Annotated in this window: 49 protein-coding genes and 10 tRNA genes (1 of these 59 running past the window's edge); 10 read left to right on the top strand and 49 right to left on the bottom strand. The window is 49.3% G+C overall.

What is annotated here, in order from left to right:
• The 10 genes from AC1VOR_RS21045 to AC1VOR_RS21000 all read right to left on the bottom strand — a co-directional run.
• Positions 1–63: the 5' portion of a carbohydrate ABC transporter permease gene (locus AC1VOR_RS21045; protein WP_482620776.1), read on the bottom strand. 744 nt of this gene lie to the left of the window's left edge; the window shows 63 of its 807 coding nt (coding positions 1–63); its start codon is at positions 61–63; its stop codon lies off the left edge, out of view.
• Between the two features lie 3 nt (positions 64–66).
• Positions 67–954, bottom strand: a complete 888-nt coding sequence (locus tag AC1VOR_RS21040) for a carbohydrate ABC transporter permease (RefSeq protein WP_482620774.1) — start codon at positions 952–954, stop codon at positions 67–69.
• A gap of 72 nt (positions 955–1,026) precedes the next feature.
• Positions 1,027–2,319: an ABC transporter substrate-binding protein gene (locus AC1VOR_RS21035; RefSeq protein ID WP_482620772.1), complete on the bottom strand. Its 1,293-nt coding sequence runs from the start codon at positions 2,317–2,319 to the stop codon at positions 1,027–1,029.
• 305 nt (positions 2,320–2,624) lie between these two features.
• Positions 2,625–3,308 (bottom strand): DUF554 domain-containing protein, encoded by a 684-nt coding sequence (locus AC1VOR_RS21030; RefSeq protein ID WP_482620770.1) that lies wholly within the window; start codon positions 3,306–3,308, stop codon positions 2,625–2,627.
• Between the two features lie 104 nt (positions 3,309–3,412).
• Positions 3,413–3,772, bottom strand: a complete 360-nt coding sequence (locus AC1VOR_RS21025) for a DUF805 domain-containing protein (RefSeq protein WP_482620768.1) — start codon at positions 3,770–3,772, stop codon at positions 3,413–3,415.
• Positions 3,773–3,982: 210 nt separating this feature from the next.
• The gene (locus AC1VOR_RS21020; RefSeq protein ID WP_482620766.1) at positions 3,983–6,052 is read right to left on the bottom strand and encodes a serine hydrolase domain-containing protein; all 2,070 of its coding nucleotides are present in this window, start codon (positions 6,050–6,052) and stop codon (positions 3,983–3,985) included.
• Positions 6,053–6,168: 116 nt separating this feature from the next.
• A complete protein-coding gene (locus tag AC1VOR_RS21015; RefSeq protein ID WP_482620764.1) occupies positions 6,169–7,476 on the bottom strand; it encodes a sensor histidine kinase in 1,308 nt (435 codons plus the stop codon).
• Positions 7,477–7,478: 2 nt separating this feature from the next.
• Positions 7,479–8,219 (bottom strand): LytR/AlgR family response regulator transcription factor, encoded by a 741-nt coding sequence (locus AC1VOR_RS21010; RefSeq protein ID WP_482620762.1) that lies wholly within the window; start codon positions 8,217–8,219, stop codon positions 7,479–7,481.
• A gap of 24 nt (positions 8,220–8,243) precedes the next feature.
• The gene (locus AC1VOR_RS21005; RefSeq protein ID WP_482620857.1) at positions 8,244–9,452 is read right to left on the bottom strand and encodes an MFS transporter; all 1,209 of its coding nucleotides are present in this window, start codon (positions 9,450–9,452) and stop codon (positions 8,244–8,246) included.
• Positions 9,453–9,506: 54 nt separating this feature from the next.
• Entirely contained in the window at positions 9,507–10,535 is a 1,029-nt protein-coding gene (locus tag AC1VOR_RS21000; protein ID WP_482620760.1) for an ROK family protein, read from the bottom strand.
• Positions 10,536–10,620: 85 nt separating this feature from the next.
• On the opposite strand from AC1VOR_RS21000, the gene AC1VOR_RS20995 reads away from it, so the two are divergent.
• The gene (locus AC1VOR_RS20995) at positions 10,621–11,460 is read left to right on the top strand and encodes an SDR family oxidoreductase (protein ID WP_482620758.1); all 840 of its coding nucleotides are present in this window, start codon (positions 10,621–10,623) and stop codon (positions 11,458–11,460) included.
• A gap of 330 nt (positions 11,461–11,790) precedes the next feature.
• On the opposite strand, the gene AC1VOR_RS20990 is transcribed toward AC1VOR_RS20995, so the two are convergent.
• The 7 genes from AC1VOR_RS20990 to AC1VOR_RS20960 all read right to left on the bottom strand — a co-directional run bounded on the left by AC1VOR_RS20990 (position 11,791) and on the right by AC1VOR_RS20960 (position 19,481).
• Positions 11,791–12,633 (bottom strand): P-loop NTPase family protein, encoded by an 843-nt coding sequence (locus tag AC1VOR_RS20990; RefSeq protein ID WP_482620756.1) that lies wholly within the window; start codon positions 12,631–12,633, stop codon positions 11,791–11,793.
• 292 nt (positions 12,634–12,925) lie between these two features.
• Positions 12,926–14,911, bottom strand: coding sequence for a hypothetical protein (locus tag AC1VOR_RS20985; RefSeq protein WP_482620754.1), 1,986 nt, complete (start codon positions 14,909–14,911; stop codon positions 12,926–12,928).
• Positions 14,912–14,943: 32 nt separating this feature from the next.
• Positions 14,944–15,687, bottom strand: coding sequence for a GntR family transcriptional regulator (locus tag AC1VOR_RS20980; RefSeq protein WP_482620752.1), 744 nt, complete (start codon positions 15,685–15,687; stop codon positions 14,944–14,946).
• A complete protein-coding gene (locus tag AC1VOR_RS20975) occupies positions 15,684–16,469 on the bottom strand; it encodes an inositol monophosphatase family protein (protein WP_482620855.1) in 786 nt (261 codons plus the stop codon). Before AC1VOR_RS20975 ends, AC1VOR_RS20980 begins: the two co-directional genes overlap by 4 nt.
• Before the next feature lie 39 nt (positions 16,470–16,508).
• Positions 16,509–17,375, bottom strand: a complete 867-nt coding sequence (locus AC1VOR_RS20970; RefSeq protein ID WP_482620750.1) for a carbohydrate ABC transporter permease — start codon at positions 17,373–17,375, stop codon at positions 16,509–16,511.
• Positions 17,376–17,422: 47 nt separating this feature from the next.
• Positions 17,423–18,637 (bottom strand): extracellular solute-binding protein, encoded by a 1,215-nt coding sequence (locus AC1VOR_RS20965; RefSeq protein WP_059048987.1) that lies wholly within the window; start codon positions 18,635–18,637, stop codon positions 17,423–17,425.
• Between the two features lie 13 nt (positions 18,638–18,650).
• Positions 18,651–19,481 (bottom strand): carbohydrate ABC transporter permease, encoded by an 831-nt coding sequence (locus AC1VOR_RS20960; protein WP_232436731.1) that lies wholly within the window; start codon positions 19,479–19,481, stop codon positions 18,651–18,653.
• A gap of 201 nt (positions 19,482–19,682) precedes the next feature.
• Between AC1VOR_RS20960 and AC1VOR_RS20955 the strand changes: the two genes are divergently transcribed.
• Positions 19,683–21,389 (top strand): DUF4127 family protein, encoded by a 1,707-nt coding sequence (locus AC1VOR_RS20955; RefSeq protein ID WP_482620748.1) that lies wholly within the window; start codon positions 19,683–19,685, stop codon positions 21,387–21,389.
• Between the two features lie 88 nt (positions 21,390–21,477).
• Here the strand turns inward: AC1VOR_RS20955 and AC1VOR_RS20950 are convergent, their stop codons facing one another.
• The 4 genes from AC1VOR_RS20950 to hxlA all read right to left on the bottom strand — a co-directional run bounded on the left by AC1VOR_RS20950 (position 21,478) and on the right by hxlA (position 24,200).
• On the bottom strand, positions 21,478–22,053 hold the full coding sequence (locus AC1VOR_RS20950) for a TetR/AcrR family transcriptional regulator (protein ID WP_482620747.1): 576 nt from the start codon (positions 22,051–22,053) through the stop codon (positions 21,478–21,480).
• Positions 22,031–22,798 carry an MBL fold metallo-hydrolase gene (locus AC1VOR_RS20945; RefSeq protein WP_482620745.1) on the bottom strand — a complete coding sequence of 256 codons (768 nt, stop codon included), beginning with the start codon at positions 22,796–22,798 and terminating at the stop codon, positions 22,031–22,033. The genes AC1VOR_RS20950 and AC1VOR_RS20945 overlap by 23 nt, the downstream gene beginning before the upstream one ends.
• 206 nt (positions 22,799–23,004) lie before the next feature.
• Positions 23,005–23,562 (bottom strand): 6-phospho-3-hexuloisomerase, encoded by a 558-nt coding sequence (gene hxlB, locus AC1VOR_RS20940; RefSeq protein ID WP_482620743.1) that lies wholly within the window; start codon positions 23,560–23,562, stop codon positions 23,005–23,007.
• Positions 23,563–23,567: 5 nt separating this feature from the next.
• Entirely contained in the window at positions 23,568–24,200 is a 633-nt protein-coding gene (gene hxlA / locus AC1VOR_RS20935) for a 3-hexulose-6-phosphate synthase (RefSeq protein WP_482620741.1), read from the bottom strand.
• A gap of 213 nt (positions 24,201–24,413) precedes the next feature.
• Between hxlA and AC1VOR_RS20930 the strand changes: the two genes are divergently transcribed.
• The gene (locus AC1VOR_RS20930) at positions 24,414–24,782 is read left to right on the top strand and encodes a winged helix-turn-helix transcriptional regulator (protein WP_482620739.1); all 369 of its coding nucleotides are present in this window, start codon (positions 24,414–24,416) and stop codon (positions 24,780–24,782) included.
• Here AC1VOR_RS20930 and AC1VOR_RS20925 read toward each other — a convergent pair.
• From AC1VOR_RS20925 to AC1VOR_RS20915, 3 genes are all read right to left on the bottom strand, one after another.
• Positions 24,763–25,854: a PRK06851 family protein gene (locus AC1VOR_RS20925; RefSeq protein WP_482620737.1), complete on the bottom strand. Its 1,092-nt coding sequence runs from the start codon at positions 25,852–25,854 to the stop codon at positions 24,763–24,765. The two genes, AC1VOR_RS20930 and AC1VOR_RS20925, sit on opposite strands and share 20 nt — an antisense overlap.
• Before the next feature lie 129 nt (positions 25,855–25,983).
• On the bottom strand, positions 25,984–26,613 hold the full coding sequence (locus AC1VOR_RS20920; protein WP_482620735.1) for an HAD family hydrolase: 630 nt from the start codon (positions 26,611–26,613) through the stop codon (positions 25,984–25,986).
• Positions 26,614–26,692: 79 nt separating this feature from the next.
• Positions 26,693–27,643 (bottom strand): LacI family DNA-binding transcriptional regulator, encoded by a 951-nt coding sequence (locus AC1VOR_RS20915; protein ID WP_482620733.1) that lies wholly within the window; start codon positions 27,641–27,643, stop codon positions 26,693–26,695.
• 277 nt (positions 27,644–27,920) lie between these two features.
• Here AC1VOR_RS20915 and AC1VOR_RS20910 point away from each other — a divergent pair, with 277 nt between their 5' ends.
• Entirely contained in the window at positions 27,921–30,497 is a 2,577-nt protein-coding gene (locus AC1VOR_RS20910; protein ID WP_482620731.1) for a glycosyl hydrolase, read from the top strand.
• Positions 30,498–30,643: 146 nt separating this feature from the next.
• Here the strand turns inward: AC1VOR_RS20910 and AC1VOR_RS20905 are convergent, their stop codons facing one another.
• Together AC1VOR_RS20905 and AC1VOR_RS20900 are read right to left on the bottom strand one after the other, a co-directional pair.
• Entirely contained in the window at positions 30,644–31,675 is a 1,032-nt protein-coding gene (locus tag AC1VOR_RS20905) for a FecCD family ABC transporter permease (RefSeq protein WP_482620730.1), read from the bottom strand.
• Positions 31,676–32,722 (bottom strand): FecCD family ABC transporter permease, encoded by a 1,047-nt coding sequence (locus AC1VOR_RS20900; RefSeq protein WP_482620728.1) that lies wholly within the window; start codon positions 32,720–32,722, stop codon positions 31,676–31,678. It abuts the gene before it with no gap.
• A 253-nt stretch (positions 32,723–32,975) separates the two neighbouring features.
• On the opposite strand from AC1VOR_RS20900, the gene AC1VOR_RS20895 reads away from it, so the two are divergent.
• Positions 32,976–33,977 carry an ABC transporter substrate-binding protein gene (locus AC1VOR_RS20895; RefSeq protein WP_482620726.1) on the top strand — a complete coding sequence of 334 codons (1,002 nt, stop codon included), beginning with the start codon at positions 32,976–32,978 and terminating at the stop codon, positions 33,975–33,977.
• Complete coding sequence (locus AC1VOR_RS20890) at positions 33,974–34,984, top strand: NAD(P)/FAD-dependent oxidoreductase (protein WP_482620724.1); 1,011 nt, start codon at positions 33,974–33,976, stop codon at positions 34,982–34,984. Before AC1VOR_RS20895 ends, AC1VOR_RS20890 begins: the two co-directional genes overlap by 4 nt.
• On the opposite strand, the gene AC1VOR_RS20885 is transcribed toward AC1VOR_RS20890, so the two are convergent.
• Positions 34,981–36,612, bottom strand: coding sequence for a helix-turn-helix domain-containing protein (locus tag AC1VOR_RS20885; protein ID WP_482620722.1), 1,632 nt, complete (start codon positions 36,610–36,612; stop codon positions 34,981–34,983). The two genes, AC1VOR_RS20890 and AC1VOR_RS20885, sit on opposite strands and share 4 nt — an antisense overlap.
• Positions 36,613–36,768: 156 nt before the next feature.
• Here AC1VOR_RS20885 and AC1VOR_RS20880 point away from each other — a divergent pair, with 156 nt between their 5' ends.
• The gene (locus AC1VOR_RS20880) at positions 36,769–38,754 is read left to right on the top strand and encodes a beta-galactosidase trimerization domain-containing protein (RefSeq protein ID WP_482620721.1); all 1,986 of its coding nucleotides are present in this window, start codon (positions 36,769–36,771) and stop codon (positions 38,752–38,754) included.
• A gap of 14 nt (positions 38,755–38,768) precedes the next feature.
• Here the strand turns inward: AC1VOR_RS20880 and dgoD are convergent, their stop codons facing one another.
• The 3 genes from dgoD to AC1VOR_RS20865 are packed head-to-tail and all read right to left on the bottom strand — an operon-like array spanning position 38,769 to position 41,553.
• Positions 38,769–39,920: a galactonate dehydratase gene (gene dgoD / locus AC1VOR_RS20875; RefSeq protein ID WP_482620719.1), complete on the bottom strand. Its 1,152-nt coding sequence runs from the start codon at positions 39,918–39,920 to the stop codon at positions 38,769–38,771.
• Between the two features lie 12 nt (positions 39,921–39,932).
• Positions 39,933–40,577: a bifunctional 4-hydroxy-2-oxoglutarate aldolase/2-dehydro-3-deoxy-phosphogluconate aldolase gene (locus AC1VOR_RS20870; RefSeq protein ID WP_482620717.1), complete on the bottom strand. Its 645-nt coding sequence runs from the start codon at positions 40,575–40,577 to the stop codon at positions 39,933–39,935.
• Positions 40,578–40,590: 13 nt separating this feature from the next.
• Complete coding sequence (locus AC1VOR_RS20865; protein ID WP_482620715.1) at positions 40,591–41,553, bottom strand: sugar kinase; 963 nt, start codon at positions 41,551–41,553, stop codon at positions 40,591–40,593.
• A 257-nt stretch (positions 41,554–41,810) separates the two neighbouring features.
• Here AC1VOR_RS20865 and AC1VOR_RS20860 point away from each other — a divergent pair, with 257 nt between their 5' ends.
• The 3 genes from AC1VOR_RS20860 (at position 41,811) to AC1VOR_RS20850 (ending at position 43,372) form a co-directional block, all read left to right on the top strand.
• Positions 41,811–42,476: a FadR/GntR family transcriptional regulator gene (locus AC1VOR_RS20860; protein WP_482620713.1), complete on the top strand. Its 666-nt coding sequence runs from the start codon at positions 41,811–41,813 to the stop codon at positions 42,474–42,476.
• 249 nt (positions 42,477–42,725) lie between these two features.
• Entirely contained in the window at positions 42,726–42,932 is a 207-nt protein-coding gene (locus tag AC1VOR_RS20855; RefSeq protein ID WP_482620711.1) for a helix-turn-helix transcriptional regulator, read from the top strand.
• Complete coding sequence (locus tag AC1VOR_RS20850; protein ID WP_482620709.1) at positions 42,932–43,372, top strand: hypothetical protein; 441 nt, start codon at positions 42,932–42,934, stop codon at positions 43,370–43,372. Before AC1VOR_RS20855 ends, AC1VOR_RS20850 begins: the two co-directional genes overlap by 1 nt.
• Positions 43,373–43,502: 130 nt before the next feature.
• On the opposite strand, the gene AC1VOR_RS20845 is transcribed toward AC1VOR_RS20850, so the two are convergent.
• The 19 genes from AC1VOR_RS20845 to AC1VOR_RS20755 form a co-directional block, all read right to left on the bottom strand.
• Positions 43,503–45,167 carry a DUF6138 family protein gene (locus tag AC1VOR_RS20845; protein ID WP_482620708.1) on the bottom strand — a complete coding sequence of 555 codons (1,665 nt, stop codon included), beginning with the start codon at positions 45,165–45,167 and terminating at the stop codon, positions 43,503–43,505.
• Between the two features lie 397 nt (positions 45,168–45,564).
• Positions 45,565–47,397: a glutamine--fructose-6-phosphate transaminase (isomerizing) gene (glmS, locus tag AC1VOR_RS20840; protein WP_482620706.1), complete on the bottom strand. Its 1,833-nt coding sequence runs from the start codon at positions 47,395–47,397 to the stop codon at positions 45,565–45,567.
• A gap of 169 nt (positions 47,398–47,566) precedes the next feature.
• Positions 47,567–47,758 carry a hypothetical protein gene (locus AC1VOR_RS20835; protein ID WP_482620704.1) on the bottom strand — a complete coding sequence of 64 codons (192 nt, stop codon included), beginning with the start codon at positions 47,756–47,758 and terminating at the stop codon, positions 47,567–47,569.
• Between the two features lie 380 nt (positions 47,759–48,138).
• Positions 48,139–49,479: a phosphoglucosamine mutase gene (gene glmM, locus AC1VOR_RS20830; protein ID WP_482620702.1), complete on the bottom strand. Its 1,341-nt coding sequence runs from the start codon at positions 49,477–49,479 to the stop codon at positions 48,139–48,141.
• Between the two features lie 121 nt (positions 49,480–49,600).
• Positions 49,601–50,983, bottom strand: coding sequence for a CdaR family protein (locus tag AC1VOR_RS20825; RefSeq protein ID WP_482620701.1), 1,383 nt, complete (start codon positions 50,981–50,983; stop codon positions 49,601–49,603).
• Positions 50,976–51,806, bottom strand: a complete 831-nt coding sequence (gene cdaA, locus AC1VOR_RS20820) for a diadenylate cyclase CdaA (protein ID WP_059049033.1) — start codon at positions 51,804–51,806, stop codon at positions 50,976–50,978. Before cdaA ends, AC1VOR_RS20825 begins: the two co-directional genes overlap by 8 nt.
• Before the next feature lie 226 nt (positions 51,807–52,032).
• Positions 52,033–52,653 (bottom strand): zf-HC2 domain-containing protein, encoded by a 621-nt coding sequence (locus tag AC1VOR_RS20815; RefSeq protein ID WP_482620699.1) that lies wholly within the window; start codon positions 52,651–52,653, stop codon positions 52,033–52,035.
• Positions 52,654–52,786: 133 nt separating this feature from the next.
• On the bottom strand, positions 52,787–53,362 hold the full coding sequence (sigW, locus tag AC1VOR_RS20810; RefSeq protein WP_187377718.1) for an RNA polymerase sigma factor SigW: 576 nt from the start codon (positions 53,360–53,362) through the stop codon (positions 52,787–52,789).
• Between the two features lie 195 nt (positions 53,363–53,557).
• Positions 53,558–56,353, bottom strand: a complete 2,796-nt coding sequence (ppc, locus tag AC1VOR_RS20805) for a phosphoenolpyruvate carboxylase (protein ID WP_482620697.1) — start codon at positions 56,351–56,353, stop codon at positions 53,558–53,560.
• Between the two features lie 396 nt (positions 56,354–56,749).
• Positions 56,750–56,823 (bottom strand) — tRNA-Gly (locus tag AC1VOR_RS20800).
• Positions 56,824–56,836: 13 nt separating this feature from the next.
• Positions 56,837–56,913 (bottom strand) — tRNA-Pro (locus AC1VOR_RS20795).
• Between the two features lie 30 nt (positions 56,914–56,943).
• A tRNA-Arg gene (locus AC1VOR_RS20790) sits at positions 56,944–57,020 on the bottom strand.
• Positions 57,021–57,026: 6 nt separating this feature from the next.
• Positions 57,027–57,101 (bottom strand) — tRNA-Gly (locus AC1VOR_RS20785).
• 6 nt (positions 57,102–57,107) lie between these two features.
• A tRNA-Leu gene (locus tag AC1VOR_RS20780) sits at positions 57,108–57,191 on the bottom strand.
• A 50-nt stretch (positions 57,192–57,241) separates the two neighbouring features.
• Positions 57,242–57,317: transfer RNA gene (locus AC1VOR_RS20775), tRNA-Lys, on the bottom strand.
• Positions 57,318–57,327: 10 nt separating this feature from the next.
• Positions 57,328–57,402 (bottom strand) — tRNA-Gln (locus AC1VOR_RS20770).
• 7 nt (positions 57,403–57,409) lie between these two features.
• A tRNA-Val gene (locus tag AC1VOR_RS20765) sits at positions 57,410–57,485 on the bottom strand.
• A 21-nt stretch (positions 57,486–57,506) separates the two neighbouring features.
• Positions 57,507–57,581: transfer RNA gene (locus AC1VOR_RS20760), tRNA-Glu, on the bottom strand.
• Positions 57,582–57,596: 15 nt separating this feature from the next.
• A tRNA-Thr gene (locus AC1VOR_RS20755) sits at positions 57,597–57,669 on the bottom strand.
• Positions 57,670–57,671 lie beyond the last annotated feature (2 nt).

The raw sequence follows: 57,671 nt of genomic DNA, 5'->3' as shown, positions 1-57,671 counted from the left end.
GATCAGTGGGAAAAGAAACAATAAGCCCATACACAGGGAAAAGATCCGATAGAACCACTTCATATTCTAGTTCGCCTCCTTGCGGTTATTCATCCAGTACTGCAAGGCGGACAGCACGAGCAAAATAGCGAATAGCATATAGGACATGGCGGCAGCATAACCCAGGTCGTTCTTACGGAAGCCCGTCTGCCAGATTAATTGAATGACCGGACGTGTCTGGTCAAGCGGTCCGCCGCCGGTCATGACATAAATCTGCACGAATACCTTAAACGAGGCAATAATCTGCAGCATGGTGATGGTTCGTGTGATGGGGCTCAACAAGGGAAGGGTGATCTTCCAGAATAGCTGGGAATCCGACGCACCGTCCAAGCGAGCTGCTTCATACACTTCATCAGGGGTGTCTTGCAATGCCGACAGATACAGAATGAAGTTGAAGCCCACCGTCCACCATAGCGTTAATAGCGAGATGGCAATCCAGGCCAAATGCGTTTCGGTCAACCAGAATATCTCTGCGCCTTCGGCAAGCAACCCTAGCCAATGCAGCATGGAATTCATCAGCCCGGTGTAGGGTTGAAACACGAACAACCCCAGGAAGGAGGCGACGGCAACGGACAGAATGCTGGGAATAAAAAATACACTACGGTAAAAGCGTTGCAATCGCGAGTTACGGTTAGCAATAAGCGCCAGGATCATGGCTAATACAAGCATGGTAGGCGTTGTGATCAGTACAAAGATAGTCGAATGCCAGATGGCTGCCCAAAACTCCTGGTCCTGAATCATTCGTACATAGTTGCCCGAGCCGAGATAGTCCATCTTCCGAATCAGCGTCCACTTATAGAAGCTCATCTCCACGCCCTTGATCATTGGAAAAATGGTAAACAGGACATATACAATCAGAAAAGGGAGCAGGAACAGGAATGCCTGCCCGTCCGCCCTCCATTTGCCCATCTTCATCTTACTCAACCTCCCAGGATGGCCGGCTTCGCCGTGTTCCCCGCAAAGCCGGCCCGATTCCGATCCTTGGCGCTATTCGCTCAACACCTTCTGCACTTCGTCCGTCAGCTTGGAGATACCGTCCTCTGGCGACATTTTGTTGGCCCAGATTTCGTTCAAATATTTGAACATCGCCAAATCGCGGATTTGCCAGTTCTTCGTCGATGGCTTGTTAAATTTAACGGTGGAGGCTACAGATACGTAATCGCTTCGGTGAGGGAGTGCCTGAAAATCAGGATGTTCAAAGACGGACGGCTTGGAGGGGATATGCCCGGCCTTCGCCCAGACCTGGCCATTGTCGGCCAGCCAATTGGCAAATGTAAGAGCCGCCTGCCGCCGGGCTGGATCTTCCTTCTTGGTGATGGGGAGGATGACCGTATGAGCATCACCCCAGGTGGCTGCTTGCCCGAAAAGGGTGGGGATAGGCATGGCTCCGAAATCCAGGCCCTCTGTGGCTTCCCACGTCCCTGTTGCCCAGACCCCGGTCATCATAATGGCAGCCGTTCCGCTCTGGAAATTTTTATAGAAATCCGGGTCATTCAGTTTGATCACTTTATGCTTGTGAAATAGATCCTGGATGTAGCGAGCCGCTTCCACGGCTTTGTCCGTATCTACCTGAGCCGTCGATAAATCGTCGGCAACGACATCATTGCCCCCTAGCTGGGAATATAGTGCCCACCAAAGGCGGAAGGGATCGTCATTGGTATTGGATAAGGCAAAGGGCGTGGCCTTCTGTGGCAATTGCTCCTTCAGCTTGGTCAGAAAGGTGACGAAGCCGTCCGGGGAAGATTTAAACGCTGGTTTACCATCATCGCCAAGGAGTCCGGCATCACTCAGCAGTTTCTTGTTGTAATACATGATGAACGGATGTGTATCGATGGGAACGGCATAGTGGGCATCATTAACAACAGAGGCTTCGAGGATATTGGGGTTAAAGGTAGACCAGTCTACACCGGCGGCATCAGCTACGTCGTCTAACTCGGACACAACTCCCTGGTCAATCAGATCTGGCAAGCGGGAAATATGAGAGATACCAATATCCGGACCGTTACCATTACCCACAGCGGTAATCAGCTTCGTATAATACTCGCCCCACTCCAGCTTGGTATTTTTCACTTGAATATCAGGGTGCTCCTTGTTAAACGCATCAATCATCGCCTGCATATTATCTCCGTCTCCACCGGAGAACAACGTCCAGAACGTCAACTCCACCTTACCACCTTCACCAGATGTATCGTTCCCTCCAGCACGATTCCCTCCACAAGCGCTTAATACGAAGGATGCAGAAAGCAACAGGACAAGCATAAAGACCAGTCTCTTATTCATAGCGACCTCCCCTTTGCGATAGTCCAAGGAACAAGTGGACAAACTGTAAAATATTCCATTTTTTTCGTTCCTTTGAACCTAAATATAAGGAGATAAAGCCCGTTTGTCAACGCTTTCAATTATTTTTATTGTAATATTATCGCCTTCTCGTCCATTTAATACAATATTATTGTAATAAAAGAAATGGACAGCTTGACCTCCTCATTGTAAAGGGACAAGATCTCCGAAGGACAGTGAAGCCAAAGCAAAAGAGGGCGTCTCCGCCCTCTTCAACATCATGATATGCTCATTATTGGCCTAAGCCACTATCCCATGAACAAACCCTTGACCAAAAACCAAATGACCGGAACCAATAAGGCCGGCAACAGGTTCAAGGTTTTGGGATTGATAATCTTCAAAATGGATAATCCCGAAGTGGCGATCAGTATTCCACCTACAATGGAAATCTCAGTCAGTAAAGGCGCCGTCAGAAAGGGCGCTAAAATGTCCGCGCTCCAATAGATCAGGCCTTGCCAAACGAGCAAGACTCCCGCAGTAAGCGCAATTCCTATACCATAAGTGGATGCCAGCACCATGGAGGTTACCAGATCCAGCGTAGCGTTCATATACAGATACGTATGGTCACCACGCAGTGCACTTTCGATAGGCCCCAAAATCGACAACGTGCCGATGCAGAATAGCAGAATGCCCGTAGATAGACCTTGTCCCAAGTTAGAGCTGGAGAACCGCCCAACCAGACGTTGAAATCTGCCGTCAAGATCAAGCGCCGTCCCTAACAGACTGCCTCCCGCCAAGCTTATGATAAATAGTACGGGAAATGTGCTGTCATTCATATGGGTTACTGCCGAGTTGATGCCAAGTACCGTAGCGGCTAGTCCAATTGCCGTAAATAACGCAGTTTGATACTTTTCCTTTAATCCCTTTTTAAAAATACTTCCGAGGACGCTGCCCACTAATATAGCGGCTGTATTCACTATCGTGCCGATCATTTGTCCGCTCCAATCCCGTCCAATTCTCTACTGCAAGACAGCTTTACATTATAACGGCGTCCCCGGATAAAGTCAAAGGCGATTCAAAGGCTCCAAGCTATGTATTATGCTGCTAATCCCTTAGGGTTTGAGCCATATTGATTGTCCGTAGATTGACCTTCCTGCGCCAAGAAAATAAGCAGAATAATCGATCCTACTGCTGGAACCAGGGAAATAAGCACAAACCAGCCGCTTTTGCCTGTGTCATGAAGACGACGCATAGCAACTGCCAGAGAAGGTAATGCTACTGCCAGCATATAGCCATACGCCAGGATAAGACCCAGTGTTTGATGGATAATTCCACCAACAATACTTAGAGCTAAGACAGCAAGCACATTAAACAGGAAGAACATCCAATACTCTTGGCGACTTGCCCGTCCTTGAAACCCGGTGTAATTCTTCAATACCTTTAAATACCACTCCATCTTGCACTCCACCTCTTCTTTCGATTTCTTGCGGATTTCCGCATTCACAATATTATCGGATTTTCATTCAAAAAGCTCGCATTCTGTTCATAATTATGCAAAAAAGAAGTATAAAGACCTACAAAATAAAAAAAGTCCTGCGAGAGTAGGATACTCTCTTGCAGGACTTTTCGCTTCTTGTAATTCCATAAATTTGAGTCTTGTTACCTATTATTTAGCCAACTTAATCTCGAACAGATTTCCCGCCTGGCCACCGAATACAACAATGCCATTCTCCGGCAGAAGCGCAGCCGAGTTGCCACTGGCTACCGAGAACTCTACAAGCGCTCCTTCTGCCGTATATACCGCGAATCCTCCGCCAGCCGGAAATTGTACACTCATCGTTTTCCCAGCGGCCTCACTACCGACCTTGAACCACCGCACATAACCGGATTCAGGGATGGTAACCTGTGAAGAGGGCCCACCATAAATTGTGCTTACTGCCGCTTCACTTACGTAAGTGCGGGCATCTTCCATCAGGTATTCTACTCCATCTCGCTGCTGAAATCTCAGATCAAAGGCATCACGGCCATTCATCACTGGAATTTCTGCGATGTTAACAGCATGATTGGCATCCTTAATCTGTGTTCCATTGGCATAGCCGCCTTCCTCATCCAGCACAATTGGCTTCCACAGGATGGATGAAGGAACGAGATAGAAGAGGGAATTGATTTTCTCGTCCACTGCGTAATAGGTTTTGCCTTCTCTTTGTTGCCATACCTTAGATACCTCAGAGCTGAGGACGTTCTCGCCCAGCTTCTGATACTCATAGTAAGCCATAAGCGTCTGTCCAAGCCCCGGGAGTTCCAGGTTGGTCCGGGTACGCATATACGTATGTCCGTTAGTCTGTTCATCAAAGCTGATCAAGGTGTGGCCATCTTCACTAGTGAATTCTCCAGCACCTGTGTATACGTAATTCTGCTCCGGAATCATATTGCTTAATAAGCTAGGCATGGCAATCACACCGTCTTCTATGGTTACCTCAAGGGTTGAACCTACCGTTCCATATAGACCAGAGAACTCAAGCAGCTCGCTTGGCACATCTACTTTCACAGGCGCTTCAAAGGTTGGCGAAGGCAATACTTCAGCAATTCGCCCCGTCTCCTGTAAGTAAGCCAGCATAATATTGGATGCCGAGAGCGTATTGAAGATCGAAGAACCACCTGAGGTCAGCAGCGCGATAGACATGCCTTCTTCCGGCAAGGCAACCAATGCCGCATGATAGAGAATCGTGTCTCCGCCCTTGGTCACTGCCTTAATGCCGTATTGGTCAAACGGACTGAGGTCTACGGAATCCCACCCGAGACCATAACCATACGTATTGGTCTCATCTTCTACCCAGATGCCCTTACGATACTCCTTGGCCTGCATGGCCAGTGCAGACTCGGTAGACATGAGCTCAGGACGTTTACCCATCAATACCTCCGAGAACAGGGTTACTTCTTCTGCGGTAGAGTAAATCCCACCCGTTCCCAGTATATTCGCATTCTCATCCGGCAAATCCCCGGCAATCCCCGGGAAGCGCACCGGACTCAACGAAGCCCGATTAAACGTATCTAATGGCGTCTTGGTATAAGTTAACCCTAGCGGCGTGCTCATATAGCGATCCAGGTATTCGTTATAGCTTAACCCACTTACTCGTTCTACCAGGAGCTGTAGCAACTGAAATCCATCATTGGCGTATACGGAGTATTCTCCCGGATCGGATTTCAGCCGCTCGTTCCGCAAATTTTCCAGCAATGTATCATAGTTCTGCGAGTCATTATCCGCCATCAGCATACTATTCTTATAATGGCTACCATATAATCCTGCCGAATGATTCATCAGCATCCGGGTTGTGATCTGCTTGTAGCGTTCATCGGCCATTTGAAAATCGGGAATATAGTCTGTCAGCGGACGATCAAGGTCCACCTTCCCAGCATCAACCAGCATCATCACAGCCGCGGTAGAGTACACCTTGCTCACGGAACCGATACCAAACATAGTATCCTTGGAGACTGCCTCTTGCTTCCCATCTTCCGTGACCCCAAGTCCTCCGGACAATACAACCTTTCCTTGATCGCGAATCGCATATTGCACGCTATTTACGCCATAATCCCGAACGAGCACTTCGGCAGCTTCCCGCGCTTTGCGCTCGGCGAGTCCGACATCCTTATGATCTGCTGCACCAACTCCAGCTACCGGCAAAGCGAACATCAGGGCTGCAATCGTAGCCACACCTAGCTTTTTCAATGTATTCATAGGGTAATCTCCTCTCTTCTCCATCCAAATTCTTTGATTGAGTCTCATTATACGGATGGATTCCTTCACGAGCATGGAAAGACCCCGAAACGAAAAAAAAGACCCCTGAACTGCATTTATGTCAGGGAGTCCTTCGTGCGAAATGGTAGCATTACCATATTGTCAAACGTATGATTGGCAGATTCAATGGTCATATGCCCGCCGTATTTCTCGCAAATTCGCTCAATATTGACCAAGCCAAAGCCATGGTAGCCGGAACTTCCCTTCTGGGTACTCAAATCGCTAACCTCGTGATCCACATAGTTGCGGACGCAAATCAAGAGCGCCGATTTGTTGGAACGGATCTGAATTCGGATATGTCGATCCTCCGCAACCCGTACCTTCTTGGAGGCCTCTACAGCGTTATCCAGCAGGTTCCCCAGCACAACGCAGAGATCATAACGTTCGATCCCCAGCTCCCGATCCTGCAAGCGAAGCTCTGTATCCATGCGAATACCGTTCTCCTGACCAATATTCAGCGCATTCGTCACTAACGCATCGACGACCAGGTTCCCGGTGTTCACGCGATGGTAGGCATGTTCCACCTTGTTCAAGATAACCCGGATATGCCGGCTTGCCTCATCCACCTGCCCCTGTTCAATGCATTCTGCAACATAGAGCAACTGTTTGTTATTATCGTGAATAATGCTTTTAATCTTCTTGAAGCTATGCACGGTCTTCTCATAGTTCGCATCCTGATAATCCATCTGCTGCTGGAGCCCGGCATTCTCATGCAATAGCTGAAATCTGGCAATAACCGTGTCCAGTATATAGACTACTAGCACATTCAGCACAATCGAGCCGATGATGGAGATGAAGTAATGAAAGTTCTTCTCGCTGTAAACAGACAGCACGTTCACTTGATAGATGCTGATAATCGGCACACTAAGAAACATCAGGTAATAGCGTGTATCCAGGGGAAAGCTGCGGCGTTTGGCGACAAACCGGATAATTTGGATGACGGCAAACATAATCATACAGCTCAGCAAAATACTCATCTTGGCTACCAACATCTCTTCCCGCTCCTGCACGATTTCCCAGTTGTCCAGAACCAGAGAGGTTGAAGGATTGAGCAAATACAAGCAAAGTAGATTAATGAGGGAGATCAGCACAGCGTACAGCACGGAGAAGATTACCCTCATACGCATCTCCACTTCATATCCCATCGCCAGACAGAAGATGACGAATAAGGCGATTAAGGAGGACACAAGTGGGGTAAAGTAGGCGCTCATATACCAAAAATTCAGCAGAAGAAAGAGAAGAATAAACCATTTCTTCTCCCGCTTGCTCTTCTCCTTGCCGAACACGGAGTTAAAATAGAAGTTCACCTGTACGGCCATAACCAGCACCACACTCAAATTAAGAAAAAGCAGTGTACCGTCCATCTTTAATCCGCCCTCAAAACCATAAATTTCGTACAGGCATCCTTGACTTCCTTCATCTTGGACCTGCCGATCGGTAACTGCATGCCGTTTGACATCACCACCTGCCCCCCGGAGAATTTATGCACATGCAATAAATTAATCAGAATGGAGCGGTGGATTTGTAGAAAACGTTCTGCTTTAAGTGCTGAGGCGTAGCCGGAAATTAATCCTTTACCTTCGTAAACAGCATGTGTGGTCGTGAACTTGAGTTTATTCTTGATTGTTAAGCTCTTCACGACCTCAATGGCAATAATGTCATCTTGTCTAAGTACAATCTCTTCATGCGCTGATTTGATAATCAGAATATCGGATTCACTTTCCTGGAAGAAACGGCATACCTTCAACATTTTCTCTTCGAATACCTCAGGCTCCACCGGCTTGATCAGATATTGAAACGTAATAACATCGAAGCTCTCCAGCATGTACTCCGGATAGCTGGTCAGGAAGATAATCTGCTCACTTTGCCGCTTCATCTCCCTCAATCTCCGGGCTGTCTCTATTCCATTCAGTTCATTCATTTCAATATCCAATATAAGAATATGGAACGGTTCACCACTGCTTTCATAGTGCTCAATCAAACGCTCTCCAGCCTCAAAGGCTGTAACTTCAAAATCAATTCCGCTCTTGACCGATAGAGCCAGCAGCAATTGCCGGACCTGTTCCCGCTGTTTCTCTTCATCATCGCAAATCGCAACCCGGTACAAGAAACCGCCTCCTATCCCGCTGGATTAAATCAGTTCCCCGCGTTTTTTTAGATAACGATATAAAACAAAGCCACAAAGCGTACACAGGAATGCACACAATCCGATAAATGCGTATCCCGCCTGTAGTCCACGCAATAGACCCATCTGTGTCGCTTCTCCGTATATTTTTTTGACCGTTTCAATTACAAAACCAATCAGATAATTCCCAATCACACTACCAAGTCCCATTAATGTAACGGTAAAGGTAATGGCCGTGTCACTCCCTCGCGGATAGCGCTTGGCAATAAAGGCCATCACCGTTGGATAAATCATCGCAATGCCCAGCCCCGAGGCGGCAAACAGGAAGGACCATCGTTCCCCTCCGATAATTGCGATAAATGTGCATACCGCCGAGAACCCAGAGAAGATCATCAGGGACAGGGTAAAGCCAATTTTGTCCGTCACTGGGCCTAATACTAGCCGTCCCACCGAGAATAACAAGAAGAAGGCAGATAATAGACCGGATGCCTTGACGGTGTCCCAATGGTACGCCTTCTCCAGGAAATTGACCAGCCAGCCCCCTACCGCAAGCTCGGAGACTACGCCAAAGGATAAGATGAGCACCATCCACCATAACGCCGGGTCCCGGGTCAGCTCCTTGAACGAGGTCCGGCTCTCCAGTGGCAGATCATCTCCCGGAAACTTACTATACAATGCGCTCAGAATGGGAAGCAAGGATAAGGAGAGCATCACCAGATACATACCCCGCCAATCGAGAGTATGGCCAAAGACTTGCAGCGACATGACTCCGGTAGCCAGCAAAGGGGCAACAGTAGAGCTTATCCCGTAGAAGAAGTGCGACAGGTTCATCATCGTACCTACATTTTTGACAAAAATACGGGCACCCAAAATAGCCAGCGCAATTTCCAACATCCCGTTGCCGATATACATGAGGAAATAAGAACCTGCAAATAGCGGATAGTTATGAGATAAGAAAATAAAAACCCCGGAGAGCAGCATGGAGGCGAAGGACAGGATACTTGTCGCTTTGATGCCCCACTTCCGTACAAGAATAGCCGTAAAGGAACAGGCTATGAGATAACCCAGTGCATTCAAAGACAACAAGCTGCCAAGCTGTTCTTCATTCAGATTAAAATCAAATTGAATTCTGGGAATGGCTGGTCCCTTAATATTTTCCGAGATACCAAAGATAATAAAGCCTAAAAAAATCGTTACCAGTTGCATGATGTACATCTTATTTTTGCTTATGTAGCCGGTTCTTAATTTCAAGTGAGTAATGCCTCCTAATTATCTTCGTTCCACTAATTGCAAACGGTAAGTCAAGCTTTCTAAGGCCAGGGTGATAATACCCGTTAAATATTCATGATGGATGTCATTCTTAATCGTGAGTAAGGGCATATGCTCCTTCGGAATGTACTTTATACAGCCCTCCGTTAACGGCTCCAGCATGGACGGATCGGTTAACTCCCCCGTAACCGCGATGGACACCGGGTTCATGATTGCAATGATGGAAGCAAGAACCTGAACCGCGTTGGTCATAAAATGCTCCTGGTCATGCCACTTCGCCAATTGTTCTTCCCTGGTCATGCCAAACGGTAGATAAGATACCTCACCCGCAAAATGGGTATGTCCAGTCACCATACGACCGTTGACAATAAAGCCCGCACCGGGAAAATGATTGTTGGGAAATGTCACAACAGCCACCGTCTTGTCTTCTTCGAGATCTTGCAGGTTATAAAAGCCGTAGACCGCAAGATTCATGTCATTTTCAATAATGACGTCAATATTGTACTTCTCCTCCAGCCAAGGACCCAAGGGAATTCCGGCCAGGGCAGCAACATCACAAATTCCGATAATGCCATGATGGGCTACGCCCGGAATTCCGATGCCAATTGCCTTGATGTTGTCGTATTTTTCGATCAGCTCTTCAATCATGAGATCAATCCGAGTCTGGTCAATGTCGGGTAAGCTTCTAACCTCCTCTTCCACCTTCTCACCCATGAGATTCACGACGGCATAACTGATGGAATGCGCGCCGCTCTCTGTTTTCACCAACAAGCATAGTACGTAAGCATAATCGGCATTGAATTTATACTGTCTGGCTGGGCGTCCTCCGCTCGACTCCTCAAACTCCGTCTCAAGCACCTCTCCGCTCTCAACCAATTCATTAAGGATTGTCCCGCAGGTCGCCACGCTTAAACCGGTACTTCCAGCAATCGATGCCTTTGTACCGGTACCTATAGCCTTCAATGTATTCTTGACCAATTCCACGTTGATTTTTTTAACTTGCCGTGTATTATGGGAGGTAGGTATCATGGGTACACTTCTTTCTTAACATACTTTTTTTAACTCTTTTAATAACAGGAATATAAATGGGCCAGAGATAAATGTCAAGGAGGAAATGATGAATCCTAAAATTTGTCTAGTGACAGGGGCGAACTCCGGTATTGGTTTCGCCACCGCCGCAGGATTAGCCAAGTCAGGCGCTCATGTGGTGCTTGTCAGCCGCAATGAGCAGCGTGGAGAAGACGCCCGGAAGGAAATTGCGAAGCAAACGGGCAATTCCGCCATCGATTTGCTGGTAGGGGACCTGTCTTCCTTTGCAGATATTCGCCAGCTTGCCGAGCAAGTTGGTGAGCGTTATGGACGACTTGATGTGCTGGTTAACAATGCCGGGGGCGTGTTTTCCCAGAAACAGCTTAGCCAGGACGGCTATGAAATGACCTTGGCCGTGAATTATTTAGCTCCCTTCTTGCTGACCCACCTGTTACTCGACTCCTTAAGGGCTTCCGGTGCAGGACGTATCATTAATGTAGCCTCGCGAATGCAGGCCGGACAACTCCAGCTTGAAATCCTACCGAAGCAGGATGCTGGGAGATATTCAGGGATGAACGTCTATAAGCAAGCCAAAACAGCCCTGCTGATGATGACCTATTACTTAGCCAATCGTCTGCCTAACGATGAAGTCACTATAAACGCCCTCCATCCAGGAATTATTTATACGCCCCAATCTACAAGATCGGTGCCCTCCTTCGTCCACCCTTTGATGAAGCTAGTGATGCAAAGTCCCGAGCAAGGGGCTGCCACCTCGCTATATTTGGCTACCTCATCAGAGGTGAATCAGGTTACGGGCAATTATTACGTCGGTCAGCGACCTGTCCGTACTGTGCCTGTGTCTTACGATGCCGCGCTTCAGGAGCAATTATATGAGCAAAGCTTGGCGTGGACGGGATTAAGCTAACTAATTGAAATTAATGGTTTGACGTGAGACTAGAGTAGGGCCATTTGAACCGTTTCTCAACAATTAGCAGGAGAAAAACCATATAATACTTTATTTCTGACAGAAATGAGCTATTTAACGGGAGCTTTTCCCGTTAACAGTAAGGTGGATACCCAAATTGAGCTTGGGAACCAGGCGTTCTCATGGCAGCCCAAGGTCGGGTAACTGTCGCTCACTAACCATTGGCTTAATAAGGTACCACCCCAAAAAAGAGAAAAGGTCATGCCAGGATGGCTTCCTGACAAGACCTTTTCTTCTTGTTTGCTTATTCGTTCTTAAGTGGAAATAAGTTCACTTGGCCAACACCTCCGCCAAGGCTTGCTTAAGCTGCTTGGTATCAAATAAAGAATTGTCGATGAGCATCTTGTTGATCTTCAGGCTACTCAGTATTTCTTGTTCCCATTCTCTTCTGGCCTTTAGCACTTCGATCGTGCCGTCCATGCCCTCGTAGGCTTGATTGTTTCCAAAGCCTTGACACGTATAATAGTGGATGAACCCCTCGGACCACGCTCTTGATCGTTCTGTCACAGCCTTACGAAAGGAATAATCCACGTCTAGCTGATCTACGTAAATAACCAGTGGATTCAGTTCCTTCACTATGTCTGCCAGTTCCAGTACAAAACCGATGTTTGCTTCTTTCGACGCACCATACTTAATCATACCTACGGTCAGCGGATTTTGCAGCAAGCAGCACTCCAATATAGTAGTGTCTGTTCGACTCAGCGCATCTTGCGCAAACCGCGCCCACCTTGCCTTGATAAGCCGACGATTTTCTACCAGTGGCAATTCATAGATATCATTCTCTGCAATGGTGTGTAACAGTTCATCCGGCAAGCCTGAGGCTGGGTTCTCTTGAAGCTTCCGATACTCTAGCAGCCAGCCACCGTCCTGCGACGAAGCTGCTTCCTTGATAACTCCAGCTAATGACGGCTGGCTGCTCAATAAATTATCAAATTCCTTCTGGCTAAAATATGCCACTCCCTCATAATCGGCCGGTTGCTCCAGATTTCCCTCCAGAAACAACCGAGAAGGTTGACCGATGCTCTCATAAAGCTGATGTATCATTCGGGCCGTCGTCGTCTTCCCCGAACCCGGTAAGCCCTCAACCAATATCAAACGCGATGCTCTACTCATGCAGATTCCTCCATTCCTGATGGGGAGGATAGCAGATCAGAAGGATGAAGCGAAGAGATGCGGATTTTCCCCATAAAAAAGCGGATACCCTCAGGTATCCGCAGTATGGTGATCGCCACCCTTAGCCTTCTGCATACCCTGTAAGAGATTTGGATTGCACGCCTAATAAAACGGTGCGAACGCCGCTTCATCACAGACATGCTCTCCTATCATTCATCCCTACAGGACAATCAACATTAGGCCAGGCTCCTTCGTATGCATCTCTACAGCTAGAATATCACTCGTGCTCAGGTTAGGGCAAATGAATTTTACCGCTGTTATACCACAGCGCGTCATTTGTTCCCGCCTTGTGAAGATCAATCAATGTGTTACTGGCTGCATGGTAATCCACGCTTGGCTTGGAGGAGCTTCCGGAATCCCAAATATAATTGTGGACCCAGTCGATCGCATTCCCCCGAATCTGACCGATGTTATACCAGATCAAACCGGTGTTCTCACTGGTGTGCAGTTCAATGACCTTATCGTCTCCCACAAAGGCAACCGTCGGATCATGGCCATTTTGCCCTTGCATATCTCCGGTCGTGCCCCAGGTTATTGGGCCGTTGCCATTCCAGGTACCTAGAGTGTAATTCAACCGTCCATTATTCTGATAGGCCACGACAAGCTGACCATTCTGGAAAGCCACATCCGGTCTTTCGGCACTCTGATCATGGATCGAGCCGGTATGATTCCACTCGATTTGGTAGTTGCCCGAGTTGATCACTCCCGCTTGATAGTGCAGCTTGCCTCCGTTCAAATAAACAAGCACGATGCGATCACCGTCGATGGCTACGTGAGGCCAGGAGCCTTCGGTGTGTTGACCGCCTATGGCAATTCGCTCATTGGTCATCCAGGCAATCGTCGAATCGGCTTCCAGCCGTCCGATATTAGCCCATAAGCCGGAGCCATTCCCATCGGTTTGATTCACTTGCACCACAATCGTCTGGCCGTTCATGTCAGTTACATCACTATGCGGCTGAATACCGTTCTTGTTACTGCCGCTTGGATCAATTCGCTTGTTCGTCACCCACTGGATATATCCATCGTCCTGAGTATGACCAACAGAGTACCACAGGTTATTGTTGAGCGGCCCCTCCGCCTTATGCACCTCGACCACGCGCTTGTCACTCGTTATAGAAACGGAAACGTCAGTGCCGTTCTGCGTGCCGCCTGCCTTTTCAACTCTATGGTTATAATCTCTCAGTGGCACAAGGAAGCGGTCGAACACCTGGGTCATCGCTTCATAAGAATCCGTCGACACGAAATGGCGAGTGCCCAGCTTATGATTCACATAGGCAAATTGCGTCCAGCGCTGCGCAGCCTCTCCATCCCCATTCGGGAACTTATAGTGCCAAGCCCCCTCGTTACCGTTCAGGCTGTAGAAACGAAGTGTGTACCCTTTGTCCGTCGCCAACCGGAGCATCTCCTCCAGTCGTTCCTCCTCACCCTGAGACCAATTTCCCGGGGTTAGTAAGTCGAAGCCGCTCTCGATATGCTTCCAATGAATGGCGTAGAAGCGATGATAAATATCTGCATCGTTCGGGAAATAATCCGCCGCATTGCCCCGCCGTCCGTCCGATACGCTATATACCTCATCCTTGAAGGCCAGCAGTGTTCCCGTCGTGCCGGAGATGTAATCAAAATAGGCATTCTTCAGCCCTTCAGATCCGGAAAGGCAAACCGTGATAGCACGCTCGGCATAGCTGCCCGCATCTCCAACATTCCCGGAGGTCATCAGCGGGCCGTAATGCTCAAGTATCGCTTGCAGCGAGCGGGCAATTTTCGCATAATCCGGGCTGTTCGCGGTCTTCATATCCAGATTGATAACGATACTCTGGCCATCGCCATGTACGCTTCCGCCATTACGTTCAATCTGGGCTACAACCTCTTCGAAATATTGATAAAGATTTCGGGTATTTGGCTGTGCAGCAGCATCGTGCTTGACATACAGCTTGACCTGGCCTTGCAAATAATCGGGATATTGTGGACCGGAGTAGGTGCTATGGCCGGAGTCGACCATGATGTCGAGTTCTACATTATAGAAGCTGGTATCCAGCGCCCGAAGGAACTTCCGGTCCGGGTCTTGCTCATCATAAGTATCATGAAATGCCTTATACGAGTTGGGGTTGATCGATGCCGGGGCTTCTGCCATTACGCTAATTGGGGTCGGAGACCATAGGACGGCTGCACTAAGCACTGCCGCACACGTGGCTCTCTTCCATAACCGTTGCTTACTCATCTTAACCCACTCCTTCGGATTGAAAGGTTGTTTTATTTCCGTTCCCTGCGAATCCAGAAATTGAAAATATCATTTCTCAAATAATCGAATGAATACAACACTTCTCTGTTCCGCTCGTCATAGTGCAATTGCTTCATTAGAATAACGGGGGTGTCTAGTTCCTCATCTACCTGCAATCGTCTGACATACTTGTCCTGTTTGAGAGGTACCAGCAACTCCGTGTCGGCCCTGGCGATGTGGATCTTGCAGGTCTCCTCCAGGAATCCGAACAAAGATCCGGAGAAATCTACACGCTCGAAGGCGTCTTCCACCAGTTCCTTCGGCATAATGTTAATGGAGTAAGCGACCGCTTCTCCATCGGCATAACGAACCCGCTCCAGCTTCACCACACTTGCGTCCTCCGCAATATTCAAAGCATCGGCCCACTCTTTTTTGCACACCACCTCCCCGATCATTTCTTTCGTATCCGCCTCGGTCAGCCCAGCCAGCTTAATCATCGTACCCGTGCTCTGGAGGACCTCCAGACGGCTCGGAATGACGGGCAGGGGCTTAATGACGAAGGTGCCAATGCCATGCTTCACCAACAGCTTGCCCTCCTGCTCCAGCAGCTTGATGGCGGCACGCAGCGTTTCTCGGCTTACGTTAAAATACTTCGCCAATTCGTATTCAGAGGGCAGCTTTTGCCCTACTTTCCATAACCGGTTGTCGATCATTCTCTCGATCTCTTGCTTGATGTGTTGGTAGCCAATCAATACGTTTGTCCTCGATTCCTTCAAATTTCCTCAGGCTCCAATAGCTCCTTATGCAGAACCTCCCAGAGGTTCGGATTACAACAAAGGGTCAGGGCATGCCCGTCTATATTTGTTCGCTGCACCTTCCCCCCGGCTTCCTCAGCGATTAATGCACCCGCACACATATCCCAGGGGTTGAGATCAAATTCCCAATAGCCGTCAAAATAAGAGGCCGCCACAAAACAAAGATCAAGAGCTGCACTACCCGTTCGGCGTATGCCGGAGACCTTGCCAAGCATTCGATTGAAATAAGGCAAATTGAGCGCCTGCTTGCCAAGCCCGTTAGGGAACCCGGTCGACAGCAGACTATGCTTCAATTCATTCGTGCTTGATACCTCCAGCCGCCGGCCATTCAGATAAGCCCCGCCGCCCCGGATCGCTTGGAATCTCATATCCATCCCCGGGGAATGCACCATGCCTGCCACGGAAATCCCCCGATGCTGCAAGGCAATGGAGATCGAAGACAGGGGAAATCCATGGATGAAGTTCGTCGTCCCATCAATCGGATCTATCAGCCACAAAAACTCATCATTCCCCGCGAGCCTCCCTCGCTCTTCCGTTAAAATGCTGTGGTCAGGGTAGCGGCTGCGAATGAGATCAATCAGCATCTCTTCCGACTGAAGGTCAATATCGGTGACATAGTCTGTCTCATCCCTCTTGACCTGCACGCCCATATGAGATAGCTCTGCCGCCTGGCGTTGAAAAGCAGCCACCTGATCAACCCATTTTCCAATCTCCTGTATAACAAGCTCCAGATTCATAACCATCACATATCCTTAATCCTTGAAGTATATTGACCTTCCTTGCTACTGGCTTCCCCGAATGGAACGGAGGATGTAGGCAATGGAGAAGGCCAGCACGAGCAGCACCATAATAATGGAAGCCGCAGCGCTATATCCAAACTGTAAATTGTACACACCATGCCGGTAAATATATTGCGTAACTGTCGTGGTCGAGTTGGCCGGCCCTCCGCCTGTCAAAATGTTGACTTTGTCGAATAGCCGGAAGGTATCAATCGTCCGCAGCAGCACGACAAGCAGCAAGCCCGGCCATAAGTGGGGCAGCGTAATATGAGCGAACACTTTCCACCCGCCTGCTCCATCCACCCTTGCCGCCTCATATTGCGATCTGGGGATGGCTTGCAATGCAGCGTACAGCAGCAAGAACGCAAATGGGGTCCATTGCCAAATATCGATGAGCAAAATCGCATTAAAAGCCAGCCCAATATCCATCAGAAAATTAAAGGGGCCCATGCCGAAGATTGATAGCATATGGTTGATGATCCCGTTATGATTGCTGAGCATCATTTGCCACACTAGCGCCACCGTAACCGGGGGCAGCAGGGAAGGCAATAGCAATGTCACTCTCAGCAACCGCAAGCCCCGCTTCATGCTCTCCACAAGTAGCGCAATACCGAGCCCCAGGACCGTTTCAATTGAAACGGCCAGGAGCATAAATTTCACTGTATTCCAGACAGCCCGCTGGAACAGGTCATCGTTCAGAACCTTGATATAATTGCTTAAGCCAACATACTGCTTGGACTCCGCGGCCAGGTAATAATAATCGGTAAAGCTGTTCGTCACCGTATAGATGAAGGGAAACACCGTCAAACCGATCAAGAGCACGATAACGGGAGCCAGCATCGCTGCTTGAAACCGCCGCTTACTAGCCAATGGTATACCGCTCCTTTATATGCATCAGAATCTTTCGTTCACGTTCCTTATTGCATAACCTGATCCATCGCTTGATTGGCTGCTGCTAACGCATCCTCTACCGACTTCGTTCCGGCGATGGCTGCCGACAATTCAGCTCCAAGTGCCTCTTCCGCCAAAGACCATTTCGGCGTTCTGGGCCGGGCTTGAGAGTTTTGGAGAGCTTCAAGCTGAACCGGGAAATGCTTATACTTGGCCGCAAGCTCGCTATCCAGATAAACGCTCTTACGAGTAGGAACCCCGCCATGCTCTACCATAGTCTTCTGACTTTCCGCGCTGGTAATAAAGGTAAGGAACTGGGCGGCAAGCTCTGGATTCTGGGAATTTGCTGCCACCCCCATCATCCAGTTCCCGATCATCCCGGTGGACATCGATTCTCCACTAGCGGTTGCTTTGGATGGAATGGGAGCATAGTCCGCTTGGGCTGTCTCTCCAGAGATGAACCACGAAGGCCAGCCTAGTGCCATCGCCCCGCGCCCTTCCGCTAAGGAACTGACGATGTCCGTCGTCTCATAATTCTCACCCACAGCCAGCAGACGGATATAAGTATTCAGCGCATCCTTCCCTGCCTCGGAATTCACTTGCGCTTTCCAGTTCTCGTCAAAGACTTGTCCGCCGTAAGCCCAGAAGATAGGCAGGAAATCGGAAACGATCGGGTTGCCCTGTTGGCCGCGAATGACGTAACCTGCTACACCATCTGCCGCGTGGGCCTCCTCAGCCATATTCAGCACTTCCTCCCAGCTTCCTGGCACGTTATAGCCGTGCTTATCGAACAGTTCCTTGTTGTAGAAGAACAATTGGACATTGCCCGCGAACGGCAGAGCATACAGATCCCCGGTGTCATAAGGATGCTTGCCCAGAGCCAATGAAGATTCCTCAAAATCGGCATCCGCCTCTACATCCAGCTCGGACAGATTGGCGAACAGGCCAGCTTCACTGAATTCAGGCATCCACGGATCATCAGCCATAATCAGGTCGTAAGCACCCTTCTTGTTCTTGGCGTCCAAAGATACCTTCTGCTTCAGGTCCGCTGCTTCCAGCCCAACAATTTCAACGGTGACGTTATGTTCCTGTTCAAATGCTCCCTTCACCGCTTCCATCGCTGTAACATGCGAACCTCCCCTTGCTGCGATTACCAGCTTGTCCGGTCCGCCGGACTGACATCCTGCGAGCAGACCAACCGCCATAACTGCACTAAGCACGATTCCCAAACTTTTCTTCATTTCTCTCATCCTCCTATTCTTTAATTGCACCGGCCGTAAGGCCGCTCATTAAATGCTTCTGCATAAACACCGCTGTCAAAATCACCGGCACCATGGATACAATCCCGCCGCTGGCTACTTTTCCCCACTCCGTCAGCTCCTGTTCACTGTTCAGGGTCGCTAATTTGAGCGGAATGGTAAAATCACTTGGGCTTTGAATGAAAATAACGCTGTACAAATACTCATTCCAGGAATCCATGAACGATAGAATGGTCACCGCCGCAATTCCCGGCAATACCAGGGGCAATACCACTTTGTAGAACACCAGAAAATCGGAAGCTCCATCGATTCTGGCACTTTCTTCAATCTCCTCCGGCACAGTATAAAAGAAGGTCACCATAAACCAGATCACAAACGGCAGATTCACCAGCACATGCGCCAGGATGATTGGAATTTTCGTATTCAGTAGCCCTGCATCATTCATAAGTATGTAAAGCGGGAGCGCAAAGGCGATTGGCGGAAGCACCCGGACCAGCAAAATCCAAATGAGCAGCGTTCGCTTGAACGGGACCCGGAAGGCTTTTCTCCCCAGCACATAGGCGCTCGATAGCCCAAAGGCCAGCACGATGAGCAAGGACACCGCCGTCACTGTAAAGCTATTGATAAATGGAGTGAAGTAATGATCCTCTGCAAAAATGTTGATGAAGTGCTCCAAGGTGATGGATTTGGGCCAAAGCGTAACGCCGGTGAATACATCGGCCGACCGCTGCGTCGCCATCACAAGCATCCAATAGATCGGGAACAACGTCCCCGTCAATACCAGAGCCAGCAATCCATATTTGGGCAATGCCCTTAGCCTGTTCAAGTGTTGAAATATTCTCCTTCCCTTAATGGTCTAGACGTCTATACCTTCACTATATGGGTCGTTTGTTATCGGGATATTAGTGCTGTTTTAAGCGAGGATGAAATAAATTTGGGGAGTCAGGTTGTTTTTAATTGGGTAAAAACACCTTTATAAGTGAAGGCCTTCATCAAGGCCTACCTACTTGAAAAGGAGAAACCGCACATGAAAAAAGTATTGTATGTCCCTCTGGATGATCGTCCCGTCAATTTGGATGATGTTGTCAGACAAGGCTACTCGGCTGGCCTCCATTTGATTACCCCGAGTAGTGAAGATCTTCGAAATGGGCTGGACACTGTAGCTATTACCTCAGGCTCGGAAATCCTAGGCACCCGCGAACCGATCTATGGGAACACGGCAAATCTTAGGAAGTTCATTTTAGACTGTGCGGCATCGGTGGATGGATTTATTATCTCTGCGGATATGCTGGCTTACGGGGGATTGATTGGGAGTAGACGCCTGCGTGAGTGTGATAGTGGCGCTTATCCAGACTATGATCAATCAGTTACCCGGCTGCTTGATGTTATTCGCCAGATTAAACAGCGATATCCCAGCAAGCCTGTGTATCTTCTGGATACCATCATGAGACTCGCTACAACCACTTATGTGGAGGGTTTGACTTATGACGCTTATGTAGAATCCCGTGAGTTGATGGGACGGCCACGCCGCTCATGCACCCGCTTTGACGATATTCTGTCAGACTACAATATTTCGGACACGGGTGAACCCTATGACGGCACGACCCATTTTGATAAAGAGGCGTATTACAACACCCGGCGGCATAAGTTTAAAACCAATCATTACATTCTCGATCAGCTAACCCGTCCAGGGTTTATCGATTTTCTCGCGATTGGTGTGGACGATGCCAATACGCAGGGGGTGCAAATTAACGAGATTCGCTTCGTAGAACAATTTATTGATCATGAGCTGGATGGGCGTGGTGGGCAAAATCCGAACCGGGCGGTCATTTTGCCGGATGCGGATGGATTAGGGCACTCTCTCGTCGCCCGAATGGCGAATCAGTTGTATCAGAACGGAAGAAAAAGTCGTTTCTCCATCCAATATTACGGCCCGGACGGCTCCACTATCATCAATCCCTATGAATACATGAGTGTGCATGATAACCTGCTTCGTCACATCGACATCATCGGGGGTATGCACGTAACGGAGGAGCCTGACATCGAGATTATTGCTATTACGGGCGCTGATGAAGTAAGCAATGCCATACAGCGAGTACAAGCTGGCGGCGATAACTTGCAGGCCATGCTCGCTATTGATTTTGTGGGACAAGGGGCAGCGAATGCCGCCGTGACGGAGGCTTTGCTGGAGCAGCCTATGACCGGACGGCTGCTAGGCTATAGCGGCTGGAACACCGCGGGCAACAAGATCGGTATCGCCTTGGGAATGGCCCAAGCGAGATATGCCTTCCTTGTTACGGAGACGCAGGAGTCTGCCTTGGAGAAGGCACTTCAGGCCCACGGCTCCTTATTGTTCAAGCGCTTCTTGAAGGATTACTACTATAAGGCGATGGCCATCGCCGAGATCAGGGCGTATTCCCGAAGTCATGCCCAATATAGCAATATGCCTCAGAATTTCACGGATCAGCATATGCTGCTCTTCAATTCACCGGAGGATTACAGCCATTTGCTTACGATGCTGCAAGAGCAGATGCAAGCCCATACTCCAGCTCTGGCGAGCAGGAAGGCCTTCCTCGGAATCGACAGTACCTCGGCAGCAGCTAACGTCAAGCAAATACAGGGCTCAACCTGGACCCTGGCCACCTATACCGGTGCATCCTTGGAACTGAATAATCCGGATTTCAAATGGGGTCGAGCTTTTGAGATTACGCTACAGCCGAGCGTAATGTTCTAAATATCTTCATTTGAATACACACGTCATAAAAGTAGCCCGTTCTCTTGAACGGGCTACTTTTAATGAAATTAGTTCCAGGGCCAATGATTTAATCATTGAGAAATCGGGCATGCAGTCCTGCGAGAAAAGTATCCAGCATCTCCTTGAAGCTCTCCTCACGATCTACGGGAAGGCCAAATCCACCTCGCTGCTCTAGAGAAGCAAAACCGTGCAAAAGGCTGCGCAAGGCGCGCGCCATATGGATGGTATCCGACTCCCCTAAGCGATACGAATGAAGTACCTGAGTGACCAGATCAAGTATTTCCTGCGCCGCCTGGTTGACCTCAACATCCTCCTGATCCGGCACAAAGAACGTCATCTCGTATAGGCCCGGATGAGATCTTGCAAAGAGAAAATAAGCCTTGGAAATTTCGTGAAGCGCCTCATCCCCGGATCGACCTATAGCCGCCCGCATCATCACAGAACAGAGCTGCTTCAGACCATAAATTGAAAGCTGGCGCTTGATATCCGGTAAGCCATCCACATGATTATAGAGTGAAGGAGAACGAATCTCTAGCTTCTGTGCCAGAGCAGCCAATGTTAGTTCATCCATTCCCTGAGCATCTATAATCTCTATCGCAGCCTCTAATATACGCTGTAAATTAATATTGTTCCTGCTTGCCATGATTGATTCGCTCCTTCTGATCGGGCTCACGGGTGAAGGCCCCTGCCTTCTCCGCCTCCTTGATGGCCTGACTGATGGCATCGCCAGGATTCTCCAACATAGGACCATGACCTACGGCAAGCAGCGTTGGCTGAAGCTCGCTTATTTTCTTAGCACTTGTGACAGCCTCTCGCTTGGACCAGGTCGCCATGGCCGGGAAGGGGAACCACGGCTTGATCTTGCCTGCTACTGCAATTCCTCCACGTGTCTGAAAGGCATCCCCCGCAATGAGTATCCGATTGCGAGTGTCTAGAAAAGCCATGGAGCCCGGGGTATGACCAGGAACTGCAACCGCTAACAGCGAGCCTATGTGGTCCCCCTCCTGCACAAGTACATCTGCTCTGGTCTTGACCTTGGTAGGCATACTGCCCCGAATAGGCAAATCAGGCTCCCCCGGTAACAACGACATGTCCCCTCCTAGCAATTTAGCGTCTCGCTCCGAAATATAGACCGGAACATCAGGCATAGCTTCTTTAAGCAAATCTAGCCCGCCGACATGATCCAGATGTGCATGTGTCAACACTATTCGAGTAATGGACTTATCAAGCTGCTTGGCAGTTTGCAAAATGCTCTTAGCGCCAAAGGCCATCCCTGTATCTATTAACGTTAGTCCATCCTGCTCCTCTACAAAATAACAGTTCATGGGAAAGATGTTGGGTAGCAACGCTAACTGGGTCACCGTTTTTATATTTACAAGTCTACTCATGAGCCACCTCATTTTTAATTGTCATTCATCACTACAAACTAATTATATTAGTTAAAAATTTAATTGTAAAGAAAAATAACTAATTAAATTAGTTAATTAGTTTGATTGAAGCTGCCATAAGCAAAACAAAAACATGAACCCCCCTACTCGCACCTCTGTACAAGTAAAGAGTTTCATGTTTTGCAGTTATACCAGCCACTCTGCCGTTACTCCAGATTCGCGTGTCTTCCATACATCGTAGCCGTATTGTCTTGTCTTAGCTCCATCAGCCGTAACACCACGGCATCGCCGAAGAGGAGCAGCGTCTGCTCGAACAAGGCACCCATTGGCTGAATGGTTGGGTAAGGCTGACCTGCCCGGTCCTTGACCGAGCCCGGTAGCTTGACCGTCAGCGCAGATAGACGGCCAATCGTTGACTCTGACGTGAGAGTGATGAGAGCAACCGTCCCGCCCAAAGCTGCAGCCGTCTCCGCCACAGGGACAAGGCTGCGCGTCTCGCCAGAACCGGAACCGATAATCAGCACGTCCTCCGGCCCCATGCCCGGCGTGACCGTCTCTCCAACCACGTAGGCTTGGAGTCCAAGCTGGGCCAGCCGCATGGCCAATGCGCGCATCATCAGACCGGACCTTCCCGCCCCGGCAACAAAGATTTGTCCCGCTTGCAGTATGCGTTCCACAAGCAGGGCCGTCTCCTGCTCGGGGATGCCCTTTATCGCTTGCGTAAGCTCCTCTGATATAGTGGCTCCGTACTGACTAGTCAGCATGGCCGTTACCCTTGGCGGATCAGGCGCTGCATTTCTGCTGCCGTCGCCCGCTTGTCTTCTGTACCGGTAATACCGCCGCCTACAATAACAAGGTCCGGCTGCGCCTGAATAACCTCTGGCAAGGTAGCAAGCTTGATGCCGCCTGCGACGGCAACCTTGGCTTGCTTGACTACACGCTTGATCGTGTTCAGGTCCTCGAAGGAATTTTTACCGACAGCCTGCAGGTCGTAGCCCGTGTGCACGCATATATAATCTACTCCAAAGGAGTCCAACTCCTGCGCACGTGCCGCAATATCCTTGACACCAATCATATCCACAAGGATTTGTCTGTTCTGCTTGCGAGCTTCCTCTACTGCACCCTTGATTGTCTCATCCTCGGCCACAGCCAAAATCGTAACAATGTCCGCTCCCGCCTCCGCAGCCTTCATCACTTCATATCCGGCGGCATCCATGACCTTAAGATCGGCCAGCACCTTCAGATGCGGGAAAGTAGCCTTGATTTCCTTGACCGCTCTCAGTCCCTCATTGATTACGACGGGCGTGCCAATCTCCACAATATCAATATGTGCTTCTACCTCTTTCACCAGTTCCTTGGCCTCTGGAATATTCACCAAATCCAATGCTAGCTGCAGTTCCATTTATCTCCCACTCCTCATTCGCTTGATTTTGCAGGCCGTGCTTTTGCCGCATCTTATGCTCGTCTGGTATGCTGGTATAATCATGCAGGAATGACTGAATGCGGAGCCTGCCTGTAATTCAATACTAAGCGAGATATAGCAAGGAATGAAGAATGCACTTTTTTGTACGGTAGTAACTTAAAAGTAACTTTTGTGCAGTAGGAGGGATTTGCGTTGTCCGATTTACGAAAAGAAATTATGGATAAGCTGAAGAGCGGTGATTATAACTGTGAAAAGGAATTAACACTGTCAGTCATCGGAGGAAAGTGGAAATTGATTATTCTGTGGCATCTGGATAAGGAGGGGCCACAGCGATTCAGCGAACTCCAACGATTATTGCCGAAGATTACGCATAAAATGCTGACCAGCCAGCTCAAGGAACTGATGGATGATGGTATTATTCATCGCGAGGTGTATCCAGAGGTTCCGCCCAAGGTCGAATATTCGTTAACCGATCTTGGACAGACCTTAATGCCGATTCTGGAACTGATGTATGACTGGGGGAAGATGCGGATTGCCGATATCACCTCACCAGGGCCATGAGTTCCGCACGAATGCCATCCCTTAATTCATCCACTATGGTAAAATCCATTGCCGCAACATAAAGCTGCTCCAACTGGTCGCGATGACGCTTGGCTTCGGCCAAAGAGGAAATACCTTGTTGCATCTTGGCCTTATATTCTGCTCCCACCTGCGCGATCTCTGCGGCAAAGCGCTCGTCAGTACCCGGCGTAACAAATACGCTGTAGGTATCAAGGATTTCATCCCCTGCTCGCTCTGGATGGTATTCATGCGGTGCCGTACTGTCAAAGATAGCAAAATCCAGGGCGCGAACAATAACCATATCCAGGCTATAAGGGTCAAAGCCACAATGATAGACTTCGGTATCGTAGCCCCGCTGAGCTGCTGCTTCAGCCACTTTCTTGAGAATTGTGGATTTTCCGGTACCAGCCCGCCCTTTGAGGAAATAGCGTTTGGCCAAGCCTTCCGTCAAGTTTGGCACAAAATCAACCGCCCCTGTCGGTGTCGCTGCACCCAGGAAGCGATGCTTGACTTCTCCCCCACCGGACTGCCCCTTCTCTTGGAAGAGGCGATGCAATAGTTCCTCCGTCCATGCATTTGCCTTCTCAAAATTCATTTGCCCAAAATAAATTTCTTCCCACTTATCATGAATTTGGAGCGCATCAGCAAAATGGCTATAGGCCGCCTGATAAGCACCTGTAACCTGTTGATTCAATCGTTCAATGGGCTCCCGCTGAGCAGCCAGTTGCCGAGAGTGCCAGGCACTCCCGAGATTCACGTATTCCTCTACCGCCCCCGGTGCTTTGGGCTCGAACACATGCGGCGCCGTACCATCGACAATCCCGGCCTTCAGCGCGGGGATGATTACCGCATCGATGGAATCGGAGTCTGACGAGCAATGAATATATTCGATATCGAAGCCTTGTTCCGACCATTCCGAGCCGATGGCCTTCATCAGGGAGGATTTCCCCGTTCCGGGGCCACCTTTTAAAATAAATAATCTTTGGAGTCCCTGAAAGTTTGACTCAAACAAGTTATGGAAGCCTCGTGCCGTATTCCCGCCGCCGAAGTATCTTAATGTTTTCCCTGCCATGCTTACCCTTCCTTTCCCTAACCTTCTCCTAGGTAGCTATCACCTTACAATATGCGTCAGGTTATGGGGAGGTGCCCACACATCGCTTAGTCTTACCGCTTATAACGGTATCCTCAGCCGGGATCGCTGCTATGGCTGATTTAATAAGGACAGAATATCCCGCGGGTGTTCAAACTTATATCTGGCCGGAATCGTTGCGGGCTGTCGGCACCCCCACAAGGCTAATCCGAAATCCACACCCGCCTCTCTGGCACATTCGGAGTCATAGATCGTATCGCCAATATATATGGACGATTCAGCCTTCGCCCCGGACACTTCAAGGAATTTGAGCAAGGGCTCAGGATGGGGCTTATGCAGCTCGGTATCGTCTGCACATATAGCATAGGTCAGATCATAAACAAGGCCAAACGGGATAAAGTCATCCAGAAACTCCTGATAGGTCTTGGACGTGACTACCCCGGTCACCACCGATTGCTCTTTCAGATCAACAAGCAGGGATTGAATCCCTTCATACACATGAACGGTATGGCGAAATTCCCGCTGCATGAGGGCATTCCATTTCTTATTGGCTATCTCAATGTAATCCACGCCAAGCTGCCGCAGAGACACAGAACCGGGAATGCCAAGTACAAAAGCCAGGTCTTGCTGGCTCATTTCCACACCATAGTTCTGCTTCAAGAGCTTCTGCAAGGAGCCGAGCACAGCTTGCTCCGTATTGATTAGAGTACCGTCAACGTCAAAGATAAAGGTAGTGTACATGCAGCCTTCCTCCTTTAGCATGATGAGTGATGCGCGTCTATTTACATGCTAAAGTATGAAATGCATTTCAGGTCAAGAGCTACACCGAGGAGCGCACGATTATTTGATAAGGAATTTCAAGTTTGGCCTTGGACTTCTCCACCACAAGGTCGAAGGCCTGCTCTCCCACTCGCACCAGTTGATGATCCACAGTTGATAGATTCAGAGCAACCCCGACAGGCTGATTCTCCTGACCGATAATAGCCAGTTCCTCCGGAACACGCAGCCCAGCAGTTCTTGCATATTGATATATGCCGGCAGCAACCTCGTCGCCATTCGCATAAATAGCCGTAGGCTTGATCTGTGCCTGGAGCCATTGTTTAGCTGCATTTGTTCCATCAGCCATACTGTAGCAATCCTTGATATGCAAGGATGGCGCGAGCTCTCCAAATACTTGTTGATACGCCCTTATCGTCAGCCGCGTACTATTGCTCTCTTGCCCCCTGGCAGTGGTAAAAGCAACCCGGGAATGCCCCTTGCTCTTCAACAGTTGAAAAGCATCAACATAAGAGGCGTATCGGTCCATGTAAGCACAAGCAATATCCGGATGATCTGTGAACTCGCAAGCGACCAGTGTGCCATATTTGGCATAGGGAACGATGGTATCCCAAGGGTTTGAACGAGAGGTAATGATGATCCCGTCCAGTTGCTTGTTCTTCAACATATCCAAGTAGCTGAGTTCGTTCTCCGGCTGATAATTAGTAGGCAGCACCATGACGGAATAATGGCGTTCAACCGATCGGTTAAGAACCCCATGCAGCATCTGGTCAAAGGCCTGATTGTTGTTATGCGGCATGATGACGCCAATGGTTCTCGTGCTCTGGCGAATCAAATCCACCGCGGAACGATTGGGCGTATAATCCAGCTCATCTATAGCCTGCTTCACGGCCAGTCGCTTCTCCTCGGATACGTAAGGGTTGCCATTTAGCACCCTTGAAACGGTGGACACCGATACCCCCGCATGCTTTGCAACGTCATGTATATTAGCCATAGCCAGCTTCTCCTGTATCTCACTTTTAGAGGTAGTTCAAAAATTCAGCTTCCCAGGACGAAGTTGTTCAAGGAGTAAACCCGACTTTTTGAACTCACTTTTAGCAATAGAATACCATAATTCGAGAATACGAGGATTGAGGCAGCAAGAGGAATTTTTCAGCATGAATAGATTTACAATAATTGGTACTCATGCTATATTGGCTATGAAAGCGCATCCATGAGTTGATAGATTAAACAAGGATTTATCATTTCTTACATGGAAAGGAAAGGTGAAGATGAAAAATTGGCTGAAAAAGGCAAGTGCACTGACGCTCGCATGGACCCTGTTGCTTGGACTATTGGCAGCGCCCGTTTACGCAGACACCCTACCGCTTTTCACAATTGAAGGCGAAGATGCCCAGCTTACTTCCGATCTCCAAGTGGCCACCGAAATTTATGGGCAACCCAAGCCCGGCTATTCCGGCAGCGGGTTTGTCTGGATGCAGAACTCAGGCACAATTAAGTTCAACGTAACGGTCCCGGAGACCGGCATGTATGCCATCTCAACCCGGTATATGCAGGAGCTTAGCGCTGATGGCAGGTTACAATATTTAGCGGTAAACGGCGTGACGAAGGGCTCGTATATGCTGCCCTATACAACAGAGTGGTCGAATTATGAATTTGGCTTCCACAAGTTGACCCAAGGAAGCAACACCATCGAGCTGAAGGCTGGCTGGGGCTTTGCTTATTTTGATACGTTCACGGTGGATTTTGCTGATCTGGACCCATTGGAAGTACAGCCGATCTTGACTGATGCTCAAGCTACGCCGGAAACGCAAATTTTGATGAATTATTTGACTGAGGTGTATGGCCATCATATTATTTCCGGTCAGCAGGAGATTTACGGAAGCGGAAATGACGGCAATTATGAGTTGGAATTTGATTGGATTTATGACCTAACCGGGAAGTATCCGGCTATCCGCGGCTTTGACTTTATGAACTACAACCCGTTATACGGCTGGGAGGACGGCACCACCGATCGCATGATCGATTGGGTGAACAACCGGGGCGGGATCGCTACGGCCTCTTGGCATATCAATGTACCACGGAACTTCACCACTTATCAGCTCGGAGATTTCGTGGATTGGAAGGAAGCCACCTACAAGCCTACGGAGACTAACTTCAACACAGCCAATGCGGTGGTTCCAGGTACGAAAGAATATCAATACGTGATGATGACGATCGAGGATTTGGCGCAGCAGCTCCAAATCTTGCAGGATAACGATGTGCCGGTCCTTTTCCGTCCTTACCATGAGGCCGAGGGCAATGGGGGCCTGAATGGGGAAGGGGCCTGGTTCTGGTGGGCATCGGCTGGTGCAGAGGTGTACAAGCAATTATGGGATCTGCTCTATACCGAGCTGACAGAGACCTATGACCTGCACAATTTGATCTGGACCTACAACAGCTACGTCTACAGCACCTCTCCGGCTTGGTATCCGGGCGACGATCAGGTGGATCTGGTCGGCTATGATAAATACAATACGATCTACAACCGCTACGACGGGCTGTCCGGCGTGCCTAATGAGGACGCCATTACCTCCATTTTCTATCAGCTTGTTGATTTGACCGACGGCAAGAAGATGGTAGCCATGACTGAAAATGATACTGTCCCAAGCCTGCAAAATTTAACGGAGGAAAAGTCTGGCTGGCTGTACTTCTGTCCTTGGTACGGTGAGCATCTGATGAGCTCGGCCTTTAACTATCCGGCCACACTTACCACGTTGTACCAAAGTGATTATGTCATCACGCTGGATGAGCTGCCTGACCTCAAGAATAACAACCCCATTCCAAGCGCCTCCATTACACCCAGCAGCATAGAGTTTGACCAAAATGCCGTCACCCCCAGTGACCAAGCAATCACGATTCAGTTCAACGGTCACTCGTTAACCGCACTTCGGTTAGATGGCCAGGCGCTGGAAGTAGGTCAGGATTACACACTGAGTGGGAATACACTTGTGCTGAAGAAGGCATTTTTGTCTCAGTTACCGGTGGGTACCCATTCCATTCTCTTTGACTTCAACCAAGGAAAGGACGCCGTCTTAAAAGTCAGCATCGTGGACTCCACGCCCAGTGCTGTCATTTCACCAGTAAATGCAACCTTTGATCAGGCGGCAAACTTACAGCAGGATATTGCAGTATCTCTTAGCTTAAACGGTCACCAACTCACTAGCATCAAAAATGGAGGACAGACGCTAACCGCGGGTCAGGACTATACGGCATCCAGTTCTTCTGTTGTCTTAAGCAAAACCTATCTGTCCACGCTGCCACTCGGCCAGCATGTGCTAACCTTTGCTTTTAGTGGAGGTAATAACGCCGTGCTTACCGTAAGTGTAGTGGATACCAGCGTACCTGTTCCTGCCGGAGACTTAACGGTCCAAGCCTTCAACGGCAATACCAGCGCCTCCACCAACGGGATATCCCCGAAGTTCAAAGTGGTTAACACGGGGGATTCAGCGATTCAACTCAGTGATGTCACCCTGCGATATTACTATACGGTTGATGGAGACAACCCGCAAAGCTTCTGGTGTGACTGGGCCAACATCGGTAGCGCCAACGTCAACGGACAATTCGTGAAGCTGGATAACCCGGTCGCGGGAGCTGATTATGCGCTGGAGATTGGATTTACAGCTTCGGCCGGAGCCTTGAGCCCTGGTGAAAGTGCGGAGATTCAAACGCGCTTCTCCAAGAACAACTGGTCCAATTATGACCAGACCAATGATTATTCCTTCAAGGCTTCCGCCAGCCAGTTCGAGAATCATGAGCAGGTGACCGGATACGTGAATGGTCAGCTCATTTGGGGCATTGAGCCGTAAGCGAGGCCGTGGAACAACAACCTGCGGAGTAAATTAGTTCATTAAGCAAGGGGCCACCCCATGGTACATTTTGACTAATGTTCCGGGAGGCCCACTTGCTTTTTTATTTTGCATATAAGTAGACAGATTTACGTGAAAGGTCGCTGCTATCTCCGACTGCTCACCATCAGGTACAGGAAATACGGTGCACCAATTACCGCAGTTAGAATACCCGCCGGCACCTCTATCGGTTGTAGCACCGTCCTCCCCATTGTATCTGCGACAAGAACCAGCAAAGCGCCAAGCAGGGTGCACACCGGAATCACTCCTTGATGCTTGGGTCCAACTAGCCGCCTCGCGATATGTGGCGCAATCAGTCCGACAAAGCTAATACCGCCGCTAACTGCAACACAAGAGGCCGCGAGGGCTACGCCGGTTATAAGCAGTTTGGCTTGCTCACGCGACACATAAACCCCCAAGCCTCGTGACGTTTCCTCCTTCAAGGTTAAGAGATTCATCGTCTGTGCCTTGAAATATACATACGGAAGCAAGACAACAATCCACGGAAGTAATGCAAGGACAAGCGGCCAGTTCGTTCCCCAGATCGCCCCGGCAAGCCAATTGGCAACCTTCTGATACTGCTCAGGGTTAAGCCGCAGCGTCAGCACAATCATAGCTGCACTGATTCCGGCAGCGATTCCTATTCCAGACAAGATTAATCGGGTGGGATTCAAACCATCCTGCCTTTGGTACGCGACGGCAAAAATCAAAACTGCCGCCAATATAGCCCCGACAAAGCCCAGCACCGGAAGCAGCAAGGCTGAGGCAATCGATGCTGCAGGATAATACAACGCATACAACGCAACCGCGATACCTGCTCCAGCATTTATACCAAGTAGACCAGGATCGGCCATTTCGTTGCGAGAAATTCCTTGCATAATGCAACCGGATAAGGCAAGACCCGCCCCCACCAACATCGCTATTACTATTCGCGGCAAGCGGAATTGAAACAAAACAAGCTCTTGTCTTTGCGTTCCCTGGCCTATTATGGTATACCACAATTCCAAAGGTGATAAGGCCACATAACCCGCGTTAACACTTAGAATGAACACTGTCAGCAGCAATAAACATAATGCGGCGATAACCATCCATATCCGCTGTTTGTGGTCGCGCTCCATTTGCTCCACGCTATTAGCCATTTATAACCCCCTCCTTTCCTTTCTGGCCAGATACAGAAAGAACGGTACACCAAGAAGAGAAATGATGGTACCAATCGGAGTTTCGCTAGGCGGATTGACCATACGGGCAACCATATCGGCAAGAATGATCAACAAAGCTCCCAAGATGGCCGAAGTGGGGATGATCCAGCGGTAATCAACACCCACAAGCTTCCGAGCAAGATGAGGTATAATCAGGCCTACAAAAGCCACAGCACCAACGATAGAGACGGCTGAGCCTGCCAATATAATAACGACAACGAAGCATCCCAGCTTGACCAGCTTCGTCCGTTGCCCCAAACCGAGGGCTACATCCTCGCCCAGACTTAGCATCGTCACAGATCGCGATAACATAATGGCTATGGCAATAGCTCCAAGAACCCACGGAAGCATAACCTGTATCTGTTCCCATCGAATAGCTGACACCCCGCCGGCATACCAAAAGGCCATATTTTGCCCGATTCGATAATGAAGGGATATACCTTCGGCCACACCAGAGAGAAGGGCATTCAAGGCTGAGCCAGCTAATACAAGTCGCACCGGCGAAAGTCCGCCACGCGCCAGAGAGCCAATGCCGAAGACCAGCCCTGCACCGATGAAGGCGCCCACAAACGAAAACAAAATCAGGTTAGAGAAAGTCAGCCCTGGCAGAAAGGCAAAACAAAGAGTAAGGATTAGACCCGCTCCGGCATTAATCCCCAATAAGCCTGAATCTGCTAACGGATTGCGAGTTATGCCTTGCATGATTGCACCAGCCACAGCAAAGCTAGCTCCCACCATAGCACCACCGATGACGCGTGGAATCCGCAAATCTCGGATAATGAGATGCTCCTTCACATCGGGGTTAAATTGGACCAGGGCTGTCCATACGGTCTGAATGGATAGATTAGCCGCTCCTAAATTGACCGAAATCAGCAAGCCCAGAAGCAAGGCCGCCATGCCGCCAACCAGCAAAGCCGAAGCTGCAAACGGGCGAGACTGCAAGGATAATCTGGTTTGTTCCTGTTTACTCCTCGGTGTTGTTAGCATATGTTCTCCTGCATCTATACGGTATTGGTGATAGTGATAGTGATTCTCAATATCATTTATCTTGAACGAAGTATAATGGATAATATCCTGAGATGCAATCCCATTTCAAACCCATGATGTCTGCAGGCGGCAGGCTGAAAAATAACACAAGAAAAAGGTCTGAATTGTGCATGGCATCTCAAAAATAGTTTGGCTAAGCTTAGTAGATGAAAACAATTATCATTATCATTTGGGACAAGGAGAGAAGCATTTTATGAAAATCACACCCTGGCAGAATATGCTGACTGTTCTGTCTCTGTTTGTCGTTATGATTGTAGGCTGTAGCAATCCAGCATTGAATCAGGAAGGCAATAGCTCGGGGACAACACAATCTTCCAATACGGAAAATTCCTCCGCAGCGGAAACCTCTTCCTTCCGTACCGTAACTACTCTGGCTGGTACCGTCGATATTCCGGTGAATCCGCAAAATATAGTGCTAACTTATGATGATGATGTTGATCACTTCATGGCGCTTGGACTAAAACTATCAACGGTGCCAATGTACAACAGAACTGACAATGTGAACGGCTACTTCCCCTACCTGGCAGACCAGTTGGAGGGTGTTGCAGTTTATGATCTTCAGGCCGGACTCGAACCTATTCTCGCGGCTAATCCGGATTTAATTGTGGCTGGGTACTTTCACAAGGATTATCTAGCAGATCTGCAAAAAATGGCACCGACCATTTTTGTAGATTGGCAGGTAGATTGGCGTGAAACTCATCTTGAAATGGGCCGATTACTCGGTCTGGAGGAAAAAGCGCAGGCCAACGTCGATCTGTTCAATAATGAGACAGAAAAAACCAAAGCTTATCTCGACAATATCATTGGCGACCAGCCCGTTGCGTTTATCCGCGTGCGGCAAAATCAACTGGAATTGTATGGCGGAGCAGGAACCGGCTCCTCAGCTTCCTTTATTCTGTATGACTTGCTTGGACTAACTCCGGTTAAGGATGCTCCTACGGATGACTGGGGAGGCCCCTTCTCTCTTGAGCGGTTCGCAAGTCTTGAAGCCGAACATATCTTCCTGAACGTTCAGGAGAACGAGGAGAATAATGCTTTGGTACAGGAATTGCTGACTAACCCGCTGTATAAGGACATTCCTGCCATCAAAAAGGGCCAGGTCTACGAGGTATATAGTTATCCGTGGGAACGCGGCGGCCCGATTGCCTTTACTAAAGGGATGGAGCAAATTCGGGAACTGGTGAAGCAGCCATGAACAGCGAACTTTTTGATATTACCATTATTGGCGGCGGCCCTGCCGGTATGTATGCTGCCTTCTATGCCGGCATGAGAGACATGAAGGTAAAGCTCATTGAAGGCAAGGGTTATCTCGGCGGATTTCTGCATCACTATGCAGAGAAAACCATTTGGGATGTTGGTGGCATCCCCCCCATCCGTTGCGAACAGCTTATTGAACATTTGAGCGAGCAAGCCCGAACGTTCGATCCAACCATCATTTATAATGAGCGCGTTGACGATCTGGAGCCATTAGCAGATGGAACATTCCGTCTAAGAACCCATACCGGGGCTATTCACCATACCAAAACCATTATTGTGGGGGTAGGACGAGGGATTACCGACATGGTGAGGCTTGACCTTGAAGGAGCAGATCGTTATGAGGTCACTAACCTGAACTATACCGTGCAAAATTTCAACAGCTTCCGCAACAAAGTTGTCCTTATATCCGGAGGAGGGAACTCTGCCGTAGATTGGGCCAATGAACTGGCGGAGGTGGCAAGTAAAGTTATCGTGGTGCATCGTCGTGACGAATTTCATGCTATGGAGCAAAGTGTATCCCGCATGCGGCAAACGACCGATGTGCGTACCCCGTATATCATCCAGCAACTGCATGGTCAAGGTGATGAGATCTATGCCGTGACCCTAACCCATGCGGATAGCGGTGAGAAGGAACGGCTGAACGTCGATGCCGTTGTGGTCAGTCATGGCTATTCCAAAGACTATGGTGCGCTGTTAAATTGGGGCCTGGATATCAGTAACCATGGCGTACACGTGAATGAAAATACGCAAACCCATATTCCAGGTATCTATGCAGCAGGCGACTGCGCTGATTATCCCAACAAGGTGAATTTAATTGCCGGGGCCTTTACAGATGCCGTACTGGCTGTGAACAGCGCAGCACGCCATATAGACGCGAATGCACATGACATGGCCTATGTCTCGTCACACAATGAGAAGTTTCGTGGATTAATGCGGCTGTCTTAACGAGTCATTTGTTTGAATTGATTGACAATCAGACGTACGCCTGCGGCATAGGCCAATGGCCCGCCTTTACTCCAGGGATAGCGTGGAACATCAACTAACCTGGGAAGAATACGCTGGGTATGAGGATGATTGATGAATCGTTCATAGACCGCAGCCGACCCGCTACGCTTGCTGATGAACCAGTAATCCACAGGTAATAAAGCTGCTTCTTCGGGCTCCATATAATGTCCCCAATCATTAACCGTTACCACAGAAGACGGGGTGAATCCTAACTGCTGGTACAATAGCCAGCCACCATTACTGGTGTAGGGACTCACCCGAATGCCATGACGGGTCATCTCCAGAAATACGAACGACTTGCCCAGACAGCTTCTGAACATCAGTTCTCGCGCCTGCTGCACCAGTCGTTCGTAGCGCTCGATATTTTGCTCGGCTGCCGATTCTCGTGACAGCTTCGTGGCCAGCTCGCGGTGAACATTGCGCCAATCCACCTCCCAAATGTAATAATAGGTTGGCGCAATTTCATCCAGCCATAAGTTGCCCCAATCCTTCATAAATCTCCCTGCAATAATCAACTCCGGATTCAGCTTCCCTAACATCAAACGATTTAAAGTCTGCTCGGAGCCAATATGCGGCAAGTGGCCAATATAATTTTTCAAATAGGGGATGGTCGTCTCCTGTTCGCTCAACATCCGGTCATAAGGAACGGCAGCAGGCAACAAACCTAATGAGATGAGATGATCCACTTCATCCACATAGGTAACAGCCACATTGACAGGCTCCAGTTCGGGAAGCCGCTCATTGGTTGTATGAGCCTGTACATGGATCAAGCGCGCATAGGCCGTGGGTGATAAACCCACAACCTTTTTGAACATCCGGCTGAAATAATACTCATCACAAAAGCCCGTGCGAACAGCAACCTCCCGCATGCGCTTTGTGCCGGATAGTAAAGTCTTGGCTTCCTTGATTCTGACATGAAGAAGATAATCGCTAGGATTCATCCCTATCTCCTTCTTGAACCACCGCGAAAATGTACTGGAATTCATATGATAAAGCTCCGCCAGCTTGTCCATTCGGACAGGCTCGGCAAAATGCTCGGACAAATAGGCCACACAATGGCGTATTTCCATTTTTCTGGTGAAGCCTTCCTCCGCCTTAGCGTTGTTGGTAACGAGGGCATGAAGCAATTGGGACAACGTCAGTTGTCTTTGCCATTGCTGCATAAATTCTTCGTCGCCCTCCGGCCTATGTAGCTGCTCAAGTATACTGTCGAGCTGCGCTTCATGATTTATTTTGATATTACCGGTCGGGAAGGAGGAAGTGTCGTATTCCGCAACCTCCGTGTTATGATTCCGATAGGTTACGCGCTGTATATAAAAAGGAATAATGTAAACTTCCGACTCATAGCGGGATGAAAGTCTTTCCTCCACCACCATGCCAGGCTTTAGTAAATACCAGCTTCGCGGTGCAACCAGATAGGCATTGCCGTCAACCCGAATCTCCCCTTGTCCTTGTTTGATATAGAGAAGGGTATGCATCCGAATGCTTCTTCGTTTCGGCCAAGAGGTCCAGCGGCCTTTAAAGTAAACTAATCTGCGTATGGCGGCATACGGAATGTTCCCCTTCATAATAACTCCCCACCTCTGATAATGATTCTCAATACATCATCAGTGTACATTAATCTCCTAACCGATACAATTGATTGTTATTTACAGCTTGCCAGGCTTAAAATCTATATTATCACTATCGGCTTTTACTATTTAACTTGAAGGGGTTGTTTATCTATGCGTTTTCGTCAGGTTCATCTCGACTTCCACACCTCCGAGGCCATTCCCGGAATCGGAGCGCAATTCTCCAGATCCCAATTCCAAGCTATGCTTCAGGCCGGACATGTCGATTCCATTACGGTCTTCTCTAAATGCCATCACGGCTGGGCGTATCACCCCAGTGAAGCCAACGAAACTCATCCGCATCTTGCCTTTGACCTGTTGGGAGAAATGATTGCCGCGGCCCATGAGATCGGCGTCCGGACACCGGTCTATTTATCCGCTGGTCTTGACGAGAAGCTGGCGCGCCGCCATCCCGAATGGCTTATTCGCGATGAAGAGGAACGGACCCGCTGGGCCAAAGATTTTATGACGCCAGGCTATCACGAGTTCTGCTTCAATACCCCTTATCTGGATATCCTGCTTGCTCAAATCCATGAAGTCGTTACCCGTTATGATGCAGACGGCATTTTCCTTGATATTGTCGGAGTGCGCAAATGTCGCTGCCAATATTGTGTGGCAACGCTGCGGGCTGCGGGTCAGGACCCCCGCGATGATGCGGCCGTGCAGGCGCTTGGCGAGCAAACCTTCCTGAACTATACTCAACGCGTACGCGAGGTAATTAACGCCGTTAAGCCTGGTTTGCCGCTCTACCATAACAACGGTCACCAAACGAGAGGGCGCCGCGATCTTGCCCACATCAACACCCATCTTGAACTGGAATCGCTCCCGACCGGAGGTTGGGGTTATGACCACTTTCCACTGTCGGCGCGCTATGCCCAAACGCTGGGCATAGAGTATCTCGGCATGACCGGGAAGTTCCATACCTCCTGGGGCGAATTTGGTGGCTATAAGCATCCAAACGCGCTGCGCTTTGAAGCCGCCCTCAGCCTGGCTCACGGAGCCAAATGCTCGATCGGCGATCAGTTACATCCCTCTGGCCTGATGGATACAGCCACCTATGCCCTGATCGGCGAAGCTTATGCCGAGGTAGAAGCCAAGGAACCGTGGTGCGACGGGGTAGAATCGGTTGCCGACATCGCAATTCTGTCTCTGGAGGCGGCGCGCGAAGCTTGTCCGGATAATCAGGCGCTGAAGGACCGCGCCAACCTGGCCGACGCCGGAGCGGTACGGATCTTGACCGAAGGCCATTATCTGTTTGACGTGATAGATACGTTGAGTGATTTCTCGGCCTATAAGGTGCTGATTCTGCCAGATGAAATACCTGTATGGCCGGAACTGGCTGCCCGAATCGAAGCCTTTACGACAGGAGGCGGCAAGCTGCTGGTCACTGGCCGTTCCGGGCTGAATCTGGCTGGCGATGCTTTTGCCCTAGATATGGGTATCCGCTGGCTAGGAACCAATACATACCGGCCAGCTTATTTTCATCCTCATTTCCAGCCTGGCGCCCTGTTGCCAACGGCCTATGCGATGTACAGCGAAGGGCAGCTTGTAGACATTCAGGAGGGACAAGTGCTGGGTCATGTGGAGAATCCCTACTTCAACCGTGATCTCTTCACTTTCAGTTCACACCGCCATACTCCAAGCGCCAGGAATGATGACGGACCCGGCATGGTTGAGTCCCGGAGCGGAATCTACATGGCTTGGAACTTATTCAGTGAATATGCCGACGCAGGCCATCTCATTCTGAAGGAAATCATACTGCACGCCTTATCGCGCCTGCTTCCGCAGCCAAGCTTAAGCACCAATCTCCCGGCAAGGGGCATCACGACTTTGCAATACCAGCGGAAGGAGAACCGATATGTCAATCATTTGCTGTATGCATCTCCTGTACTGAAAGGGCGGGTTGAGGTCATTGAAGATATCGTGCCCTTACAGGATATTTCGGTCCGCCTCCGTCTTCCAGGTCACACCAATCATGTCCGCCGCATCTATCTGGCCCCATCGATGATAGAGCTACCTTTCACGGCAGAAGAAGGGGAACTTGCTTACAGCGTTCCTCGCCTGGAGAATCATCAGATGGTAGTCATCGAACTGGAATAGGGCGCGATGGGATTTTACCACTCTGCTACAGAGCCATCCTGATGACGCCACACCGGATTTCTCCAGCGATGGGGTGCTTCGTTAGCCATTTGGATAACATACTCTTCATTTACCGTAATCCCAAGTCCAGGTCCTTGAGGGATTTGGACATAACCTTCATTGTAGGCAAATACATTCGGATCGGTAATATAATCTAGCAGATCATTCCCCTGGTTGTAGTGAATGCCGAGACTTTGCTCCTGAATAATGGCGTTGTGTGCCGTAGCATCCACTTGGAGACAAGCTGCCAAAGCAATGGGTCCAAGTGGACAGTGCGGTGCCACCCCCACATCATAAGCTTCTGCCATGGCAAAGATTTTTTTGCATTCGGTAATTCCCCCGGCATGGGACAGGTCAGGCTGAATGATATCGACATAACCGTCCTGTAGCAGAGACTTAAAATCCCAGCGCGAGAACATTCTTTCCCCCGTAGCAATCGGTGTGCTGGTATGGTTGGCAATTTCGCGAAGGGCTTCATTATTTTCCGGAAGCACAGGCTCCTCAATGAACATCAAGCGGAACGGATCAAGCTCCTTGGCCAGCACCTTGGCCATTGGCTTATGAATCCGTCCATGAAAGTCCACACCAATGCCAAAATCCGGCCCTACCGCGCTGCGGATGGCTGCAACTCGCTCAACCACCTTATCCACCTTGTCATGCGTATCAATATACTGCATTTCTTCGCAAGCATTCATTTTAATGGCGGTGAAGCCAGCACTTTTCTTCTCCAGGGCAGCTAATCCCACCTCGCTGGGACGATCGCCACCGATCCAGGAATACACGCGAATCGTGTCCCTGCAAGCCCCGCCGAGCAGTTGATATACAGGCGCATTGAAGTATTTTCCTTTGATATCCCATAAAGCCTGATCAATCCCTGCAATTGCGCTCATCAGAATCGGGCCCCCGCGATAAAAGCCTCCACGGTACATCACCTGCCAATGATCTTCGATGCGCAGCGGGTCTTTGCCAATAAGGAAGTCCATTAATTCGTCAACCGCCGCTTGGACCGTATGGGCCTTGCCTTCAATCACAGGCTCCCCCCAGCCGACGATTCCTTCATCCGTTTCTATTTTGAGGAACAACCAGCGTGGGGGCACGATAAAGGTTTTGAAATTGGTAATTTTCATGGGAATCTCTCCTTATCCTCTTGCACTTGTAATCGCTGCTTTAAATTTTTGCGCCAGCTCCGTAATATCTTCGTATCTCTCTTCGGCAATAGCCGTCTTGTCCAGCAGAGAGCTACCCAGGCCTACAGCAACCGCCCCGGCTCGAATGAACTCGCCAACATTATGTAACGTCACGCCACCTGTGGGCATCATGGGAATTCCTTGTAGGGGTGCTGATATTTCCTTAATATAGTTAGCGCCCAACGTGGCTCCCGGGAAAATTTTCAGCACATCGGCCCCCCACTCATAGCCCTTGGCAATTTCGGTTGGGGTCATCACGCCCGGAATGGAGATCCGTCCATAACGATTCGTCATTTTAATGGTAGCTTCATCAAGAATGGGAGAGAAAATAAAGTCCGCGCCAGCTTGCAGGGCCTGCTCCGCCACCGTTGCATTCATTACCGTCCCTGCACCAACCAGCACCCGCTTGCCATATTTCTCTTTCAGCCGAGGAATAAGCTCGAACGCGCCCTCTGAATCTACCGTGATCTCCAAGGCTTGCACTCCGCCCGCTACCAGCGCATCCGTAATAAGCTGTACCTTACTTCTTGGCGGCCTTCGCACAACAGCCACGATACCGGAACTCATCAACTGTTCCAGTTGCTCTTGCTTGGTCATAAGTCGCTCACTCCTATCGTTTTACATTCTGGTAGTCTTGATTATCATGATGGTTAATCATGTGCAGCAGTTCCTGCTCATTGGGAAGCCCCTCCACATCCCCATTCACACTTACAGCAATGGCTCCCATTGCACTGGCCTTACGGACAGCCTGCTCCAGCTCATCCCCCTGCAAAAGTCCACTGATGAAGCCCGCGGCAAAGGCGTCCCCCGCCCCCACAGGATCAATCTCCTCCGCCGGAAAAGGAGCCATATAACCGCCTTGTTGCTCCGATTGATAATACGCCCCTTTACTGCCCAGCTTCACAACCACGCCCTTTACTCCCGGCTTTAGCAAAGCAGAAGCTATCTCTTCAGGCTGCTTACAGCCAGTCAACAATTCACCTTCATCCAGCCCCGGTAAAATATAGTCCACATACCCGGCCAGCTCCAGCAACACTTCCTTAGCTGCTTCCTCACTGTCCCAAAGCTTCCATCGTACATTGGGATCGAAAACAATCCTCAAGCCTTGCTTCCTGGCTGAAGCCATAGCCTTGCGAGTGAATGCCAGGCAATCCGGGCTAAGCGCAGCCGTAATTCCCGTCACATGCAAAAACTTAAAGCCCGCCAAATAGGCCTCATCCAGTTCATCCGGATGCATCCTGCTTGCGGCGGAATGATGCCGATAGTAATAGACCTGAGTCTTTCCCCGAGTGCGCTGTTCCTTGAAGTAGATGCCTGTCGGAGCATCACCGGTATGTCGGCATCTTGAGGTATCAATGCCATACCCTCTGATCTGATGAAGCACAAAATGCCCGAACGGATCATCCCCCAACTTACTGAACCATCCGACACGATGCCCTAACTTGGCTAACCCGATAGCTACATTGGACTCAGCCCCGGCCATTTGCTTGTTGAATTGGTGAACATACTGTAGTGGCAGGTTCTGGTCCGAGCTGAACAGCACCATGGATTCACCAAAGGTTACTACGTCCATCGTCTTCCCCTCACGAAGCCTCATAGATCATATGTTTATGATGGTTGTGTAGTATATTCTCACATACATATGATCTATAATCAGATATAAGCACTATTTTAGAGTTATTACGTCTTTAAATTTGAAATAGATATGATCTTTATGAAGTTATGATATTATCTTTCAATTTGCATGTCAATCCTTACTTTGATAGGGAGAAACAAAATTCGTTATGCTAAAATGAACATAATAGAGTAGACCAAACAGGGGATATGAATATGAAAAAAACGGTGTATTCAGCAACGATAGATCATCTTAAGGAGAAAATTATTAACGGTGAATGGCCCGCAGGGTCCCGAATTCCCACCTTACAGCAAATCTCGAAGGAGCTAGAGGTTGGCGTATCCACGGTTAGAGAGGCTTTGCGCACCCTTGAAAGCCAGGGAAACATCAGTATTGAGCACGGCCGGGGGATGTATGTGAGGAATGATCCTTTATTGTTAGAGGACCCTACGGCGAACTTGAAGGAGCTTGGGGATATCTCACTCGTCAAGCTACTGGAAGCGAGGATTCTGATTGAGCCTACGCTAGCGGCTTTAAGCGCAGAGCATGCCACACTTAACCAGGTGAAGGAATTGCGGAAGCTTGCCGATCGGATGATTCTGCAAATGGAGGAAGGCGGCCCCTTCCTGGATACCGACCTGGCCTTCCACCGACTGATCGCCGAATCAGCCCAGCAGCCTGTGCTGTCCCGTATGATGGAATCCATCTACCCACTCCTGTCCGAAGGACGCAAGCATACGAACACGCTGCCTCACATGCGTACCAAGGCTTCCAACTACCATGTCCTGATCGCCATCGCCATTGAAGAACGCCATAGCGACCAAGCCCGTCAGCTTATGCATCAGCATATCAACGATATGCTGGAGGCACTGAAGAAGTGAAGGGGGATTAAATTCCCCCCTTTGTCCTCAATAAATCCCCGCAAGCAAGTTAAGAGGTTCTTTCCCATCCCGCCGAGTGTAATCGCTCGTCCTCCATCAGGCTAAAAGCCTGAGCGACAAAACCATTCAGCTCATCCATCACCACAATTTGCAAAGCAAACTACACTTTATTTGCAAAGTAAACTTGACACCATATGCAAAGCAAACTATACTAAACATGCAAAGCAAACATTGCAAGGAGTTGATCCTTTGAAAACCAAAATCGCGGAGCTGCGCAAGCAGCACAAATTGTCTCAGGAGGAACTAGGGCTGGCGGTCGGTGTCACCAGGCAGACGATCACTTCACTTGAAATCGGAAAGTACACCGCCTCCCTGATTCTTGCGTACAAGATTGCCAAGTATTTCGGATTAACGATTGAAGAAGTGTTTGATTTTAGCGAATTGGAGGAATTGTAATGGAAAATTATAAAAACAAGCTTAAAGCACGCGCGAACAGTCTGTCTCTGGTGGCCGGGGGCACGCTGCTGCTATACCTGGGGTTTATGTTTTACCGTGACCGGCTGCCTGAGCTGCCAAGCTTTATCCAGGGCTTTCAGGTCGGTGCTTTTCTCGGCCTCGAATTGTTCGTAGTTATGTTTCTGGGGAAATATATGAAGGCCGTCAGGAATGAGGCGCTGTTGAAGCAAATGTACATTAAGGAGAACGACGAGCGCAGCAGTCAAATTCTGCAAAATGCCGCCTCGCTGAGCATCAGCATCGTCTTCATCGGGCTGGGCATAGCTACGGTGGTCGCCGGTTTTTTCAACCCGTACATCTTTTTCACCCTGATGGGCGCCCTGTTCTTCATCATGATCGTGTTCTTCACACTGATGGGATACTACTCCAGAAAAATATAAAAAGGACCCGAAGGTCCCTGGAAGGGCATTTCCGCCTTAGGCTCGCGGAGGTGTCTTTTTATTTAATGATATTCAGATGAAAAAATTCCGAACCATGACACAAACAGAACTTTTATTCGATATGCTGAGCTTACATGTAAAGCGGCAGGAGCGCCTCCAAGGCTTGTTTTAATGGCTCTTCGGTAGCTTTTATCGTCTTCTTTAACTTGCCTGAGCTGCCGAATATCAGATACAGTATCTTTTCTCTCTCGTACGGCTCAAGCTGTGTCAGTTCGTTTTGTAGAGCGGCCGCTAATTGCGGCGTGTTCACCCAATTCAGCTTTGACGGCTTGGCCGAATCTGTTACGCTAGCAAGAATAGACACCATGACAGGCATCCATTCCGGCACCGCCCCATGCGCCTCCAGAAAGGCCTCCAAATAATAATGATGAGCCATCTGATGCTCTTCATCTACCTGCTCCATATAGCGCTGTAACAGCGGAAAATAGTCTTTGCTGCATAACCCCAGACCAAGCACTGCATAAGTGCCCGGCATAGCGGATTTCTCTCCAGCCTCCACATCGCCATACCATGCGTAGGGCTTCATGGCCAACTCCGCATACTGAGCCAAGCTCGGGTGCAAAGCTGGATATTGAAGACATGCTGCAAAAAAACGATGGAGCTGAGACTTGGCCAACCCTTTAATCGGCAGAAAATTTTTGATTTTATTTTTTAATTTCAGATTGTACTCACAAGGAAACCCCTGCCGCAACAAGTCCGATATGTATTCAAGCGACTGACGGTAGGCTTCCTCCTCCTCGGATAAAATACGAAGCTCAATCTCCATTAAGATATCGTTGGCCTGAGCATGCAACACTTCACTTCTCCGTTCATGCTCAACAAGCTCACTGCCCTTCTTCAAATACTGCTCCGCTCGCTCCGAACCCAATTGGACGGCCAGCTTGAAATAGGCTGCGGGAATATTGCGCTTCTCCGCACCGATCTTCATTGCAGTGTAGATGAAAAAATCCATTGCTTCAGGTTCTACTCTATCGCGTTCCGCCTCCGGCTTAAGTTCCCACTCCATCCCATAATTGCCCGTGGAGATGAAATACATAGGCAAAAACCGCTCCTCCGCCCATCGTTTTAAGGCTGTTGTATAGGTTCGTCTCCACTCTTCTATGTGCTCTTGATCTTGATACTTGGCCGTCACCCTGTCGATGATAGCCCCCGTATCCGTCACGCTCTGTTCAATTAAATCCGGATTCAACAGTGCGTCTGCTAAAAAGTAATGATCAGCAGGCTTAGGCCGTGCCGGAGCATCGGAAAACACCTTTTGCTCAATAAAAGCCCGAAGCCGCTCACGTACGTATTCCCGCTTCGCCTCATTCCGCAGCAGCACAGATTGCTCATATTTCCCTTGCTTCCATTCTACCTCCAGAACCAGCTTCAGCTCATAGCTAAAATAACATTCCTTCAGAGGCGCTTGCTGCAGTAAAGCATCCACTCGTGTCTGAAGTTCGGGAAAAACCTCATCCGCCAGTATCTCCTCCGTCAAGTGGCTCATATAATCGAACTCTGGCTTCAGCTTATGTGAGCTGTCGCTCCAAGATAAAGGCTCGTACAAATCAAAGGCAATCGCACCGTCAGCCCATTGGAACTTGCCCTTCCTCCATGAAAATTTCAGATAATTGTGTGAGCCCGTATACAGCATGCTGGGGGACGGAGTGGAAAAAATACGCTTCTTATCCTTTTCCAATAAATCTATATAAAAAGGCCATACCTCATCTAAAAAAGCGACTGCCGCTTCATGCATTGTTGTGATCCTCCTTATTTACATCCGGTATTCATTGCAAATCAATGATCCAATACTATTAATTGTATATTAATGTTTCCGCAGATGAATTACTACTTCCCAGCTTAACCTCGCTCAGGTTAATTTGAGAAATTCCTCTGCTTTTTGTGAATTCAACTTGGTTTAAATTGTTTTCTTTAAGTATACATTTTAATTTATGGCCAATGCCATTCAACATTTTCATCACCATGAAGTATGTACAATGTTTTTCAGCATTTAAAAAGGGAGCCACGAATTAATCTCTCGGGCTCCCTACTAGATACTGAAAATCATTCATCTTGCATTTCGGTTCATGACATCTTTTACTGGTTCGCGACTTTTTTATACTGGGACAACGAGTTTCGTCCTTAACCCCGCCCTACTCCACCGTCACACTCTTCGCCAGGTTCCGTGGCTTATCAACATCGTTGCCACGGGCCAGAGAAGCGTAGTAGGCGAGCAATTGCAGAGGGACGACGGAAATGGCCGGAGTCAGCATTGGCAGGGTCTTCGGAATGGCGAAGGCCTGATCCACCGACTTCAACAGGCTGGGAACATGTTCTTCATGGGTGAAGGCCATAACATCCCCGCCGCGAGCCTTCACTTCCTTGATGTTGCTGACGGTCTTCTCCAGCACGCTGTCCTGCGTTGCCAAGGCGATGACTGGCACGCCGTCCTCGATCAAAGCCAAGGTGCCGTGCTTCAATTCTCCGGCAGCATAGGCTTCTGAATGAATATAGGAGATCTCCTTCAGCTTGAGCGAGCCTTCTTGCACGACTGCATAGTCGATCCCGCGACCGATAAAGAATAAATGCTCATGCTTGGCGATCTGCTCCGCATAGGCCTTAATGGTATCGGACTGAGCCAATATGCTCTCCACCTGCTCTGGCAGAGCATGCATGGCCGCAAGCACATGCGCCACTTCGTCCTCGGACTTCGTGCCACGCACCTGGCTCATGTAGAGCCCCAGCAGATAGAAGGCAATCAACTGTGACGTATATGCCTTCGTGGAAGCCACGGCAATTTCCGGGCCAGCCAGCGTGGCAATGACATCGTCCGCATCACGTGCAATCGAGCTCCCCACCATATTGGTAATGGCTAACACATGCGCTCCATTAGCTTGCGCTTCACGCAAGGCTGCCAATGTGTCCGCCGTCTCCCCCGACTGGCTAACCACAATAACCAGCGTATCCGGAGTAATGAGTGGTGAACGGTAACGGTACTCCGAAGCCACATCGTACATGACCGGGATGCGGACCATCTGTTCAATAGCTGTTCCGCCAACCAAGCCAGCATTATAAGCTGTACCGCAGGCAATGACATGAATGCTCGTTATGCTGCGGATCTTCTCGTCGGACAATTTAAATCCAGGCAGCACTACCTTACGTCCACTCTCATCGATGCGGCCAAGCATAGTGTCCCGGTAAGCACGCGGCTGCTCATGGATTTCCTTGAGCATGAAATGATCATATCCGCCTTTTTCTGCCGTCACGGCATCCCAATCGACACGAATCATTTCCCGAGAAATAAAATTCCCCTCAAGGGTCATCAATTCGACAGTATCCTTTGTCAGTACGGCCATTTCGCCGTCGTTCAAAATGTACACATCACGGGTGTAATTAAGCAAAGCCGGTATATCAGAGCCGATAAAGTTCTCCCCCTCGCCAAGACCGATAATCAACGGGCTTGCTTGACGGACGGCCACAAGCTTCTCAGGCTCGTATTCGGTCAATACCCCAAGCGCAAAAGCGCCACGCATATGGCGAATCGCTTGCTGCACAGCCTTTACGATATCCCCCTGGTACTCGCGAGCCACCAAATGGGAAATAACCTCTGTATCTGTTTCCGACACAAAAATATACCCCTGCTCAATCAGTTCTTCTTTCAGATCCAGATAGTTTTCGACAATCCCGTTATGAACCACCGAGAACTTCTGCGTATGATCGGTATGCGGATGAGAATTAACGTCAGACGGCTTGCCATGAGTTGCCCAACGGGTATGACCGATTCCAGCCGATCCGGCAAGTGGTGCATTCTCCAGCTTGGTCTCCAAATTAGCCAACCGGCCTTTTGCTTTGGCAATTTTCAGTCCACCCGGCGTGAACACCGCAATGCCCGCCGAATCGTACCCACGGTACTCCAGCTTCTTAAGTCCTTCGATCAATACCGACTGCGTATCCCGATTCCCAATATATCCAACAATACCACACATAATTATATTTTCCTCCGTTTCGTTCTTACAAGATGGTTGTTAACCGTAAGAAGCGAACACGAAAGAAACCTCGCGCGATATACCGAAACAAGAACATATTTAATTGTCAAAAAGCAACTGCTTTTTATGAGTTCAGCCAAGTCTCTCACGACAAATCCTGATGCTTCGTCTACCGCGGAAGTCTCTCCCGCGCCCGTCTGCTTACGCGACATTCATCAAGTTCATGAATATCGTATTCCATCTGTCCGTATGGTTTGTGGGAACGGTCGCCCATTCCTTTTGCCCATACAGTTACGGTGTGATGTGACACCGGGAGGCCCCCGCCGAACATTTCGAACACCTCCACCTCGTCAGCTTCCAAGCTGCCGCAGCCTTCCTCTGAAGCGTCTCATAAGGTCTGATGATCCCATCGTTCGCAAGCTAGCCTGCCGCCCATGCCATGACGATGAGTATAATCCCTTACTCACAAAATAAATCTTCAGATTCATATGCGCGCACGCTGAAGCTCTGGCGCTTAACTTTCCAAGTGACCTCACGACCCTCGCTTTCTTTTCTCGAATATGCTTAATTATATGCACCTTCACTCGTTTTGGCAATGATCAACTTGTCCCGATTGCTTGGGCCCGTCCTGAACATCGCACGGGAACACCTGCCAGCACAAAGAAAAACCGCCATCCCGAAGCCATGCTCCAAGAACAGCGGTTATTGTATATTTACAGTAATAATAGCGTGAAGCCAAGTTTAAACGAGTTCCTTCTCCACAACGTCAACGATCTGACCCACCAGCTTCTCCAGTTCGTTCTTCTCCGGCCCTTCGGCCATGACACGAATCAGAGACTCCGTACCGGATGGACGAACCAGCACCCGGCCATTATCACCTAATGTACGCTCCACCTCGGCCACAGCAGCGCCAATAGCGGTATTGCCTTCGTATTTACTCTTATCTTGTACACGTACGTTAACCAGTACCTGCGGATATTGCTTCATGATCTGTTTAAGCTCGCTCAGTGATTTGCCGGAAGTCAGCAGGGTATCCACCAGTTGAATCGCTGTCAGGATGCCGTCTCCCGTCGTATTGTAGTCGAGGAAAATAACATGACCCGACTGCTCGCCACCCAGGTTATACCCGCCGCGCAGCATTTCGGCCATCACGTAGCGGTCACCGACCGCAGTCTGCTGTGTATTTAAATCCAGCTTCTTGGTCGCCTTGTAGAAGCCAAAGTTACTCATCACCGTGGACACCACCGTGTTATCCTTGAGCTTTCCTGCCTTCTTCATGGCGTCGCCGCAGATGCACAGAATATAATCTCCATCCACTTCTTGACCCAGCTCGTCAATGGCGATCAAGCGGTCAGCGTCACCGTCAAAAGCAAGCCCCAAATGTGCCCCCAATCGTACAACTTCTTCCTTCAAATGCTCAGGATGCGTAGAACCGCAGTGGTCATTGATGTTCAGACCATTGGGCTCTGCGGCCAGCGTGTATACCTCGGCCCCCAATTCACGGAACAGCTTGGGTGCCAGCTCATAGGCTGCACCATTGGCGCAATCTAATACGACCTTCAACCCTTGGAAAGAAGAGCTAATCGTCGTCTTCAAATGTTCTAAGTATTTCAGCTTCGAATCGTTATCCACGGTTACGGTGCCCAGACCTCCGCCGATAGGACGTGGCAACTCATCCGTATCCTTATCGAGCAATGCCTCGATCTCCAACTCCGTTTCGTCGGACAATTTAAATCCATCGCTACCGAAGAATTTGATCCCGTTATCCTCGACGGGGTTATGGGAAGCAGAGATCATGACCCCGGCATCCGCTTGCAACAAGCGTGTTAAATAAGCAACAGCCGGCGTAGAAACAACCCCTAACCGAATGACGTCCGCACCGATCGACAACATCCCCGCAATCAATGATGATTCAAGCATCAAGCCTGAAATGCGCGTGTCCATCCCGATGACTACCTTTGGCTTATGGGCCTGACCGGTCAGTACATAACCTCCGCAACGCCCGATTTGATAAGCCAATTCTGCCGTCAATTCCTGATTAGCGATGCCTCTTACTCCATCTGTTCCAAAATACTTCCCCATAATTTCACTCCTTCGACATTTTGCAAGGATCGCAAGCTCACTGGACCCTAATTGTTCAACTGTTCATTCCTTGTTTTGTTGGTTCTATTCTCCCATGTTCATCAGGGCATTCCCCGTACTCTTACGTTCCATTGCCTGAAGGAGAAGCATTCTCTGGTAGCTGTCCCTGTTCCTGGTCCTCTTCCGAGATTGAAGGCTCATTTCCCGAAGAAGGCTGCCCGTTCGCAGACGAATCTGGCGTGTCCTCGGGTGTTCCCGTAGTTGGGCTTCCTTTCTCAGTCAATTCCACTTCAACCGTTAGGGTAAGAGCTGAATCAGCCATCTTGACATGGGCAGGTAACGTCACCTCTACAGGAATGGTATGTGTGCCCACGCCCAAGGGTGACAGATCAGCCGTCAGATGAATGTCCTCCAGCTTTAATTTGTCCAAGGCCTCAAGTGTACCCGAAAGGGTCAGGGTCAGCTTGTGGTCCGCTGGCCTGACCCATTTGACATCATATAAAGAATTCAAGTTAAGGAGACTCACCGGGACTCCTTCAATTTGCTGCTCAGCAGCAGGCTCTACGTCCAACGTAATCGTTACGGAACCCGGCTCGATTTTCTCAAAACCTTCCGGCGGAGTCAAGTCCACCGAGAATTGGGTTCGTGCGGAGCTGCCATCTACACGGCTCAGGTCCACGGTCACCGGATAAGAAGAGATGCCCTCCAGAGCTTCCTTAGGCCCGTATAGGGCCACTCCTTCTACATCCGTCTCAATCCCTTCTAACATATAGCCATGGGGCAGACTCCCCGTCTGACGCACCTCCAAAGGCACATTCTTGTACAACTTGTTAATCGGGACATCCACATCAATGGAAGCGGGTGATATCTCTGCATTATCGATTGGATCACCTTGCTTATCATATGCCGTCAGCTTGACACTTTTTCCCTTTACAGCATCCTTAAGCCCGCTGACGTCTACTACGCCTTGCACCTTGCTAAGCTCTTCAACTTCGCTCCCCGGCAAAGTGACCTCCACGTTCCCGTCTCCGGCCACGATGGGAATTCCGGCAACCAATCCATCATCCGGCTCTCCCTTGACCACAATGGATACTGGAACCGTTCGTGTCTCCTTAGCCTCAATCGTTACCTTCACGATGGAAGGGTCCATTGAAATTAATTGTACGCCTGGAGGCAGCTCATGGGTTAAAGGCAACGTAAATGTACCCGGACCTACATTGTCCAAGTTCAGCCTTACCTTATAATCGGAGAAATTCGTGGTCAGATCGATTCGTTTCCCCTTGACCTCCATCCGGACGCTATCCGGCTCCAGATCATATAGCACATACTTGTCCTCGTCAAATCCCGTAACTTCTATTTTAACGTTATCAATAATCTTTGGTTGCGCCAAGGTTGTAGAATCCACCGGGGTCCCACTATCCAAATGCACCATCGCCCACAAAATAATGCTGAGAAACAGCGCGAGCACCTTGGCAAAATTGTTATGAGTCAGCCACTTATCCATTCTTGCCGGCCTCCTTCCGTTTGCGGAACGGCCCGCGAATTTCCTTCGCCCCGGAGTTTGGCCCAAGCTCCTCATATAACTTCGATATCAAGGATTCCTCTTTGATATCCCGCACGACTTGTCCATCGATGGCCAGGGAGATTTGTCCCGTCTCCTCAGACACTACGATCGAGACCGCATCCCCTACCTCACTGATGCCAATAGCGGCGCGATGCCGTGTTCCCAGCTCCTTGCTGATGAACGGATTCTCTGATAAAGGCAAATAACAAGCCGCAGCGGCGACCTTATGCCCCTGAACAATAACCGCTCCATCATGCAGCGGCGTATTGGGTATGAAAATGTTAATCAGCAGTTGCGAAGAGATCATCGATTGCATCGGAATGCCGGATTCAGTATATTCATTGAGCCCCGTATCTCGTTCAAAGACAATTAAGGCCCCTATTTTTCTACGGGATAAATAATTTACGGCTTTAATAATCTCGCTAATTTCCTTCCCGAATTCCTCTTCATCTACCGTGTTGCGTCCAAACAGCTTCCCTCGGCCAAGCTGCTCCAGCGCACGCCGGAGTTCAGGCTGGAAGATGATGAAGACAGCTAATACGCCAAACGTGAACATTTGGTTCATTAGCCACTTTAACGTATATAGATCAAACCAGGTGCTGACCGCCCAGATCAAGACGAGAACCAGGATTCCCTTGAGCAGTTGGACTGCTCTTGTTCCGCGTACGAGCAAGATCAGATGATATATGATATAGGTAACGATCAGAATATCAATGACATCCTTAATCGTATCCTGCCAAGTCAAATTCACAAAATAATTCATGGTGCGACCCCCGATATGTCTCTTGCAGACCTTCACAGCACTATCATCCACAAGAAAACGATATGTACAGCATCAATGCTTGTCTCTATAGGTTTCCCCTAACTATTAGGTTATAACGTTCACAAGACAGATGCAAGCGCCGGGGTTAAAAAATCAGCAATAGCGCGGAAAATAAAAGAACGCCCTCCCTGAGGGAAGGCGCCAATTTATCATCTTTAGGGCGGTGTTACCTGTAGGCGACTTCCGTAAACGTATTGGTGATTCTATACCAGATCCAGTCCAGCGCCTGGTCAATTTGTTTGACCTCTCCTGAGATATGCGCGGTGGATGCCTGATAATAAGAACCATCAATAACCGTCAAGTTGCCCTGAACCTCTCCATATATTTCTGCCTTCCCATTCTGAATCGTCAGGTTGCCGGCAATTTTGGAGTTGCTGGGCACGGTAACTGTATCGCCCTGAATAATAACTTGTTCCAGGTCTGCCCCTTTCACAACAAGCTGATCATCGCCATCCCAAATCGAAACTGCGCTGAATACCATGACCAGCAAGAACATAGCTGCTGCCGTCAATGCCGGATGTCGCCGGATCCACTGAATCCAAGCCTGCTGTTTGGGCTGCTTGGGAATCTGACTGATAATCCGATTGACCAATTCATCGGGCGCTGAGACATTCGTGTGCTGCTTGATCGTTGCGAACAGCATCATTTCAGTCTGCTCCAGCTCCTTGAATTGCTTCTGGCATTTAGGACAGCACTCCAGGTGCTGCTTCAACTGTTCAGCATCAGTACGGCTTAAATCGCCGTCCAGATAATCATGCATCAATGAGGAGGCTTGTTTGCATTCCATATCAGCCAATCCTTTCAAGTGTCATTCTATGCGAAAACGCTATGCACGGCTAAGACACTAGTCGTCCTATCTTACAATACGTAGCGGTTCTCAAAACGTTTCAACTAAAATCGAAGGGCCCAGGCCGTCTTTTTTACAGCATCTTATGCTCTAACTTCTTACGCAAAAACTCACGTCCCCGATGGACGCGGGTCTTCACCGTCGTCACGGGCATGTCCAGCACATCGCTAATCTCCTGCAGCGACATTTCCTGCAAATAACGCAGGACAATGACCGATCTGTACTTGGCCGGCAGGCCTTCTATTGCCCGGTGAATGGTCTGTTGCGTCTCCGATAACAGATACTCCGTCTCCGGCGTCCGTTCATCTCCAGGGATCAGCGTATATCCATCCATGCCTTCCTGATCATTCATCTCGGCATCGAGATAATAATTAGGCTTGCGCTTACGCAGCCGATCTATACATAAATTGGTAGCAATTCGATAGATCCAAGTGGAGAACTTCTGCTTCTCATCGTACCTGCTCCAATTTTTGTACACCCTTAAGAAGGTCTCCTGCACGACATCCTCCGCCTCGTGACGGTTGGACAACATCCGGTAACCTAAATGAAATAATCTATCCTTATATAAATCAACAAGCTCGGCAAAAGCAATCTGGTCCCCTTTACGGGCGAGCTTCACCAGCCTTGCATCGAAATGTTCCACCACCATATTTTCCCCCAGATCTTTGGAGAGCTTAGATACAGCTACTGCCTGTCCGGCTCTCGCTTGCCGCAGGCACTTCATTCAAATGGTAAAGCAACTTTTTGCAAATTGCAATACATTCGGTCAACACCAATATATGAAAAAGAGCCGACCCTCCGTTAGGAATGTGCCGACTCTCTCTCCATTCATTTAATAAAGGTATCAGCCCGTGTTACGCAGGCCCGCGGCAATACCGTTAATTGTAAGCAGAACCTCACGTAATAATTCAGCGTCATCTCGTCCCTCGTCCCGAATCGTCCGTAGCTCAGATAGCAGTTGAACCTGCAGATAGCTAAGCGGATCAACATACGGATTCCGCAAACGAATCGATTCTTGCAGACCAGGTACATTATCCAGAATTTCCGTAATACCGGTAATCTTCAATACCATATCCCGAGTACGATGGAACTCCTCTTCAATCTGACCAAAAATTCGGTCCTTCGTATCATCGTCAGAGCACATCTTGGCGTATTCCTTGGCAATGATCAAATCGGCTTTGATCATGGCAAATTGCAAGGTATCGATAACCGTGGTGAAGAAGGAGAAATTCTGATACATATCCTGCAGCACCTTAAGATTATCCTCATTATTTTGATAATAATTCAGAAGCCCCGTACCCGCGGCATACCATGCCGGGAACAAATAACGGCTTTGCGTCCAGGCAAATACCCATGGAATGGCCCGAAGGTCTTCGAAGCGATCACTGTTCTTACGCTTGGATGGACGAGAGCCTATGTTCAACTCGCCCACTTCCAACAACGGGGTAGATTCACGGAAAAATTTCAGGAACTCCGGCTCGCGGAATACAAGATCCTGATATTTGTCTAATGAAGTCTCTGAAATGCCCTTCAAAATTTCCTCCCAACGTTCCTCTTGCGGGTTAGATTCCTGATGCAGCTTAGCTTGAATCGCTCCGGTAATCAACGCCGATGTCGCCTGCTCCAGACTACGATAAGCAATGCCACGTAAGGAGTAGCGTGAGGAGATGACCTCCCCTTGCTCCGTAATCTTAATTCCCCCACCGATAGTTTCCGGCGGTTGTACGAGAATGCTACGGTTCAGCGGCATTCCACCGCGACCGAGCGCCCCACCACGACCATGGAAGAACTTCAGCTTGACGCCGAATTCGCTGGCTGCAGCCGTGATTTGCTTCAACGCTACGCGCAGCTCCCAGTTAGCGGTCACTACGCCACCATCTTTGTTGCTATCCGAGTAACCCAGCATAATCTCTTGTAAATCGTTCATCGCTGTTACCGATTGGCGATAAATTGGCATGCTCAGCAAACGGCGCATAATGCCTGGTGCGGCATGCAGGTCATCTATTGTTTCAAAGAGCGGTACAGATTGCAGGGTACATGTTACTGTACCGTCTGCTTCTTTCTGGAACAGCCCTACTTCCTTGGAGAATACCATAACCTCCAGAATATCGCTGGCTGCCTCTGTCATACTAATTAGATAGCTGGTAATACATCGCTCGCCGTATTCTTTTTGAGCACGATATACCGTACGATATACCTCCAGGCATTCCCGAGTGCTTTCTGAGTAATCCTGATAGGAAGATGTCAGTGGACGCGGATCATTCAGCAAGCGTTCCAACAGGTTTAGCTTTTCCTCTTCCTCCAGCGCGGAGTAGTCATCGACAATCTTCATATTCGCCAGAATTTCTGTCATCGCATTCTCATGCTCTTGGCTATGCTGGCGAATATCCAGGGTAGCTGTATGGAACCCGAACAGCTCGACTTGGCGAATCAGCTTCTTGATATGGGTGTCCGCCACATAGTCAGCGTAATGATGCCGTAGGCTGCGGTCGATAATTCTCAGGTCGTGGATAAAAGCTTCCACGTCAGCATAACGTTCCGGAGTGTCCTTCTTGGTGTCATCCAGGACATTGTGCAGTTTCTCCGTCATATAGGTCAACTTGATGCGGTAAGGCTCCTTGTCGTTGTTCCATTGCGGCGTTTTGTTCAGTATGACCTGCAAGCGATCACGCTGAATCGAAGCCATAAGCTCATTGGTTACATCGACAATACTCGTACTGAAGCTAAGGTGCTTGAAAAGTTCGGACAACACACGTTGATACTCCCGTATAGCCAGCTTACGCTGCATTCTCAGCGTGTCCCAGGTTACGTCGGAGGTTACGGACGGGTTACCGTCACGGTCGCCGCCAATCCAGGAGCCAAACCGCAGATACGTAGGTACATGCCAGTAATGCTCAGGATAGTATTTAGTCAAACATCGCTCCAGTTCCTGATACACTTCAGGAAGGACATGGAACAAGGTTTCATGGAAGTAGTACATTCCGTTTCTGACTTCGTCCAGTACGGTTGGCTTGCGGTCACGCAGTTCATCGGTTTGCCAGAGGGTCAGCACTTCGTTGAGCAGCTTCTCACGAAGCTGTTCCCGTTCGCGGAACGTCAGCGTTGGGTTATCCAATTGCGCCACGTCATCTGCAATGCGCTTATGGATATCCAGAATTGCACGCCGCATCGCTTCCGTTGGGTGAGCGGTCATGACCAGTTCCAGCGACATGCCCCCGATGATGTCTTGCGCTTCGCTATAGTTAAAGCCACGTTCCTTCAAGTCTCTTACCGCCGCTTCAATCGTCCCCGTCTGAACTGCTTCTCCAGCGGAACGTTCGTAATCGCGTTTACGACGAATGCGATGATTCTGTTCGGCGATATTAACAAGCTGAAAATAGATGGCAAAAGCACGAATTACCTGGTGGCGAATACCTGGTTCCAGGGAGTTGATCATTTCCTTAAACTCATCGTGCAGTTCCGGCAAGAATACAGCCCGCAACGATTTGCTCGCTTCACGAATCTTCTCGACAATATCCAAGAGCTCATTGCCGCCTTGATGCACAAGGACCTCTCCTAGAATATTGCCCAAAAAACGAATGTCGCGTCTAAGCAGGTTATTAGAATTGCCCTTCCCTGCAGTAACCGTTAGCTCTGTCATGTTTCTCCCCCATTTCATCCCTATTCCGTCTGTCTAAGAAGTAACCGTCATCACCTGTTGCCTTGTTCCCCTAAAATGCGCGTCTTTAGACGGTTTCTTAACATAATACAATAAACTTCCCTGAAAATCTTCACTTTATTTGTAAGAATTATTATGGCTCATGCAGATTTACCCTGCAGCTTCGCCACTATTCTCCGTCTTGCTTCATAAAGATTTCCAGCTTCTCTGTGTTTACATCACTTGGCAACTCCACCAACCTTAACACGGTAAAGCAATAAAATTCAAGGGTATATGTAAACGATAGAAAAGTTTTATAGCCGGGGCTCACAGGCGTAAAATTATAACAAAAAACATCATCTAAGCCAGTGATAGCCGATGATGTTGCCGTTTATGAGATGGAGCGGGTGATGGGAATCGAACCCACGCTACCAGCTTGGAAGGCTGGAGTTCTACCATTGAACTACACCCGCACCTTATAAAAGATGGTCGGGACGACACGATTTGAACATGCGACCCCCTGGTCCCAAACCAGGTGCTCTACCAAGCTGAGCTACGTCCCGTTAATAAGGTGAAACGAAATTTAGAAAAGATGGCGCGCCCTAAGAGATTCGAACTCCTGACCTTTTGATTCGTAGTCAAACGCTCTATCCAGCTGAGCTAAGGGCGCGCAATATGGAGCGGACGACGGGAATCGAACCCGCGACCCTCGCCTTGGCAAGGCGATGCTCTACCGCTGAGCCACGTCCGCATAATATGGTGCGCGTGGAGGGACTTGAACCCCCACGTCAAAGACGCTAGATCCTAAGTCTAGTGCGTCTGCCAATTCCGCCACACGCGCACAAATGAAACACTTACCAGCAGCAATCTTTAGGATTGCTTAGTTAGGACTGGTGAGCCATGAAGGACTCGAACCTTCGACACCCTGATTAAAAGTCAGGTGCTCTACCAACTGAGCTAATGGCTCATAATAAGAATGGCTGGGGATATAGGATTCGAACCTATGAGTGACGGAGTCAAAGTCCGTTGCCTTACCGCTTGGCTAATCCCCATTATTCATGGTGGAGGCTGAGGGGCTCGAACCCCCGACCCTCTGCTTGTAAGGCAGATGCTCTCCCAGCTGAGCTAAGCCTCCGATTCTGGGCGTTAGTAATGATGGTGACCCGTAGGGGATTCGAACCCCTGTTACCTCCGTGAAAGGGAGGTGTCTTAACCCCTTGACCAACGGGCCTTATTATGTAAATGAAGCTCTCAACCGGATTCGAACCGGTGACCTCATCCTTACCATGGATGCACTCTACCTACTGAGCTATGAGAGCAT

This window comes from Paenibacillus sp. 1SOY10, from assembly GCF_056836745.1.
Note: the sequence above shows the minus strand (reverse complement) of the source record. Positions and strands in the feature narration are given on the sequence as shown.

Bases quoted from the DNA above. Each gene is read 5' to 3' on its own strand.
- AC1VOR_RS20860 (WP_482620713.1), top strand. From the start codon at position 41,811: ATGAAAAAAACGGTGTATTCAGCAACGATAGATCATCTTAAGGAGAAA.
- AC1VOR_RS20865 (WP_482620715.1), bottom strand. From the start codon at position 41,553: ATGGACGTAGTAACCTTTGGTGAATCCATGGTGCTGTTCAGCTCGGAC.
- AC1VOR_RS20900 (WP_482620728.1), bottom strand. From the start codon at position 32,722: ATGCTAACAACACCGAGGAGTAAACAGGAACAAACCAGATTATCCTTG.
- AC1VOR_RS20925 (WP_482620737.1), bottom strand. From the start codon at position 25,854: ATGGCAGGGAAAACATTAAGATACTTCGGCGGCGGGAATACGGCACGA.
- hxlB (WP_482620743.1), bottom strand. From the start codon at position 23,562: ATGCTGACTAGTCAGTACGGAGCCACTATATCAGAGGAGCTTACGCAA.
- AC1VOR_RS20915 (WP_482620733.1), bottom strand. From the start codon at position 27,643: ATGGCTAATATACATGACGTTGCAAAGCATGCGGGGGTATCGGTGTCC.
- AC1VOR_RS20825 (WP_482620701.1), bottom strand. From the start codon at position 50,983: ATGGATAAGTGGCTGACTCATAACAATTTTGCCAAGGTGCTCGCGCTG.
- AC1VOR_RS21035 (WP_482620772.1), bottom strand. From the start codon at position 2,319: ATGAATAAGAGACTGGTCTTTATGCTTGTCCTGTTGCTTTCTGCATCC.
- sigW (WP_187377718.1), bottom strand. From the start codon at position 53,362: ATGGTGGTGGAACATTTCGATGCAAGGCTGGTGAAGCTCGCCCGTAAA.
- AC1VOR_RS20995 (WP_482620758.1), top strand. From the start codon at position 10,621: ATGATGAATCCTAAAATTTGTCTAGTGACAGGGGCGAACTCCGGTATT.
- cdaA (WP_059049033.1), bottom strand. From the start codon at position 51,806: ATGAATTATTTTGTGAATTTGACTTGGCAGGATACGATTAAGGATGTC.
- AC1VOR_RS20845 (WP_482620708.1), bottom strand. From the start codon at position 45,167: ATGCATGAAGCGGCAGTCGCTTTTTTAGATGAGGTATGGCCTTTTTAT.
- AC1VOR_RS21000 (WP_482620760.1), bottom strand. From the start codon at position 10,535: ATGATACCTACCTCCCATAATACACGGCAAGTTAAAAAAATCAACGTG.
- AC1VOR_RS21040 (WP_482620774.1), bottom strand. From the start codon at position 954: ATGAAGATGGGCAAATGGAGGGCGGACGGGCAGGCATTCCTGTTCCTG.
- AC1VOR_RS20955 (WP_482620748.1), top strand. From the start codon at position 19,683: ATGAAAAAAGTATTGTATGTCCCTCTGGATGATCGTCCCGTCAATTTG.
- AC1VOR_RS21005 (WP_482620857.1), bottom strand. From the start codon at position 9,452: ATGTACATCATGCAACTGGTAACGATTTTTTTAGGCTTTATTATCTTT.
- dgoD (WP_482620719.1), bottom strand. From the start codon at position 39,920: ATGAAAATTACCAATTTCAAAACCTTTATCGTGCCCCCACGCTGGTTG.
- AC1VOR_RS20850 (WP_482620709.1), top strand. From the start codon at position 42,932: ATGGAAAATTATAAAAACAAGCTTAAAGCACGCGCGAACAGTCTGTCT.
- AC1VOR_RS20870 (WP_482620717.1), bottom strand. From the start codon at position 40,577: ATGACCAAGCAAGAGCAACTGGAACAGTTGATGAGTTCCGGTATCGTG.
- AC1VOR_RS20905 (WP_482620730.1), bottom strand. From the start codon at position 31,675: ATGGCTAATAGCGTGGAGCAAATGGAGCGCGACCACAAACAGCGGATA.
- glmM (WP_482620702.1), bottom strand. From the start codon at position 49,479: ATGGGGAAGTATTTTGGAACAGATGGAGTAAGAGGCATCGCTAATCAG.
- glmS (WP_482620706.1), bottom strand. From the start codon at position 47,397: ATGTGTGGTATTGTTGGATATATTGGGAATCGGGATACGCAGTCGGTA.
- AC1VOR_RS20945 (WP_482620745.1), bottom strand. From the start codon at position 22,798: ATGAGTAGACTTGTAAATATAAAAACGGTGACCCAGTTAGCGTTGCTA.
- AC1VOR_RS20815 (WP_482620699.1), bottom strand. From the start codon at position 52,653: ATGGAATGCAAACAAGCCTCCTCATTGATGCATGATTATCTGGACGGC.
- ppc (WP_482620697.1), bottom strand. From the start codon at position 56,353: ATGACAGAGCTAACGGTTACTGCAGGGAAGGGCAATTCTAATAACCTG.
- AC1VOR_RS21025 (WP_482620768.1), bottom strand. From the start codon at position 3,772: ATGGAGTGGTATTTAAAGGTATTGAAGAATTACACCGGGTTTCAAGGA.
- AC1VOR_RS20890 (WP_482620724.1), top strand. From the start codon at position 33,974: ATGAACAGCGAACTTTTTGATATTACCATTATTGGCGGCGGCCCTGCC.
- AC1VOR_RS20990 (WP_482620756.1), bottom strand. From the start codon at position 12,633: ATGAGTAGAGCATCGCGTTTGATATTGGTTGAGGGCTTACCGGGTTCG.
- AC1VOR_RS20950 (WP_482620747.1), bottom strand. From the start codon at position 22,053: ATGGCAAGCAGGAACAATATTAATTTACAGCGTATATTAGAGGCTGCG.
- AC1VOR_RS20895 (WP_482620726.1), top strand. From the start codon at position 32,976: ATGAAAATCACACCCTGGCAGAATATGCTGACTGTTCTGTCTCTGTTT.
- AC1VOR_RS20910 (WP_482620731.1), top strand. From the start codon at position 27,921: ATGAAAAATTGGCTGAAAAAGGCAAGTGCACTGACGCTCGCATGGACC.
- AC1VOR_RS21030 (WP_482620770.1), bottom strand. From the start codon at position 3,308: ATGATCGGCACGATAGTGAATACAGCCGCTATATTAGTGGGCAGCGTC.
- AC1VOR_RS20885 (WP_482620722.1), bottom strand. From the start codon at position 36,612: ATGAAGGGGAACATTCCGTATGCCGCCATACGCAGATTAGTTTACTTT.
- AC1VOR_RS20965 (WP_059048987.1), bottom strand. From the start codon at position 18,637: ATGAAGAAAAGTTTGGGAATCGTGCTTAGTGCAGTTATGGCGGTTGGT.
- AC1VOR_RS20975 (WP_482620855.1), bottom strand. From the start codon at position 16,469: ATGGTTATGAATCTGGAGCTTGTTATACAGGAGATTGGAAAATGGGTT.
- AC1VOR_RS21015 (WP_482620764.1), bottom strand. From the start codon at position 7,476: ATGGACGGTACACTGCTTTTTCTTAATTTGAGTGTGGTGCTGGTTATG.
- AC1VOR_RS20880 (WP_482620721.1), top strand. From the start codon at position 36,769: ATGCGTTTTCGTCAGGTTCATCTCGACTTCCACACCTCCGAGGCCATT.
- hxlA (WP_482620741.1), bottom strand. From the start codon at position 24,200: ATGGAACTGCAGCTAGCATTGGATTTGGTGAATATTCCAGAGGCCAAG.
- AC1VOR_RS20920 (WP_482620735.1), bottom strand. From the start codon at position 26,613: ATGTACACTACCTTTATCTTTGACGTTGACGGTACTCTAATCAATACG.
- AC1VOR_RS20985 (WP_482620754.1), bottom strand. From the start codon at position 14,911: ATGAGTAAGCAACGGTTATGGAAGAGAGCCACGTGTGCGGCAGTGCTT.
- AC1VOR_RS21020 (WP_482620766.1), bottom strand. From the start codon at position 6,052: ATGAATACATTGAAAAAGCTAGGTGTGGCTACGATTGCAGCCCTGATG.